Origin of the sequence: Pseudomonas sp. MWU13-2105, from assembly GCF_023242315.1 — a bacterium.
Taxonomy (GTDB): domain Bacteria; phylum Pseudomonadota; class Gammaproteobacteria; order Pseudomonadales; family Pseudomonadaceae; genus Aquipseudomonas.
In genome coordinates, this window is the sequence record NZ_JALLIY010000020.1 from 1 (window position 1) to 56410 (window position 56410).

The following is a 56410-nucleotide window of genomic DNA, read 5'->3' on the forward strand; positions in this document are numbered from 1 at the left end:
ACCTGGGGTCTTGTCGTAGCCGTCGGCAGCAACGGCGTTGGCACCTGGGGTCTTGTCGTAACCATCGGCAGCCACGGTATAGGCGCCGCCTGGAGTTTTGTCATAGCCATCGGCAGCGAAGGTGTTGGCAGCCATTACCGAGAGGGCCAGCGCGAGGATCAGTTTGCTTTTCATGGTGGTTGCTCCTGAAGGTGTGCGTTTTGTTCAGTGGGTGTGGAAGTGATTTTACGCTTGTTAATTTGATTAAAAAGCGCAAATAAATGCTTAAATCAATCGTATAAATCGATATGTATGTCACCAAAAAAGGTCGGCATTCAATGTGATGCCAAGGGGCCGGAGCCAGGTCGATCTACGTAGGATCAGAATGTCGCTTGGAAATTAACTGGCCATTAATGCCGATAATTCTTTTGCAATTGCGCGCAAGTGCGTCGGGAGCGCCCGGTAAAGGCGTGGGGCAAGAGAGGTGAATGCAGGCTTGAAAACATCGTCGAACCTTGGGGGAGCCGGCTTGCCGGCGATAGCGTCCGTATCGACGCTACAAGGCTCAAGGGCCTCATCGCCGGCAAGCCGGCTCCTACAAGGGCGCTGCGTTGAAGCTACTCAGTCGGCCTCGATCCGCGAATGCTTGCGGGTGTCCTTCATGGTCACGTACACCAGCAACGAACAGGCGATGCAGGCCGTCACGTACCAGTAGTAGCCGGTTTCCATGCCGACGCTTTTGAACCACAGCGCAATGTATTCCGCGGTACCGCCGAAGATCGACACGGTCAGGGCATACGGCAGGCCGACGCCCAGCGCACGGATTTCAGTCGGGAACAGTTCGGCCTTCACCACCGCGTTGATCGAGGTGTAGCCGCTGACGATGATCAGCGCCGCCATGATCAGGAAGAACGCGCCCCACCAGGTCTGGATGGTGTGCAGGGTGCTGAGGATCGGCACGGTGAACAAGGTGCCGAGAATGCCGAAGGCAATCAGGATCGGCCGCCGGCCGATCTTGTCCGACAGCGCGCCGACCAGCGGTTGCAGGCACATGAAAAGGAACAGCGTCGCCGCCGAAATGGTGGTGGAGTCGGAGATGCTCATGCCGACCGTGTTCACCAGGTATTTCTGCATGTAGGTGGTGTAGGTGTAGAACGCCAGGGTGCCGCCCATGGTCAGGCCGACCACGGTCATCAGTTCCTTGGGATGCCGCATCAGGGTGCGCATCAGGCTTTCTTTCGGCTTTTCCTTCTTTTTGGTGAAGGACTCGGTTTCTTCCATGCCGCGACGCAGGTAGAGCGCGACCACGGCACACAGGGCGCCGATGGCAAACGGAATCCGCCAGCCCCAGGCTTGCAGCTGTTCGGTAGTGAGGCTCTGTTGCAGCACGATCAACACCGCCAGGGCGATGAGCTGGCCGGAAATCAGGGTCACGTACTGGAAGCTGGAGAAGAAGCCGCGACGTTCCTTGGTCGCCATCTCGCTGAGGTAGGTGGCCGAGGTGCCGTATTCACCACCGACCGACAGGCCTTGCATCAGGCGGGCGACCACCAGCAGGATCGGCGCGCCGACGCCGATGGTTTCATAGCCCGGGGTCAGGGCGATGATCAGGGAGCCGAAGCACATCAGCAGGACCGAGGCCATCAACGCGGCCTTGCGCCCCTTGCGGTCGGCATACAGGCCCATGAGCCAGCCGCCGATCGGGCGCATCAGGAAGCCCACGGCGAAGATCGCGGCGGTGTTGAGGAGTTGGGCGGTGGTGTCGCCCTTGGGGAAGAAGACCTTGGCGAAGTACAGTGAGAACGCGGCGTAGACGTACCAGTCGTACCACTCGACCATGTTGCCGACCGAGCCGCTGAAGATCGATTTCAGACGGCTGGAGGTGGTTCTTTCTTTGGCCGGCACGGCGGCCGACCCCAGGGGCAGGGTAGCGGAGTTATCCATCAGGGAACCTTCAAGTCATTGTTTTTGTGGAGCGCGCGCAAGCGCAGCCTGCCAGGGCTATAGCAGGAGCTGTGCCAACGACTGAGGGCGCGGTTTAGAGGGGATTGCGGGATTTGATAGGCGGAAAACCGCTCATGTACGATAAATCGGTAAGCGGAAAATTGCCGATGCGAACCCGCTCTATTGTGATTGTGGCGAGCGGGCTTGCCCGCGCTGGGGCGCGAAGCGGCCCTGAGACCGGTGGTTGCGGTGTATCAGGTAGAACGAGGTGTCTGTTTTTACGGCTGCTTCGCAGCCGAGCGCGGGCAAGCCCGCTCGCCACAAATTTCGGCCAGGCTTAAATCGCTCTTAGCTGACTGGCATTAGGGCAAGCCCGTTCTTCACAAGGGGCAGTCAGTCGTCCTTGAGGAACATTTCGCGCGCCAGGCCATGGCGCTGCATTTTTTCATTGAAGGTGCGACGCGGCAGTTGCAGCTCTTCGAGTACCGCTTTGACATCGCCCTTGTGCCGGGTCAGGGCCGAACGCAGGCATTGCGCTTCAAAGGCCTCCTGCTGCGCCGCCAGGGATTGGCCCGGATCGATGGCGTCAGGTTCCGGCTCACCGAGGCCGAGTACCGAGCGTTCGGCGGCATTCGCCAGCTCTCGGACATTGCCCGGCCAGTCATGGCTCAGCAGGCGGCTCAGCTGCGGTCCGCCCAACGGCGTTGAGCTCCGCCCCATTCGCTCGGCCGCGCTGTGGGCGAAGTGCTCGAACAGCAACGGGATATCTTCGCGGCGCTCGCGCAATGGCGGCAGGCGCAACTGCGCCACCGTCAGCCGGTAGGCCAGGTCCTCGCGAAAACGTCCGGCCCGGGCCTCGTCCAGCAGGTCGGGCTTGGTCGCCGCGACAATACGCAGGTCCACCGCGATGCTCTGGTTCGAACCCAGCCGCTCCAGCTTCTGCTCCTGCAGCACCCGCAGCAGTTTCACCTGCTGGGCCAGCGGCATGCTTTCGATTTCGTCGAGAAACAGTGTGCCGCCATCGGCGTATTCCAGCTTGCCGATACGCTTGCCCTGGGCTCCGGTGAAGGCGCCGCTTTCATGGCCGAACAACTCGGCTTCAAACAACGCCTCGGGAATCGCCGCGCAGTTGAGGGCGACAAACGGCTTGGCGGCCCGCGGTCCGAAATCATGCAGGCAACGGGCGACCAACTCCTTGCCGCTGCCGGTTTCGCCGCGGATCAGCACATTGACCGGCAGCGCCGCCAGCTCCAGTACCTGCCGACGCAGGGTTTGCAGACTGCGGGAAACCCCCAGCAGGCTGCGTTCGAGCCGGGAGCGATGGTCGGCCTGCTCATGCAACTGGCGGTTTTCCAGCACCAGGCGACGTTTCTCCATGGCCCGGGCGAGGCTGGCGAGCAGGGTCTGCGGGCTGAAGGGTTTCTCGAGGAAGTCGTAGGCGCCATCGCGCATGGCTTCCACCGCCATGGGCACATCGCCGTGACCGGTCAGCAGGATCACCGGCAGATCACGGTCATGCGCTTGCAAGCGTGCCAGCAACTCCAGGCCGCCCATGCCGGGCATGCGCACGTCGCTGAGGATCACCCCGGGAAAATCCCCTGGCAGTTGCGCCAGGCACTCCTCGGCACGGCTGAAGGTCTGCACCTGGAAGCCCGACAGGCTCAGCCATTGCTCGACGGCCGTGCGGATGCTGGCTTCGTCGTCGACCACGATCACGGCGTTCATCGAATGTCCATCTCCGGGGCAATTGGCAGTGTCAGGCTGAAGTGGGCACCGCCCTGACGATTGTCGACGCTCAGGCGGCCGTCCAGTTCATGGACGATGGCGTAGGACACCGCCAGGCCCAGGCCGAGGCCTTCACCCACCGGCTTGGTGGTGAAGAACGGGTCGAAGACCTTGCCCAGGTGTTCTTCGGCAATGCCTCCGCCGCTGTCACCCACGCTCAGCAGCCATACCGGTGGGCGTGCTTCGATACGGATCTCCAGGCGTTTGAGCGGCTTGTCGTGCATGGCATCCAGGGCATTGCGCAACAGGTTGATCAACACCTGCTCCAGGCGAATCGCATCGCCGCGGACCCAGGCCGGACGGGTCAGGTGCAGCACGGTGCTGACCGCGTCTTCGCGCAGGCGCGGCTCCAGCAGCTGCAACGCCTGGTCGACCACGCCGGCCAGGTCGAGAGGTTCGCGCAGGCCACTGGGGCTTTGTCGGGCGTAGGTCTTCAAATGCCCGGTGAGGGCCGCCATGCGCGTCAGCATCTGCTCCAGCGGCGCGAGCGCCTGGTAGGCGTCGTCGATCCGGCCGTGATCGAGCAGCAGGCGCAAGGTCGCCAATTGCATGCGCTGGGCGGTCAGCGGCTGGTTGATTTCATGGGCCAGGGCGGCGGACATCTGCCCCAGCGCCGCCAGCTTGGCCGACTGCACCAGGCCGTCCTGGGCGGTGCGCAGATCGCGGGTGCGCTCCTCCACCAGGCGTTCCAGCTCTTCGCGACTGCGTTGGCGCAAGCGCGCCAGGCGCCAGCGTTGGCTGAGGAACAGCAGCAGGAACACCAGCGTCAGCCACAGGCCTGCACCGGCGAGGGCGGCGTTGCGCTGTTCCTCGGCGGCCATCTGCGGTTTGCGCAGCAGGTGCAGGGTCCAGTCTTCCGGGGGCAGTGCCAGCGATTCCCAGAGGTAGTCGGCGCTGCCGTCCGGGCCATCGACCCGGGTCAGGTAGCTGTTGTCGCCGAACATCCGCAAGGGCCGGTATTCGAGGGGACTCAGGGATTGCTTGTCATATTGCCGGGTGCTGCCGATTTCGCTGCGATCGGTGTCACGCAGCGGGCGCAGCAGGCGATAACGCCAGCCGGGTTGGTTGGCGATAAACACGATGTCGCGGGCATCGCTGACCAGCAGTGTGTCGTTGCCCTTGCTCCATTCGCGCTCCAGTTCCGGAAACTCCAGCTTCACCACCATCGCGCCGAGGAATTCGCCGTTGTCGCCGGTCACCGCGCTGGCGAGAAAGTAGCCGGGAATACCGCTGGTCACGCCGACGGCATAGAAATGCCCGCTGCCCTCGAGGCGGGTCTGGTTGAAGTAGGGGCGAAACCCATAGTTGTGACCGACGTAGCTGCTGGGCAGGCTCCAGTTGCTCGCGGCCACCGACAGGCCGTTGCGATCCAGCAGTTGCAAAGTGGAGGAGCGTGCCGCGCCGTTGATCCGTTCCAGTTTGCGGTTCAGGGCGTCCTGTTGGGCCGCGTCGATGGGGCCGGCCAGGGCCGCGCGCAATTGCGGATCGAGGGCGAGCACGGCGGGTAGCGCGCGATAGCGTTCGATCAGGGTATGCAGGGCATTGGCGTAGAGCGTCAGTTGGGTCTTGCCGCGCGAGGCGTCGTCGACCAGGGCCTGTCGTTCGGCGCGCTGCACGGCCCAGCCGGCGGCCAGGACGGTACCCGCGACAATCAGCAGGGTGTGGAACGCCAGGCGCAGGGGACGAGGGATGGGCGACATACAGGCAACGACAGGCTGGGGAGGGGCGGGAAAGATAGCATGTCGGTTGCCGCGTTGCCTCGGCTGACAACGGTGGCCTTTGTGGCGAGCGGGCTTGCCCGCGCTGGGGCGCGAAGCGGCCCTAAAACCAGCGATCGTGGTGTATCCGGTAGGGCGAGGTGGCCGGTTTTACGACTGCTTCGCAGTCGAGCGCGGCGGTGCGGCGTGCCGACAAGCCCGCTCGCCACAAAACCGCGCTCGGCTTCAAATTACCTTAAGTGAACGACAACAGTGCCGGCCGCCTCGCCACAAGGGGGCCGGCACCAGGCTTACAACAACTCGAAGCTCTGCTGCGTCACATCCTGGGAGTCCAGGCCGATCTGCACATTGAACTTGCCCGGCTCCGCGGCGTACTTGAGCTGGGTGTTGTAGAACTTCAGGTCGTCCTCGTCGATGTTGAAGTGAATGACCTTCTGCTCGCCCGCCTTGAGCATCACCTTCTGGAAGTTCTTCAGTTCCTTGACCGGGCGGATCATGGAACCGGCGACGTCCTGGATATACAACTGCACCACGGTCTCGCCATCACGCTTGCCGGTGTTCTTGACCGTGATGCTGGCATCGAGCTTGCCGCTCTTGTTCAAGGTGGTCGAAGACAGCGCCATGTTGCTCAGGCTGAAATCGGTGTAGCTCAGGCCATAACCGAAGGGGTACAGCGGGGTGTTTTCCTCGTCGAAGTATTGCGAGGTGTAGTTGCCCGGCTTGCCCGGTGTGAAAGGCCGGCCGATGGTCAGGTGGTTGTAGTACATCGGCACCTGGCCGACCGAGCGCGGGAAGGTGATCGGCAGCTTGCCGGACGGGTTGTAGTCACCGAACAGTACATCGGCGATGGCGTTGCCGCCTTCGGTACCGCTGAACCAGGTTTCCAGCACGGCATCGGCCTGTTCCTGCTCATGGCCGATGGTCAGCGGACGACCGTTCATCAGCACCAGCACCAGGGGCTTGCCGGTGGCCTTGAGAGCCTTGATCAGTTCCTGCTGGTTGGCCGGGATGTTCAGGTCGGTGCGGCTCGACGATTCGTGGGACATGCCCCGCGATTCGCCGACCGCCGCCACGACCACGTCGGCCTGTTTTGCGGCCTTGACCGCTTCGGCGATCAGTTCAGCCGTCGGCCGTGGGTCGTTGACCACTTCCGGGGCGTCGAAATTGAGGAAGTTCAGGTAGTCGAGGAGCTTCTTGTCTTCGGTGATATTGGCGCCACGGGCGTAGATCAGGTGGCCCGGCTCGCCGAGCGCCTTGTTCATGCCGTCGAACAGGGTGACCGATTGCGCCGGCATACCGGCGGCGGCCCAACTGCCCATCATGTCGATCGGAGCCTTGGCCAACGGGCCGACCAGGGCGATCTTCGCCGACTTTTTCAGCGGCAGGGTCTGGCCCTGGTTTTTCAGCAGGACCAGGCTGCGGCGCGCCACATCCCGGGCATCGGCCCGGTGCAGGCGGCTTTCGGCGTTGGTGTCGGCCGGATCGTCCTCGGCCTTGCCGATACGCAGGTACGGGTCCTTGAACAGGCCCATGTCGTACTTGGCGCCGAGTACTTCACGCACGGCGTTGTCGAGGTCGCTTTGCGGCACTTCGCCGGACTTGATCAGCCCCGGCAGTTCCTTGCCATAGAGCGAGTCGTTCATGCTCATGTCGATGCCAGCCTTGATCGCCAGCTTGGCCGCTTCGCGACCGTCCTTGGCGACGCCATGCTTGAGCAGCTCGAAAATCGCCCCGTGGTCGCTCACCGCCAGGCCCTTGAAGCCCCAGTCCTTGCGCAGCAGGTCCTGCATCAGCCAGGTGTTGGAGGTCGCGGGTATGCCGTTGATCGAGTTCAGCGCGACCATCACCCCGCCCGCGCCGGCGTCGAGAGCGGCGCGATAGGGCGGCAGGTAGGTCTGGTACATTTTCACCGGGCTCATGTCGACCACGTTGTAGTCGCGCCCGCCTTCCACCGCGCCGTAGAGGGCGAAGTGCTTGACGCTGGCCATGATGCTGTCCGCTTCGCCCGGGCTCTTGCCCTGGTAGGCGTGGACCATCACCTTGGCGATGCGCGAGACCAGGTAGGTGTCCTCGCCGAAGCCTTCGGAAGTCCGGCCCCAACGCGGGTCGCGGGAAATGTCGACCATGGGCGCGAAGGTGATGTCGAGGCTGTCGGCGCTGGCTTCCTGGGCGGCGATGCGCCCGGAACGCCCGATGGCGTCCATGTCCCAGCTGGACGCCAGGGCCAGGCTGATGGGGAAAATGGTCCGGTGGCCGTGGATCACGTCATAGGCGAAGAACATCGGGATCTTCAGCCGGCTGCGCATGGCCGCGTCCTGCATCGGACGGTTTTCCGGACGGGTGATGGAGTTGAAGGTGCCGCCGATGTTACCGGCGGCGATTTCCTTGCGGATCAGTTCCCGGGGCATTTCCGGGCCGATACTGATCAGACGCAATTGGCCGATCTTTTCCTCGAGGGTCATCTGCTTCATCAACTGGGCGATGAAAGCGTCCTTGTTTTCCAGGGGCGCGGGCTTTGTCTCAGCCGCTACCGGGAGACTGGCCAGGCCAATAGCGAGGCCCAGCAAACACAGTTTCTTCATGAATGATTATCTCGGGGCCCGGTCCGGCGACCAAGCGTTGTGCACTGGCCGGGCTGTTTAGTTATAGGGAGCGACTATTGTTGTGCTAATAATCCAGCACACTTATGAACTGTTTTTCGCGCTGGGCATCTTTTAGCTGATTGGCTTCACACATTCCAGTGGCGGTGGCGGATTATGCCCCAGTCCCGGGTGAGAAAAATCCTGGGATTTTTCCCTTTTCAACGTTTCAAGGAGTTTTCGAGCATGCAGGCACAACAGGGCTTCCGTTCGAGTTGCAGATTCGCCGTACTGGCATTGCTGGCGACGTTGCTGGCCGGCTGCGGCATCAACAATATTCCCACCTATGATGAGCAGGTAAAGGCCAACTGGGCCCAGGTGCAGAACCAGTACCAGCGCCGCGCGGACCTGATCCCGAACCTGGTGGAAACGGTCAAGGGTTATGCCAGGCAGGAGCAGGAAACCCTGACCGCGGTGGTCGAGGCGCGGGCCAAGGCCACTTCGATCCAGGTCGATGCCAGCACCCTGGACAATCCCGAGAAGCTCAAGCAATACCAGGAGGCCCAGGGCCAACTGACCGGTGCGCTCAGTCGCTTGATGGTGGTTTCGGAGCGTTACCCGGACCTGAAGTCGAACCAGAACTTCCTGGCCCTGCAGTCCCAGCTTGAAGGCACGGAAAACCGCATCAGCGTGGCGCGGCGTGACTTCATCCTCAGCGTGGAAAAGTACAACACCGAGATTCGTACCTTTCCCGGCCGTCTCTGGCATAGCCTGATGTACAGCAACCTGCCGTTGCGCCCGACGTTCGAAGCGACCGCCCAGGACGCCGAGAAAGCGCCGCAGGTGAAGTTCCAGTAACCCGATCGGCGTTGCCGCGCGTGCACCTGGCAACGCCCGACCCTGCTTCATCACGAACGAGGTAGGCATGCGTATTTTCAAAAGCGCCCTGTTGCTGTTGCTCTGCGCGTTGGCGCTGGTGGCCAGGGCCGACTTGCAGTTTCCCGAACTGAGCGGGCGGGTGGTGGACAGCGCCCAGATGATCGACGCACCGGTGCGCGAGGCCTTGAACCAGCAATTGCTGGCCCATGAAAAGGCCACCGGCGAGCAGATCGTGGTGGTCACCGTGGCGAACCTGCAAGGCACCACCATCGAGGATTATGGCTATCAGTTGGGGCGTCACTGGGGGATCGGCCAGAAGGGCAAGAATACCGGTGCGCTGCTGATCGTCGCCCGGGATGAGCGCAAGGTGCGGATTGAAGTGGGTTATGGCCTGGAAGATCGCCTGACCGATGCCCAGTCGTCCTTGATCATCAACCAGCTGATCGTGCCGCAGTTCAAGCGCGACCATGTTTCCAGCGGCATCAGTTCCGGCGTCGACGCCATGCTCAAGGTACTCGGCAGCCCGCTGGCGGAGAAAACCGAACCCGAAGGGGATTTCGGTTCGCGGCACCCGGTATTGATCGGCTTCCTCATGGTGCTCTTCGTGTTGATCTGCGCGATCATGCAACTGATGGGCTTCGGGCCCAGGGGCGGTGGTTCGGGAGGCTTCGGTAGCAGTGGTGGCGGACGCTCCGGCGGCGGCTTCAGTGGTGGCGGCGGCAGTTTCGGTGGCGGCGGATCATCGGGCAGTTGGTAATCCACAATAATTATTAGCGAGCATGCACAACCATGGCCTTACTGAATGAGTACGAACAACGGCAGGTTGCCGAAGCGATTACCCGGGTCGAGCAGCAGACCGATGCGGAACTGGTGACCGTGCTGGCGCGACGTGCCGACGACTACGCCTATATCCCGCTGCTGTGGGCCAGCCTGCTGGCGCTGCTGGTGCCGGGAATCATCAACTTTGCCTTTGGCTGGCTGAACAGCCACAGCCTGCTGGCGGTGCAATGGAGCAGTTTTATCGTGCTGTGCCTGGTGTTCCGCATCCCCTCGGTCACCAGCCGGCTGATTCCGCGTTCGGTGCGGCACTGGCGGGCGTCGGGCCTGGCGCGGCGGCAGTTTCTCGAACAAAGCCTGCACCACACCGTCGACAGTACCGGTGTGCTGATCTTTGTCTGCGAGGCCGAGCGCTATGTCGAAATCCTCGTGGACAAGGGTATTTCCCGGCGGCTCGACAACAGCGCCTGGGAACCCATCGTCAAGGCCTTCACCGAGCGGGTCAAGCAAGGGCAGACCTTGCAGGGCTTTCTCAGCTGCATCGAGTCCTGCGGCGAACTGCTCAAGGTCCATGTGCCGGTGACCCAGGCGCGCAACCAGTTGCCCAACCGCTTGGTGCTGTTGGGCTGAGGCCCGTGGTTCGGGCGCGGTATCCGGAAGAATGACGAAATAAGCCCGTGCCCTGGCGTCCCATCCCGCCTAAAATACCCGGCATTCCCCTTATCCAGATCCCGCACGCCCGAGGCGCTTTTTCCATGTCAGCTACTGCTACTCCCGCCCAGCCCGCGCCGGACCATCACGGACAATTTCTCGACCTGCTGGACACCAGCCTGAGCCAGAATGCCTTTATCAAGCTGGTGCTGGCCAAGTACGTCGGTGCCGAAGCGGACCTGCAGCGGCTGATCATCAAGCAGGTGACGGTCAAGGAGCAGGCGTGCCTGTCCTTTGTCTATCGCTACAAGACCCGTGATATCACCAAGAACTTCGCCCTTGCCGAAGGCCAGGCGCTCATCGCCGGGCTGCTGCCGGCGTCCTTCAAGAATGCCCACCTGCTGTCGCTCACCGACGAAGTGCAGCTGGAGTACAGCAAGAAGGGCAAGAGCACGCTGTTCAAGGGCAAGGCCCAGCAGGCGCGGGAAGTGCCGTCCGCCGAGCACAATCGCGAGAAGAACCGCTACCTGGAGCTCAGCCGACCGTTTCTCGCCGACCTGGGGGTGACCAACCCGCAGCACGAGCTGATTCCGGCGATGTCGCGCAAGTGGAAGCAGATCAACAAGTTCATCGAAGTGTTTTCCCACGCCCTGAGCCAGTCGCCGATCAAGCTCGAGCAGCCGGTGCGGGTCGCCGACTTCGGTTCGGGCAAGGGCTACCTGACCTTTGCCATCCACGATTACCTGCGCAATACCTTGCAGGTCGAAGGACAGGTGACCGGAGTCGAGTTGCGCGAGGACATGGTCAACCTGTGCAACGCGGCGGCGGCACGCCTGGAACATCCGGGGCTGGTGTTCAAATGCGGCGATGTGCGCAGCGTGGCGCCGAGCGAGCTGGAAGTGATGATCGCCCTGCATGCCTGCGACATCGCCACCGACTATGCGATCCACACCGGTATCCGTTCCGGCGCGGCGATCATCATGTGCTCGCCGTGCTGCCACAAGCAGATCCGCTTGCAGATCCAGAGCCCGGCGTTGCTCAAGCCGATGTTGCAATACGGCCTGCACCTGGGGCAGCAGGCGGAGATGGTCACCGACAGCCTGCGCGCACTGTTCCTGGAGGCTTGTGGCTACGAGACCAAGGTCTTCGAGTTCATTTCCCTGGAACACACCAACAAGAACAAGATGATCCTCGCGGTCAAGCGCGCCGAGCCAGTGGCCCCGGCGCCATTGTTGGTGAAGATCGAGGAATTGAAGGCGTTCTATCACATCCAGGAACACTGCCTGGAAAGCCTGCTGCGGGCCGACGGCTACTTGAGCTGAACCCCCGGCGGAAGGCCGCCCGGTTGCGCCGGGCGGACGCTGGTCTTGCGCCCGAGCATCACGGTGACGATCACGCCAGCGGCAAACAGCCAGGTGATCGGTTCGACGTGCTCGCCGAAAAACAGCGCCGAAAAGGCAATGGTGAAGAAAATCTGCAGCAACTGGATCTGGCTGACCCGGGCGATACCGCCCAGGGCGAGCCCGGCGTACCAGGCAAAAAAGCCGAGAAACTGCGAGAACATCGCCACATAACCGAAGGCCCACCAGGTCCGCGTGGAAATCGCGCCCTGGTGTTGCCAGGCCAGGTACAGCACCGGGCCGATCAACACCGGCACCGACAGTACCAGCGCCCAGCAGATCACCTGCCAGCCGCCCATCTCCCGGGCCAGGCGTCCGCCCTCGGCATAGCCCAGGCCGCCGACGGCAATGGCGCCGATCATCAACAGGTCGCCGGGCTGGATGCTCCCGGCACCGCTGATCAGTGCATAACCCAGCACCAGCGCACTGCCCAGCGCCGCACAGGCCCAGAAGGCCCTGGATGGCCGCTCGTGGGACAACCAGGCCGCGTACAGCGCCACGCACAGGGGTTGCAGGCCATTGACCAGGGCTCCGTGGGAGGCCGGCAGGGTCTGCATGGCCCAGGCCGAGAGCACCGGAAAGCCGAGGATGACCCCGAGGATTACCAGTGACAGGCCCTTGACCTGGTTCCAGCTCGGCCACTTTTCCCGGCGCCACAGCAGCAGCGCCGCCGCCGGGATGGCCGCGACCAGGGCGCGACCGAGGCCGTTGAGCAGCGGATGGATTTCCTGCACCACGATGCGGGTGAAGGGCAGGGTCAGGCTGAAGATCACCACACCCAGCAGGCCGAGCAGCATGCCGGTGTTTTCACGGGAGGACATAAACGTTGGCCAGTCATCAGGGAAACGGGGGCTGTCATCTAGCCATAAAGTCCCGACGGCTCGCCCTTACAGCTGGGTAGAGAGTTGTCCGTACAGTTGGTCGTGGGGCGGCGGCCTGCGTAGTAGCCGGCGATTACCCGCCTGCGTGCAAAGGGTCTACCTTGACTACTCTTGTCTGCCCAGGCATTTATCCAGAGGAGTTCAGCCCATGGCCGCGAAAAAGATTCTGATGCTGGTTGGCGATTACGTCGAAGACTACGAGGTGATGGTGCCGTTCCAGGCCCTGCTGATGGTCGGTCACCAGGTGCATGCGGTGTGCCCGGACAAAAACGCCGGCCAGACCGTCCGCACCGCCATCCATGACTTCGAGGGCGACCAGACTTATAGTGAAAAGCCGGGGCATCTGTTCGCCCTGAACTTCGATTTCGCCAAGGTCGATGCCGCCGACTACGATGCGCTGCTGATTCCCGGTGGCCGCGCGCCGGAATACCTGCGCTTGAACGACAAGGTCCTGCAATTGGTACGGGCGTTCGACGCGGCCGGCAAGCCGATTGCCGCCGTTTGTCATGGCGCGCAGTTGCTGGCGGCGGCGGGCGTGCTCGACGGTCGCGAGTGCAGCGCCTACCCGGCCTGTGCCCCGGAAGTGCGCTTGGCCGGTGGTCGTTATATTGATATCGAAGTGACCCAGGCCCACGTCCAGGGCAACCTTGCCACCGCCCCGGCCTGGCCGGCGCACCCGAGCTGGCTGGCCGCGTTCCTCGGCTTGCTGGGGACCAGGATCACTTTGTAAGGGAGAAGTGGGTCATGTGTGAGCTCTACGTCAAGGCTGATCCGATTCTCTACGAATCGCGTTCCCGTTCGCTGCGCATCCGTGGCGTGGTGACTACCTTGCGCCTGGAAAACCAGTTCTGGGACATCCTCGCCGAGATCGCCGAGGCCGACGGCATGAGCACCAACCAACTGATCACCCGGCTCTACGAAGAAGTGATGGACTTTCGCGGGGAGGTGCTGAATTTTGCCTCTTTCCTGCGGGTCAGTTGCACCCGCTACCTGAGCCAGCGTCGGGCCCAGGTAACGGAGCTCAGCGTGGTCCGTTCGAATGCCGGTTGATACATGACGCGATCCCGGCGGACGGCTATTTGCGGCTTTCGAGCCTGACCTGGCCGTCCTCCAGGGTCACGGTTTTCACCGGGATCAGGGCGGGCAGGGCAGTGAGCAGGGCGTCCGGGTCGCTCACATCGAGGCTGGCGGAGACCTTCAAGTGCGCCAGCGGGCCGTCCGCCAGTTGCACCGGTTTGCTGCGGTACAGGTTCAGTTCGTCGACCAGGCTGGCCAGTTCGCGATTGCGAAAGGTCAGGTGGCCGCTGCGCCACTCGGCGATTTCCTCGCTGCCCAGGAGCTGCTGCTGCGTGCCCTTGGTGTAGTCGAATATGGCCCGTTGTCGTGATTCGAGCAGGATGGCGCTACTGGGATCGCCTTCGGGCTCGAAGGCCACTTGGCCGTGGGCGACGCTGACCACCAGTTGGCGCTGGCCGCGGCGCACATCGAAAGCGCTGCCCAGCGCCCGCACCCGGGCGTTGCCGGCATGCACCCAGAGCGGGCGCTCCTGGTCGACGGCCACTTCCAGGTAGAGCTGGCCTTGATCCAGGTAGATGTCCCGCTGCTGGGCGCGGAAGTTGATGCGCAGCCGGGTATTGGCGTTGATATACAGGGTGCTGCCGTCCGGCAGTTTCAGGATGCGGGTGCCTTGGGCATGGGCGGCGACCTGATGCCGGTACGGGGTGTTTGGCGCGCCAACATTGACGCTCGGCAGGGCGAACAGTAACGCCGCCGCGATGGTCAGGGCCGGTCGCCAGAGGCTCTTGCGCCGCACTGCCGGCAACACCGGCTGATTCAGTTGGCGCAGTTGCGCCAGGTCTGCCCACAGTGCTTCGAACTCGGCATAGGCCTTGGCGTGCTCCGGCGTTGCGCGCCACGCTTCGAACGCCTTGTCCAATGGCTGTTCGGGAGCGTCGCGGTGACGGGCGAACCAGCTCGCGGCCTGGGCATCGATGCTGTTTCCATCGAGTGTGATGTCGATGACGCGACTCATTCTGGCTGCTTCCTGCTGTTCATCGGGCAAGTATCTCAGGCCTCGGGATGGACCTGTAGTTGCGGATCACCCAGTGGATGGCTCTTGGCATCGAAAAACCGTAGCGTCACTTCCCGGCCCTCGAACAACTGGCTGAAGTGACGCTTCTGATGCTGGATAAACGCCTGGCTGCGCGGGTAGATCGAAATCGCCAGGGTCTTGATCCGCGCATCCAGCAGGGCCTGGACGATATGCCGGTCCTGCTCGCCCAGGTTGTGGCCGAAGATACACAGGGCCCCCTGGTGCCCGGCCAACTGCCCGTAGCAGTACGACAGGTAGTCCGAATGTCGGATCGCCTTGAGCTTGTCCTGCGCATTCCCCTCGCTGACGAACAACGGCACATCGCCCAGGGTATTGATCGCGAAACTGCCCAACAGGGTGCTTTCCGACGAGGTCAGCTTGCGTGTACTGCCGTCGAGGTGTTTCACCAGGTGCAGGCCGCCGTGCAGGTAGAGGACGCGGGTACCACGGCTGTCGGTGTCGCCCAGGTCGAAGGTCGCGTCGTCAGTGCGGAACAGGTCGTCGAACGCCTCGGGCGCCTGCATGATCGCCCAGTAGGCGAGCAGGTCGTAATTGGTCGAGTAGAGCGTGCGGTAGCGACTCAACTCGGCATTGATCCGTGCCAGGCTCTCGGCTTGTACGAGCTTCCAGGGAATATGCACCGAGCGTATCGCATGGATCAGCGCTTCCTTGATCGCGAAGTAGCGATTGCGCGGCGACGACGAGCTGATGGTCAGCGCCGCATTGACCCGGATGGTGCTCTTCAGGGCGCTGAGCACCTGTTCGAAGTTGCTGGTTTCCAGGGCCTTGAATACCGCCAGCTCGCTCAGCCCCAGCGGACGGTTGCGGGTGGTCTGGGCCAGTTCGAACAGCGACTCATAGGCAAACGCCTGCCACATCGCCCGGCTTGCGCCGTTACCGATCAACAGACCGCTGCAGGGAATTTCGGCACGCAAGGCGCTCCAGTCTTCCAACGTCGTATCAAATGCCTGGAATTCCATCGTCGCCATTCGTCGGTTGCCAAATCTAGGGAGGATCAGCAGCTAACTTTAACACGGGCTCCACGGAGTCATTCCCTCATTCCACCCACGACAATTTTTTCACGAGGCGTCTTTTACGGTGATATCGTAGTGATATCTCTTTTAGGTGCTTTTTCCAGTGCAATGGAATGCCGCATAAAGGGTGATCGATATGTCAGTCAGAAACCTGAAAATAGCCACACGTGCTTTTCTGAGTTTTGCCTTTGTCACACTGCTGTTGATCACCTTGGGTTTGCTGGCGTTATGGAAAATGCATCTGATTCGCGAGGCCGCGGTCGAGTTGCAGGACGACTGGATGGCCAGCCTGCGACAGGCCGGGCGGATCGAGGTGACTGTCTATCGGGTGCGCCTGGAAAGCTTTCGCTTGGTCACGGCCACCGATGCACAGATGAAACAGACCGAGGTCGCTCGTATCCAGGAACTCAGGGGGACACTCGCCCAGCAGATCAAGGCCTATGCGCCCTTGGTCTCAAGCCCCGAAGAGCAAGCGACCTACGAGGCGGTGCAACGCAAGACCGCTGCTTATGAGCAGAAACTCGTCGAGGTGTTACAGGCCGCCGGCGAGAAGGACGCCAAGGAGGCGATCAACCTGCTCAATACCGTGATGCCACCCTTGGCCAATGATCTGCAAGCCACCATCGAAGCGTTGGAAAAGATCAACGACGATGGCGCCGTACAGTCCGGCATCATGGCCCAGAAGCAGTTCGACGGCGGTTTCTATTCGACCATCGCGATCATCATCCTGTCCTGTGTCTTGACGGTGACGCTGGCGATTGTTTTCACCCGCAGCCTGACCGGCCCGTTACGCCTGTTACTCGTCTCGACCCGGAAAATCGCCGGGGGGGACTTGCGTACCGAGGTGCGGGTGGACGGCAAGGATGAGTTGGCCGAGTTGCAGGCTTCGACCGCCGCCATGCAGGACAGCCTGAAAAATACCCTTCGGCATATCAGCAACTCTTCCGCGCAACTGGCTTCGGCCGCGGAGGAAATGAGCGCGGTCACCGATGAGTCCAATCGCGGTATCCAGCGCCAGAGCCTGGAGACTGACCAGGCTGCCACGGCGGTCAATGAAATGACCGCGGCGGTCGAGGAAGTGGCGCGCAATGCCGTGGCGGCGTCGCAGTCCACCCAGCGTTCCGAACTGTCGACCCGCACCGGGGCGGAGCGGGTGCACCAGACGATTGCCTCCATCGAAACCCTGAGCTCGACGGTAAAGTCCACCGGGCAGGAAGTCGAGTCCCTGGCGCAGCAGGCCCAGAGCATCAGCAAGGTGCTGGATGTGATCCGGGCCATTGCCGAACAGACCAACCTGCTGGCGCTCAATGCGGCCATCGAGGCTGCCCGGGCCGGCGAACAGGGCCGCGGCTTCGCCGTGGTCGCCGATGAAGTGCGGGCCCTGGCGCACCGCACCCAGGTCTCGACCCAGGAAATCGAGCAGATGATCGGCGCTATCCAGACCGGCACCGGGCAAGCCGTGGTATCGATGCAGCGCAGCAACGAAGAAGCCGGCAAGACCCTACTGATTGCCCATGAGGCCGGTTCGGCCCTGTCCGAGATTGCCCAGGCTATCAGCGAGATCAATGACCGCAACCTGATGATCGCGACCGCCTCCGAGGAACAGGCCCAGGTCGCCCGGTCGGTGGACCAGAACCTGATCAGTATCCGCGACCTGTCGATCCAGAGTTCATCGGCGGCCAGCCAGACACTGGCGGCCAGTCATGAGCTGTCCAAGCTGGCGGTGGAATTGAACAAGGTGGTCACGCAGTTCTCGATCTGAGGCGCTGACGGTGGCCCTTTACCTTTTATTTGACGCATCCGTTCGGAGACGTGAAATGGACCCGGATATCTGCAAAGGCTGTATCAAGATCGAGGTGGCCCGCTTGGCCATCGGCATGCAGGTCGAAGCGCTGGACCGACCTTGGGAAGAAACCACTTTTTCGTTTCGTGAGTTCCGTATACGTCGCGAGGAGGAACTGCGGTTGCTGCGGGAGAACTGCGAGTATGCCTGGGTGGATGTCGCCAGTGCCGCCGGAGCCCATGGGCTTTCGGTCGAAACTCCGATTGAATGCGCGACTGAATGCACGGCGCTCGCCGAGCCGGTCGATTTCAATGCGGAAATGGCCCAGGCCCAGCTCGCCTGGGGGGCGGCGCGGGCGCAGTCCTGGCGCATCCTTGAAGCCGTGGAGCTGGGCGAGCCGATTCAGGTCGGCGCGGTGAAAGCGGTGGTCAAGGACTGTGTCGACAGCATCCTGCGCAACCCCTCGGCGCTGCTCTGGCTGACCCGGATCAAGTTCCAGGACGATTACACCGCCGAGCATTCGCTACGGGTCGCGATGCTCTCGATTGCCCTCGGCCGTGAGCTGGGATTGTCGAACCTGGAACTGGAGCAGATCGGGGTCGGAGCCATGCTGCACGATGTCGGCAAGCTCAAGGTGCCCGGCGAAATCCTGAACAAGCCGAGCGCATTGTCGGAGCAGGAATACGCCATCATGAAAAACCACCCCATGGAAGGCTACACCTTGCTCACCAGCCAGGCCGGCGTGCCGTTGACGGCGCTCGATGTGGTGTTGTCGCACCATGAGCGTATCGACGGGGCGGGTTATCCCCGTGGCTTGAGTGCCGAGGCGATTCCGTTTTATGCGCGGATTGTCGCGGTGACTGATGCCTATGACGCGATCAGCAGCGACCGGGTCTACAGCAAGGGCCGTTCGACCCTCGAATCCCTGCGCATCCTGTTCAAGGCGGCCAACAGCCATTTCGACGAGCAGATCGTCAGTGCGTTCATTCGCCTGATCGGCCTGTACCCAAGCGGCGAAATCGTCGAGATGACCAATGACGAAGTGGCGATCATTCTTGGCGCCCCGGCCTGCAATCGCCTCAAGCCGCGCCTGCTGCGGGTGCTCGGGGCGGACAAGCGGCGCTGCCCGGAGAAGGTCATCGATCTGGCCGCCAGCGCGTTCGATGCCATGGGCCGGCCCTATGCGATTCGCCAGGTCTGTTCGTCCGGGGCCCATGGCGTCGATATCGAGGCGTATCGCCGACGCGGGCTGATCCAGATAAACGGCGGCTGACGAATGGTGTTTCGGATCCGGATTTTCCTTGCTTCAGGTCAAGGCGCGCGGCGGGGCTTCGACTGAAGCTGGCGGGAGTCCGTCAGCTAAAGGAAGGCTTACCGTGAGCAGCACATTTTTTATCCCCGCCGTGAATATCATGGGCATTGATTGCCTGGACGAAGCCATGGGCGCGATTCGCAAGCATGGTTTTCGCAAAGCGCTGATCGTTACCGACGCGGGGCTGGCAAAGGCCGGCGTTGCCGCGCGGATTGCCGGTCTGCTGGCGCTGCAGGATATTGACTCGGTAGTGTTCGATGGCGCCAAGCCGAACCCGAACATCGACAACGTCGAGAAAGGGCTGGCGGCACTCAAGGCCGGCCAGTGCGATTTCGTCGTGTCCCTGGGCGGCGGTTCGCCCCATGACTGCGCCAAGGGCATCGCCCTGTGCGCCACCAATGGCGGGCATATCCGCGACTACGAAGGGGTCGACCGTTCGGCCAAGCCGCAACTGCCGCTGGTGGCCATCAACACCACCGCCGGCACCGCCAGTGAGATGACCCGTTTCTGCATCATCACCGACGAATCGCGCCACGTGAAAATGGCGATTGTCGACCGTAACGTCACGCCGTTGTTGTCGGTCAACGACCCTGCGCTGATGGTCGCCATGCCCAAGGGGCTGACCGCTGCCACGGGCATGGATGCCCTGACCCATGCCATCGAGGCCTATGTTTCGACGGCGGCGACGCCGATCACCGACGCCTGTGCGATCAAGGCCATTGAGCTGATCAGCGCCAACCTGCGCCAGGCCGTGTTTGATGGCGCCGACCTGCAGGCCCGGGAAAGCATGGCCTACGCACAGTTCCTCGCGGGCATGGCGTTCAACAATGCCTCGCTGGGCTTCGTGCATGCCATGGCGCACCAGTTGGGCGGTTTCTACGACCTGCCCCATGGCGTGTGCAATGCGGTACTGCTGCCCCATGTGCAGAGTTTCAATGCATTGGTCTGCCCGCAGCGTCTGAGCGATGTGGCCAAGGCGCTGGGCGCCGATATTCATGGGCTGAGCGCCGAGGAGGGCGCCCAGGCAGCCATTGCGGCGATTCGCAGCCTGGCCAAGGATGTCGAGATTCCCGCCGGCCTGCGGGAGCTGGGCGCGAAGTTGACGGATATTCCGACCCTCGCCACCAATGCCCTGAAAGATGCTTGCGGCCTGACCAACCCCCGGGCGGCGGATCAGCGGCAGATCGAAGAGATTTTCCGCAGCGCGTTCTGAGGTAAAACCCATCACCCCCGCGCCTTCCCCTCTCGGGAGGGCGCTGTCACGACCAGCGGGCTTGCAAATCATCGTTCAGACAGGCTTAATTGAGTAATTACTCATTTATAAGCTGAACGCTGCCCCCATGGCCCGTCCGAAAAGCGAAGACAAACGCAATGCCATTCTCAGCGCCGCCATCGAGGTGTTCGCCGAGCAGGGCCTGGGCTGTCCGACGCTGAAGATCGCCCGGCTTGCCGGGGTCGCCGAGGGCACGCTGTTCAACTACTTCAGTTCCAAGGACGTACTGCTCAACGAGCTCTACCTGCATATCAAGGCCGAATTGCGCGACGTGATGATGCCCGGCTACCCGCGCACTGAAACCGTGAAGAAGCGCGTCCGGCATGCCTGGCAGAGCTATGTCGACTGGGGCGTGGCCGAACCGCAGAAGCGCAAGGTGGTGGCCTTGCTCGGGATGTCCGCGCAGGTCACCGAACAGAGCAAGCTGCTTGGCATGCAGGATTTCGGCGAGGTCTACGACATGATGCAGGAGAGCATTGCCAGCGGGTTGTTCCGCGAGCAGCCGGCGGCGTTTGTCTCGGCGATCATGGGCGCCCTGGCCGATACCACCATCGATTTCATCCGCCGCGAACCCGACCAGGCCGAGCGTTATGCCGAAGCCGGTTTCCAGGCGTTCTGGAGTGCTACCGCCAAGGAGTAGGCGCGGCTTTTTCTTGTATTGAAGTTTTACGTTGTTAATGAGTGAGTGCTCACTCAAATTCGATCTCAATAATCGCAAGGAGTACAAGCATGTCTAAAGTCTGGTTGATTACCGGCAGTGCCAGCGGTCTGGGTCGCAATGTCGCCGAGGCGGTGCTGGCGGCGGGTGAACGCTTGGTGGCGACGGCGCGCGAGCCGCAACGTCTGGACGACCTGGCGGCGCGTTATGGCGATCAGGTGCGGGTGGTGGCCCTGGATGTGACGGACGCGGCGGCGGCTGAAGCGGCGGTGCAGGAGGCGGTCAATGCGTTCGGCCGTCTCGACGTGCTGGTCAACAATGCCGGTTATGGTCATCTCGCGCCGTTCGAGCAGACCGAAGCAGAGGCCTTTCGCGCCGAGGTCGAGACCAATTTCTTCGGTGTGGTCAACGTGACCCGGGCGGCATTGCCGGTGATGCGCGCGCAACGTAGTGGGCACATCCTGCAGATATCCTCCGTGGGCGGGCGTCTGGGCATGCCCGGGCTCAGTGCCTATCAGGCGGCGAAGTGGGCGGTGGGTGGTTTCACCGAGGTGGTGGCGCAGGAGGTGGCACCTTTGGGGATCAAGATCTGCGCCGTGGAGCCGGGTGGCATGCGCACCAACTGGGCGGTGCGGGCTGGGCAGGGTACGCCATCAATCATCGACGACTACGCGCCGAGCGTCGGTGCCATCAAGACCCTGCTTGAATCTTATGCAGGCAATGAGCCGAGCGATCCCGATCGGATTGCGCAGATTCTGCTGAAGCTGGCCTATCACGAGCAACCGCCGTTGCACCTGTTGATCGGTAATGATGCCTTGCAGTACTGCGAGCAGGCCGAGACCGCGCGGGCCGAGGCGGGCGGGCGTTGGCTGGAGGTCAGTCGCGCCGCCGACTACAGTGCACCTGTCGAGTTGCCGGCATTTCCAACCCACTGAGAGGTCGCCCATGAAGGTTTTGTTGTTTGGTGCCACCGGTATGGTTGGCCAGGGTGTATTGCGTGAATGTCTGCTGGCGGACGATGTGCAGCAGGTCCGGGTCATCGGTCGTACGCCGTTGACCCAGGTCGATCCGAAGCTCAGCCAGGTGGTACAGGCCGACCTGTTCAACTACCAGGCTATCGAGGGAGAGTTGCAGGGCTTCGATGCCTGCTTCTTCTGCCTGGGTGTCTCGGCAGTGGGCATGGATGAGGCGCAGTACACCCGGGTGACCTACGACCTGACGCTGGCCGCCGCCGAGACCATGGCGCGGCTCAATCCGAACATGACCTTTGTCTATGTCACGGGGGCGGGCACCGACAGCAGTGAAAAGGGCCGCAGCATGTGGGCACGGGTCAAGGGACGTACCGAGAATGCCTTGCAGCGGTTGCCGTTCAAGGCGGTGTACCTGATGCGTCCCGGTGCGATCCAGCCGTTGCACGGTGTGCGCTCCAAGACCGCGCTCTACCAGACGCTCTACAGCGTGGTCGGGCCGCTGATGAGTGTGCTGCGGCGGTTGTGGCCGGACACCATCCAGACCTCCGAAACCGTTGGCCGGGCGATGCTGGCGGTGGCCCGAAATGGGGGAGCGCAGCCGATCCTCGATCCGCGGGCAATCAATCAGCTGTCTTCGCGAGGTTGAGGTTTGGTTGGGTGATGGTGGCTGACGAGGGATTTTCCGGGGTGACGGTGAACTGGATCAGCGCCACACCGGCGATCAGTAGTACGGCGCCAAGCGCTCTCGGTACGCTCATATGGCGTTCCACCAGCCCGAACAGGCCGAAGTGGTCGAGCACCAGCGAGGCGACCACTTGACCGGCCAGCGCCAGGGCGACAAAACCGGAAGCGCCAAGCTTGGGCACCAGCAGCACCGCGAGGGCCACGAAACACACACCGAATACGCCACCGAGCCAGATCCAGGCCGGTGCCTTGGCGGCCAAGGCCAGGTTCGGGAGCGGCAAGCGCAAGGTGAGTATCACCGGCAACAACACTGCCATGCTTACGAGCAGCGAGACCAGCGTTGCCCATAACGGGTGCCCGAGGCCGCGGCCCAGGTTCGCATTGATCGCACTTTGAAACGGCACCACCGCACCGGCGATGGCGGCCAGGGCCAGCAGTCCGGCCCAACTCAAGGTACTCATGATCATTCTCCAACAGGTTTTTCTGGACTCTATGGTATTCGCCGGGCAGATTTAAATTCCAAAAAAATATCCAGGACATGCATCGGATGAATGATCTTCGTCGCATCGACCTCAACCTGCTGGTGATCCTCGACGTCTTGCTCGCCGAGCAGCACGTGACCCGTGCCGCCGAGCGCCTGCACCTGAGCCAGCCGGCGGTCAGTCATGCCCTGGCGCGCTTGCGCGACTTGCTTGGCGATCCGTTGCTGGTGCGGGTCGGCGGCGGGCTGGTGCCAACGGCGCGGGCATTGGAGCTGGTGCTGCCGTTAAGCGATGCGCTGGGGCGGGTGCGCGACCTGCTGGCGCCGCAGGGTTTTGATCCGACGTCGGCCAGGCGCACGTTTCGCTTGGCGATGTCCGACTATGGCGCGGCGATGTTGCTACCGGGGCTGGTGCGGGTGTTGCGGCGGGACGCGCCGGGTATTGATCTGCAGATCACCCAGGCCAGTCGCGAGGGCATGCTGGAGCTGTTGCTCAATGGCGATATCGATGCGGCCACCGGGGTGTTTCCCGATTTTTCGCCGGAGTTGCGTAGTGTGCATCTATTCAGCGAGCACTATGCCTGCCTGGTGGATCGGGCCAGTTTGTCGGCGGAAGGAGGGCTCGATCTACCGGATTATCTGTCGCGGCCCCATGTGCTGTTGGAAATGCGGGGGAGTGGTACGGCGGAAATCGAGCGGGCGCTGAGTGCGATTCATCAGCGCCGGCGGGTGGCGATCAGCTTGCCCCATTGGGGGGTGGCCCCGCAGTTGATCGCGGGTACGGACTTGGTTTTGACCGTGGCCTCGCGCAATTTGCGCAACGTCGATCATGAGCGGTTGGTGGTGGTGCCGCCGCCATTCGACATCCCGTTGTTCGATTTTATTTTTGTCTGGCATCAGCGCCGGGATGGCGATCAGGCATTGGGGTGGTTGCGCGAGCGCATGCAAGCGGTGGTAGCTGAGGGCACGCTGGTTTGATGTGCAATGTTCTGCTATTGGAGAGCATTTCCTTTTCCCTTGATTGAGGTTTCCTGGATAGCCCTAATTGCTTGCGCCGGGAAATGAGGCCCTTGAGGCTTGCGGTGCCTGTCAGTCCGCCATCGCCGGCAAGCCAGCTCCACAGGTACCGCGTACTCCCCAAGAGCGTTGGCAATAAAAAAGCGGCCCGGATCAACCGGGCCGCTTTGATTCCTGCAACGAAAGTGCTTACTGCACCTCCACCGCCAGGCTGTCGTGGATCTTCTTCTGCCAGATGGCCGGGCCGGTGATATGTACCGACTCACCCTTGGAGTCAACAGCGACCGTTACCGGCATGTCCTTGACCTCGAACTCGTAGATCGCTTCCATGCCCAGTTCGGCAAAAGCGACGACCTTGGATTTCTTGATCGCCTGGGCCACCAGGTAGGCAGCGCCCCCCACGGCCATCAGGTACACAGCCTTGTAGTCCTTGATCGCCTCGATGGCGGTCGGGCCGCGCTCGGATTTGCCGATCATGCCCAGCAAGCCGGTCTGGTCGAGGATCTGCCGGGTGAATTTGTCCATGCGCGTGGCAGTGGTCGGACCGGCTGGGCCGACGACTTCCTCACGCACCGGATCCACCGGGCCGACGTAGTAGATAAAGCGACCCTTGAGGTCCACCGGCAAGGTTTCACCCTTGTTCAGCATTTCCACCATGCGTTTGTGCGCAGCATCACGGCCGGTGAGCATCTTGCCGTTGAGCAGGACGGTTTCGCCCGGCTTCCAGCTCTGCACGTCTTCCGGGGTCAGGGTGTCGAGGTTGACACGACGGGCCGACGGACCCGCTTCCCAGACGATTTCCGGGTAAGCATCCAGCGGTGGCGCTTCCAGCGACGCCGGGCCGGAACCGTCGAGCACGAAGTGTGCGTGACGGGTGGCGGCGCAGTTGGGGATCATGCACACCGGCAGGGACGCCGCGTGAGTCGGGTAATCCATGATCTTCACGTCGAGCACGGTGGTCAGGCCGCCCAGGCCCTGGGCGCCGATGCCCAGTTGGTTGACCTTCTCGAACAGCTCCAGGCGCATTTCTTCGATGCGGTTGGACGGGCCACGCTTCTTCAGCTCGTGGATGTCGATGGATTCCATCAACACTTCCTTGGCCATCACCGCGGCTTTCTCGGCGGTACCGCCGATGCCAATGCCGAGCATTCCCGGCGGGCACCAGCCGGCACCCATGGTCGGCACAGTCTTCAGTACCCAGTCGACGATCGAGTCGGACGGGTTGAGCATGGCCATTTTCGATTTGTTCTCGGAGCCGCCGCCCTTGGCCGCGACGTCCACTTCCACGGTGTTACCCGGAACGATGGAGTAGTGGATGACCGCCGGGGTGTTGTCCTTGGTGTTCTTGCGGCTGCCTGCCGGGTCGGCCAGGATCGAGGCGCGCAGGACGTTTTCCGGCAGGTTGTAGGCGCGACGCACGCCTTCGTTGATCATGTCGTCCAGGCCCATGGTGGCACCGTCCCAGCGCACATCCATGCCCACGCGCACGAACACGGTGACAATCCCGGTGTCCTGGCAGATCGGCCGGTGGCCGGTGGCGCACATGCGCGAGTTGATCAGGATCTGCGCCATGGAATCGCGGGCCGCCGGCGACTCTTCCCGCAGGTAGGCCTCGTGCATGGCCTGGATAAAGTCCACGGGATGGTAATAGGAAATGAACTGCAGGGCGTCGGCAACGCTCTGTATCAGGTCGTCTTGCTTGATCACGGTCATGGGTCGCGCTCCTCTATAAAGACGGGAACATGGAAATAAGGTGTTTGCGACCGTTTTGCATCTGGTCTGTCGAAAACATCTTTTGAGACGAGCCGGGCACGCATGACCGGCACAAAATGAGGCGCGGCAGTATAACCCGCCCTTCAGCCGGGCACATCCGTCAGTGGTCAAACCAAGGTCGCAGGGACGTCGGCACCCTTCTTGCCTGCTCGCACAAGTAAAGCTGTATGAGTTTCAAAAAATTGAATAGTTATTTTTGAGCCAGATCACTAGAGTGGCAAGTGGCCTGTACGGGAAGGAAATCCCTTGAGCCCTCAGCGCACAGTGAGTCAAAGATTGACCCATAAAGCCATACAGAGTCTGTTACGCAAACGTTTTGCCCTGGCTGCCGGCACCTATCTCCTGGTGCTGTCGCTGTTATGGGTAGCGATTTTTACCGATCACTACGAGGCCAGCGTAACCACGGGCCTGATCGGTAGCGGCCTGGTGATTATCAGTCAGGGCGTACTCGGCTGGCTGTTTATCAGCGACCGCAACCGGAATTTTAGCGATCCCAGCCTGACTGAGCTGCAGGTGCTGATAGGCCTGGGTTGGCAAACCTATCTGATGGCCAACCTCGAACAGGCCCGCGGCACGTTCCTGGTGTTTTACCCGCTGGTGCTGCTGTTCGGCATGTTTCATCTGCCGCAGCGCAAGTTCGTGCGCTGCGCGGTCCTGATGTTCTTCAGCTTTGCCGCGCTCAACCTCTGGGAGGGCTATCATTTCCAGTTACCGGACCCGAGCCTGGCCTTGCTGCAGGTGTGCGTGCTGTTCGTCGTGCTGCTGTGGTTGTGCCTCTACGCCAGCTACGTGCAAGCCTCCCGCCAGCGCATGCGTCAGCGTCGCTTTGCCTTGCAGGCCCACCAGGACACCCTGCGCGGGATGATGCGCCAGTTGGAAGACCTGGTGGCGACCGATGAACTGACCGGGTTGTACAATAGACGGCATTTCCTGCGGCTGGCTTCCCGTGAGCTGGAGCTGATGGACGCGGATGTGGTCCATGGCCTGGCCTTGATCGATCTCGATCATTTCAAGCGGATCAACGATATGCACGGGCATGCCGCCGGTGACCAGGTCTTGCAGGCGTTCGCCGCGGTGGCCAATGCCTGTGTGCGCGACGGCGATGTGCTGGCGCGCTACGGTGGAGAAGAATTCGTGTTGCTGCTACCCAATGCCGACCCCGAGCGCCTGACCTCCTGTTGCGAGCGCCTGCGCCTGGCCTTCACCCAGGTGGAGCTGATGGGCCTGGCGGTAAGCAACCTGAGTCTGTCGGTGGGCATGACGCTGCTGGGGGTGGAAGACGACCTCGACAATGCCTTGCAGCGTGCCGACCAGGCGTTGTACCGCGCCAAGCGCGACGGTCGTAATCGCTGCTGCGCGGCCTGGGAATACACCGATGCCTGAGCTGCGGGTCGGCACGCGGGGCTGGTCGGTGGAAGCCGGCAGCAACCTGCTCGATGCCTTGAACCAGGCGGGGGTGGCGGTGCCCTACAGTTGCCGGGCGGGCAGTTGCCATGCCTGCCTGGTGCGTTGCGTGCGGGGGGAGCCCCAGGACAATCGACCGCAGGCCCTGGCCGTTGCCCAGCGCGAGCGCGGCTGGCGGTTGGCCTGTCAGTGTCAGGTACGTGAAGATCTTCAGGTTGAAGTCTTCGATCCGCGTCGTGACGGCCTGTCGGCAACGGTGCTCGAACTGGACTGGCTGAGCCCGACGGTGCTGCGCCTGCGCCTGCTGCCCGAACGCAGCCTGCGCTACAGCGCCGGCCAGCATCTGGTGCTGTGGACGGAGCAGGGGATCGCCCGGCCGTACTCGTTGGCCAGCCTGCCCGAGGAGGACCGCTACCTGGAGTTCCACCTCGACTGCCGACACCCCGGCGCATTCAGCGACGCGGCCCGCCGGCTCCAGGTCGGCGCGCCGATTCGCCTGGGCGAACTGCGCGGCGGAGCCTTGCATTATGATCCGGACTGGCACGCCCGGCCGCTCTGGCTGCTGGCGGCCGGTACGGGCCTGGCACCGTTATGGGGAGTGTTGCGCGAGGCGTTGCGCCAGGGGCACGCGGGACCGATTCGCCTGGTTCACCTGGCCCACGACGCCAGTGAGCACTATCTGGCGCCTGCGCTGGAGGAACTGGCCGCGGAGTTTCCCAGCCTGAGCGTCGAATATGTCACTGGGGCCGAACTGCCGGACTTTCTGGCCAAACTGCGCCTTGTCTCCCGGCAAACCCTGGCTCTACTCTGTGGTGCCCCGGCGAGTGTCGAGGTGTTGGCCAAACGCCTGTACCTGGCCGGACTGCCACGCAATCAGCTGTTGGCCGATGTATTCGTGCCGCACGCCTGAGCGCGGGACCCACAATAAGAGAGTTTCCATGACTGACGCGATTGTGCTGGAGCGCGAAGGCAGCTTGCTGACCCTGCGCCTGAACCGTGCCGACAAGAAGAACGCCCTGACCCGCTCCATGTACAGCCAGTTGGGCCAGGCCCTGCGCGAGGCGGATGGCGACCCCGGGATCAGCGCGGTGTTGATCCGTGGCAGCAGCGAGTGTTTTACCAGCGGCAACGACATTGCCGATTTTCTCGAAGAGCCGCCGAGCGGTCTCGACAGCCCGGTGTTTGCCTTCATGCGCAGCCTGCTCGATTGCCGCAAGCCGGTGATCGCCGCGGTGGCGGGCCCGGCGGTGGGGATCGGCACGACGTTGCTGCTGCATTGTGACCTGGTGTACGTCAGCGCCGATGCCCGTCTGCGCATGCCATTCGTCAATCTGGGGTTGTGCCCGGAGTTCGGCTCCAGCCTGTTACTGCCACGGCTGCTCGGTCACGCCCGGGCGGCGCAACTGTTGCTGCTGGGCGAGGGTTTCAGCGGCGAGCAGGCGGCGACCTGGGGCCTGGCCAGCGAGGCGTTGCCCAATGGTGAACTGGCCTTGGCCAAGGCGCGGGAGGTGGCGCTGCGTTTCGAGAAGTTGGCCCCGGCGGCGGTGCAGGCCAGCAAGCAATTGATGAAGGACCCGGATCGCGAGCAACTGCGCCAGGTGCTGGAGGCCGAAGCCGTGCTGTTTATCCAGCGCTTGCGTTCGCCCGAGGCCATTGCGGCATTGTCGGGGTTTATGAACAAGCGCTGATCCGCGTTTTGGCCACCATGAAAAAGCCCCGCCCTCTTGCGAGAGGCGGGGCTTTTTCATGGTGCTGTAGCGAGGATCAGACCAGTGGGTCGCCCACGTGCAGGATCTTCATGCCGTTGGTACCGCCGATGGTGTGGTAGCTGTCGCCCTTGGTCAGGATGACCCAGTCGCCTTGCTCGACCACGCCGCGCTTGAGCAGCTCGTCGACCGCGGCCTGGCTGACTTGCTCAGGCGGCAGCGAAGCCGGGTCGAACGGCACGGTGTAGACACCACGGAACATCGCCGCGCGGGCCTGGGTTTCACGATGCGGGGAAAACGCGTAGATCGGCACCGAGGAACGAATCCGCGACATGATCAACGGCGTGTAACCGCTTTCGGTCAGGGCGATGATCGCCTTGACGCCCGGGAAATGGTTGGCGGTGTACATGGCCGCCAGCGCGATGCTCTGGTCGCAGCTTTCGAAGACCTTGCCGATACGGTGGCTGGAGGTCTTGCTGGTCGGATGCTTTTCGGCGCCGACGCAGATCCGTGCCATGGCTTGCACCGCTTCCAGCGGATAGGCACCGGCGGCACTTTCGGCCGAGAGCATCACGGCGTCGGTGTAGTCCAGCACTGCGTTGGCTACGTCGGACACTTCGGCACGGGTCGGCATCGGGTTCTGGATCATCGACTCCATCATCTGGGTCGCGACGATCACTGCCTTGTTGTGGCGGCGCGCATGCAGAATGATTTTCTTCTGGATGCCCACCAGCTCGGCGTCGCCGATTTCCACACCGAGGTCACCACGAGCCACCATCACTGCATCGCTGGCCATGATCAGGCCGTCGAGGGTTTCGTCGTCGGCCACGGCTTCGGCGCGTTCGATCTTCGCCACCAGCCAGGCAGTACCGCCAGCCTCGTCGCGCAGCTTACGGGCGTACTCCATGTCGGCGGCGTCGCGCGGGAAGGAGACCGCGAGGTAGTCGACTTCCATTTCGGCGGCGAGCTTGATGTCGGCCTTGTCTTTTTCGGTCAGGGCCGGGGCGGTCAGGCCGCCACCGCGACGGTTGATGCCTTTGTGGTCCGAAAGCGGGCCACCGATCAACACCACGCAGTGCAGCTCGGTGTCGGTCGCGGTTTCAACGCGCATGACCACACGGCCGTCGTCGAGCAGCAGTTCGTCGTTGACGCCGCAATCCTTGACCAGGTCCGGGTAGTCGATACCGACGACCTGCTGGTTGCCCTCGGTCAGCGGATGGCTGGTGGAGAAGGTGAAGCGATCACCGACCTTGAGTTCGATACGTTTGTTGGCGAACTTGGCGATACGGATCTTCGGGCCCTGCAGGTCACCCAGCAGCGCGACGAAGCGCCCGTGCTTGGCGGCGAGGTCGCGCACCAGCTTGGCACGAGCCTTGTGCTCGTCGGGAGTACCGTGGGAGAAGTTCAGACGGGCAACGTCCAGGCCAGCGAGAATCAGCTGTTCGAGAACTTCCGGCGAGTTGCTGGCCGGGCCCAGTGTGGCGACGATTTTAGTACGACGAACGGACATGCAGAGACTCCTGAGTTCAAGCGCAGCGAAAGGCTACTATGGTCCTCGGCTGTAGTCATTGTTCATTTGCACTACTTTTCGGCCTATGATTTTTTTCGAATAGGTTGTTTGGCGAACACTCTGGAGATTTTCGTCATCGGGTCGATACACTAGCAAGAACAGGAGACCCCCCATGCGAATTTTGCTCGTTTTAGCCCTGGCAGCCAGTGTGGTTGGTTGCACCCGCTGGTCGATGAACAGTCATCTGAACAATGCCTACCGCTCCTATGATCGCGGTAATTGTGAAGACGTCATGCTGCAGCTGTCCCAGGTCGACCGGGAGAGCCGTACCCGGCCCTATGTCCAGCCGGAAGTGTCGATGCTGCGCGGCCAGTGCCTGGAGCGACAGAAGCTGTTCGTCGACGCGGTACAGACCTATCAGTTCATCATCGCCCAGTACCCTTACAGCGAATACGCGTATCGGGCCCGGGCGCGCCTGGAAACCTTGCGTCAGCTGGGGCACGCGGATGGCGCGGTGCCAGCCCAGCCCAGCCCCGCGCCTTTGTAGTCCGTCGTTGAGCAATGATGCTTGAAATATCAACTGGCTCTCTGCCAGCTTTACGCTAACATTCGAGTGTGTGGTTTCAGTTTTTTCAATTCTTTTGAATTGAAAGCCATGGCTCGGTAGCTGTTGTGCGGTAGGGCGATTGGCCTCTGCCGCGCCGGGACCAAGGGAGGGCAGTGCCGTTCGTCTGCTCCGAAGCATTAGCGCAGCCATGCTGAATGGCTTTTATAGCGATTATTGCCATGCCTACTGACCGTCGAATCGAGCGGCATCAACTGCCTTATTTCCTGCAAGTGTTCAATCGCCATACCGGCAAGCCTATTGGCTACCTGGGGAATGTCTGTGAAGGGGGGCTGATGTTGATCAGTCAGTTGCCCTTGCTGGTCAAGGCCGAGTTCGAGCTGCAGCTGAGGCTTCCGCTCAGTGATGGCAGCCAGCAACTGATCGATCTGCGCGGCCGCTGCCTGTGGTGCCATGAGGAGACTTCCCCGGGTTACTACGACTCGGGGTTCAAGCTGCTCGAGTCGACCGCGGAGTATCTGCAACTGGTGGCGGCGTTGCAGCACTACTTCAGCTTCCATCCGTTGGAGGCTTCCGCGTAGTGCGGGGTGTCGAGGAGCCTGGATCCTATAGGGTTCCGGCTCTCTTCCAACTCAGGTAGCGACTGACCAGATCGGCACCCAGCTCGCTTGGGCGGGCGTCGAGCACCGGCACACCATGGGCGGCCAGCCGTTCATGGAGGGTGGCCCGGGCATTCAGGTAATCCACCGTGCCGCAGTAGGCCAGGGCCTCGGACAGGGTCTGCACCGGTGCCTGGCGCAACTGGTCGAGCACTTCCTCGCGCAAACTGGCCACCAGCACCCGATGTTGCCGGCCCAGGCGTTTGACCGCCGTCAGCAGGGCCTCATCGTCGTCATCGCGCAGGTTGGTCACCAATACCACCAGGGCCCGGCGTTTCTGTCGGGCCAGTAGTTGGCTGGCCGCGGCCTGGTAGTCCGCCGGACGCTGGCTGCTGTTCAGGTCGTAGACGCTGTTGAGCAATACATTGAGTTGACCCTGGCCCTTGACCGGGGCGAGAAAGCGCGGCTGTTCGCCGGCAAAGGTGCACAGGCCCACCGCATCGCCCTGGCGCAAGGCCACGTAGCTGAGCAACAGGCAGGCGTTGAGGGCATGGTCGAAGTGCGCCAGTTCGCCGTCCTGGCTGCGCATCCGTCGGCCGCAATCGAGGAGGAAAACGATCTGCTGGTCACGCTCGTCCTGGTACTCCCGGGCGATCGGCGTGCGCTGTCGGGCCGTGGCTTTCCAGTCGATCTGGCGCAGGCTGTCGCCTTCGCGAAACTCGCGCAGCTGATTGAATTCCAGGCCCAGGCCGCGCCGCTGGCGTTGACGCACACCGAGCTGGCTGAGCCAGTTGTCCACGGCCAGGAGCTGGGCGCCGTAGAGACGGGCGAAGTCCGGGTAGACGCGGGTGGCATCGGCCAGTTCCAGATAGCGCCGTTCGGACCACAGCCCCAACGGGCTGGGCAGGCTGACTTCGCAACGTTCGTAGCGAAAATGGCCACGGCTCAAGGGCCGCACGCGGTAGCTCAGTTCGCTGCCTTCGCCCGCTTGCAAGGTGATCGCCTGGGGCAGGTTGGCGAACGCCAGGCCGGCGGGCACATGATCGAAGAGTTGCACCCGCAGGGGCGTGGGGTGGCCGTGACTGAGCGCGATACGCACTTCGCCCCAGCGGCCCAGGGCCAGGCTGCCGGGTAAATGGCGCTGCAGGCGCGGCGAGGGCACGCGCCTGAGCCGGGCACCATCGAGCAGGCTCAATAGCAGCAAGGCCAGGAGCAAGCCCCAGGCAATCGAGCCGAGGCGCTCGGGCAACTCGACGCCCAGGGCCCTGAGCGCGCCCAGGCCGAGGCCCAGGGCCAGGAGCACGCCGAGCCAGATCAGCAGCAGCCGTGAAGGTCTCATGGACTTGGGGGCCTCACTGGCGCGGCGCCGGGACCTGGTCAAGCAGTTGCTTGAGCACCTGGTCGACCGACAAACCTTCGATATCCAGCTCGGGGGCGATCCGCACCCGATGTCGCAGCACCGCCAGGGCGCAGCCCTTGATATCGTCGGGGATCACGAATTCACCGCCACGCAACAAGGCCCGGGCCCGGGCGCCGCGGACCAGGGCGATGGACGCCCGCGGCCCGGCACCGAGGGTCAGGCCCGGCCAGCTGCGGGTGGCCCGGGCCAGGCGCACGGCGTAGTCAAGGACCTGCTCGTCCAGCGGCAACTCGCTGGCGATCCGCTGCAGGGCCAGCACGTCCTTGGCCTGCAACAGGGTGCGCAGGGGTTGTACTTCGAGCATGTCGGCTCTGGTCGAGCGGGTCACCTGGCGAACCATATCCAGCTCTTGCCCGGCGTCGGGGTAGTCCATGCGCAGCTTGAGCATGAAGCGGTCCAGCTCGGCTTCGGGCAGCGGGTAGGTGCCTTCCTGTTCGATCGGGTTCTGGGTGGCGAGTACCATGAACGGCTGGGCGATGGGCAGGGCGCGGCCTTCGAGGGTGACCTGGCGTTCCTGCATGGCCTCGAGCAGCGCCGCCTGGGTCTTTGCCGGGGCACGGTTGATTTCATCCGCCAGCAGCAGGTTGGTAAACAATGGGCCCTTGCGCAGCTTGAACTGTTCGGTCTGCAGGTCGTAGACCGCATGGCCGGTGACATCGCTGGGCATCAGGTCGGGGGTGAACTGGATACGCGCGAAGTCGCCGCCGAAGCAGCGCGCCAGGGCCCGCACCAGCAGGGTCTTGCCCAGTCCCGGGACGCCTTCGAGGAGCACGTGGCCGCCGGCGATCAGCGCGGTGAGCACATCATCGATTACCGTGTCCTGGCCGATCAGCACTTTTTGCAGTTCGTGGCGCACCGCCTGGGCCAGTTGGCTGGCGCGATGCCGCTGCTGCTGGGCATGATCCTGGGCGTCGACCGGGCTGCTCGGTTCGGCTTGTTGTTCGCTCATAGGGCATTCCTGAGAGTTTGCAGGTGGGCGACCTGGCGGCTGAAGTCGACGCTGGAAAGGCGCTGCTTCGGCCGCGGGCGCAAGGCCTGGCTGATGGCACTGGTGGGTTGGCGGGTCAGGCGCGCGAGCATCTGCCATTGTTCGGCAACGCCGAGTCGTTCGAAACCGGGGTGACGTTTGCGGGCGCGGCGCAGGATGTCCTGTTGCAAGGCCTGGAGCAGGGCCTCATGGCCGCTGCGCCGCAGCAGGAAGTCGGCGCTGGCCCGCAGGTGTTCCTGCAATTGTCGACGTGCCCGCGAGGCAGGAGCCTGCAACGGCCCCTGGCGCAGGCCGACATGCCATAGCCACAGGCCGAGGAGGGCGGCGAGGGCGACCAGGGCCTCGGGGAAGTAGCGCCACAACAACGTGAGCAGGTTGTCGTGCTCGGTGTTGAACAGCAGCGTCACTTCGCTGTCCTGGGCCAGGTACCAGAGCAGCCAGGCGTTGTCGTAGCGACCGATGGCGCGGTTGGTCCAGAGGTCGGCGTCGGTCAGCACGGTGACGCTGCCGGCGCCGTAGTCCAGTTGCATCAGGTGGGTGGAGGTCGCGCTGTTGGCCCAGGATTGCGCCAGCTCCTTCGGGTCGGACAAGTGGAACTCGGTGTCGAAGCTGAAGTAGGCCGGGGCGTCCTCGTCCTCCAGGTACATGCGGGTCAACAGCGGGTAACGGTCGTCTTCCGGTTCCGGGCCGTCACCCTTGAGGTCCTTGCTCAGCAGTTGGCGCAGTTGCACGCGGTCGAGCAGCAGGTCGCCGCTTTTCCCGGTCCTGGGGTCCCACAGGGCCTCGGCGACAAACAGCAGCCGGCCGCCGGCCCGGGCCCAGTTGAGCAACTGGTCGGCCTGGCGCGGGGTCATGTTCGAGCGCTCGCCCAGCAGCAGCAGGCTGCGCCCGCGAGGGTCGAGACCGGGGAGGATATCCAGGCTGTTGGCATGGCTGACCTGCAGGCCGCGCGCGCGCAGGTACTGTTCGGCGGCCAGGTAAGGGTTGGCGCGGGCTTCGGGTGCGGGGCCGTGATCGATGACCTCGGTGTAGGGCGTGGCGTTGTGATAGAGGTACAGGCCCGTGCCGGCGAGCAAGGCCAGCAGCACCAGGCCGATCAACCAGGCAAGCCGCCGACTCATCGGAGTGCCCCCGGACCGAACAGCTGCCGCCAGCCTTCACACAGTGCCTGTTGCTGTCCGGCGGCCGGCAGGCGATGGCCGTAGGCGAGATTCTGCCAGTGGCCGGTCAGCTCCTGGCTGAAGGCCTGGAGGGCGGGTTCGCGCAACTGGGCCAGCCGCTCCAGGACCTGGCCTTCGGTATCGGCACTTTTCAAGGGTAATTGGTAGTCATGCAGCAGGCGGCTGAGCAGGCCACGGTAGAGCAGGCTCATTGCTTCGCGCGGCTGTTGGGGCCAGAGGGCTTCGGCGCTGGCGGCGATATCGTCGGGCAGGGTGTCGATGCCCAGCGCCAGGCCGAACAGTTGTGGCGTGGCGCCTGGGATGGGCTTGGCGCGAGGCTGCGGGCGCAGGCCGACGAAGGTCCGCAAGCCATCCCGATAACGCCAGGCCAGCCAGGCCAGCGCGCCAAACAGCGCGGCCCAGAGCAGGATCTCCAGGCCTTGGGCGAGGGTGCCGGCGATGCGGCTGTCAAAACGTTCCAGCAAGGCCTTCAGCCAGCCGGAAGTGGATTTGTCGTGGCGCTCGGCGGAAGTTTCGCCCAGCCGCCAGCGGGTGACGGTTTCCGGGTTCTTGAACGGCGGTGCCTGCAATTGCGCCTTGATCGCCTCCTGGGACGCCTGGCTGGTCAGCGCTTGCTTGAGCAGCCGTGGCGTGCTCGGCGCGGGCGGTTCGGCGGCCATGACCGGCGGCGCGAAGGGCGGCGAGCACAGGCCGACGCCGAGCAACAACGCGGCAACCACCGGTAGCAGGCGCTGGCGCAATTGGCGGAAGATCAGTTCGATGTCCCAGGCTTCGAGCACGGTCCTGCGATTGAGGTAGAGGCTGAAGCCGCAGGCGATATAAATCGGTTCCCAGAGAATCAGGATCAGTGCGTAGAAGGCGTTGCTCAGGTGTTCCAGCCAGAGCCACTCATGCCGGGCGGCGAACAGCAGTTTCTGCCAGTGCCAATCGATGTCGATCTGTCGCGGCAATAATAGATAGAACAGCGCCATCAGGCCGATCCACAGGACATATTCCAGGTGTGCACCGATCAGCGTCAGCCAGCGCGCCGCGCGCAGGCTCTGGGGCAACAGCACCCGCAGGCGCTGTTGGCGGGCCTGCCCGTCGAGGCCTTCAAGTTGTTGCACTGGCAAGGTGAAGCTGCGGCTCAAGCTCAGGCGGCGCCAGGTCAGGCTCGCCAGCAGTTGCGGCTTGAGCAGGCGCGGCCAGGCCTTGAGTGCCTGTTTCAGGCTGGGGGTATCGCCGAACAGGGCCTTGGACAGGATATATAGCGGCAAACGCTCGAACGCCGGTTTCAGCCACCAGAACAGCAGCAGGGCAATGGAGGGGTGTTCCCAGAGCAGCAGGCTCAGGAGGGCGAAGACCGGCAAGGTGAGCAGTGCCCAGGAGCCCATCAGCAAGCCGCGATGTTGCTGGGCCAGCAGCACGCCGAGGTCCATGGCTTCCCAGGTGCTGCGGGGGCGAATGGCGACGCTGGCGTCAGTCAGGCGCATGCTTGCTCCGTCCGGCCAACAACAGATAGGCGCCCACCAGCAGCCAGAGTCCCGCGCCCAGCGCATATTTGATCTGCGGTGCGAGGTGGCTGATGGAAGACCAGTAGGCTTCGATAAAGGCGGCAATCAGCAGGAACAGGATCACTCCGCTGACGATCTGGATGCTTTTCCGCGCACTCAGGCGCAGGGCCTCGCCGCGGGGCAGGCGGCCCGGCGCCACCAGCGCCCAGCCCAGTTGCAGGCCGGCGGCCCCGGACAGGACGATGGCCGTGAGTTCGAAGGCACCGTGGCCGATGACAAACGACCAGAAGGTCTGTCCGTAGCCGATCTGGGTCAGGTGGCCGGCCACCGCGCCGATCGTCAGGCCGTTGAACAGCAGGAAGAACAGGCTGCCCAGGCCGAACAGCAAGCCGCCGGCGAAGGTCTGGAAGGCAATGCCGATGTTGTTCATGATGTAGTAGCCGAACATTACCCAGTTTTCGCTGGAGGCTCGCGCGGCGGTGCGTCCCAGGCTGCTGGCGGCGGGGTCGTACATGGCCTGCATGTCGGCGACCTGCTGCGGGTTGACGATGCTGTAGACCAGGTCTGGAAACAGATAGACCAGTATGCCGGTCAGGCCCAGGCTGGCAAAGAACAGCACACCGGCGACCAGCACGAACGGCCATTGTTCGCGTACCAGGCGTGGGAAACCGGCGAAGATAAAGCCCAGCATCGAGGCGCCGAGGTGGCTGCGATGCCGATAAAGTTGCTGGTGCCCGCGCAAGGCCAACTGTTGCAGGGCGTCGACCAGATGGCTGCTGTAGCCGCGTTCCTGGGTCAGGGCCAACTGTTGGCACAGACGCCGGTAATGGGCGGGGAATTCGCGCAGGTCGATGGCTTTCGCCTTGCCGCGCTCCAGCTGTTCGAGCCACTGGGCAAAACGTTGCCACTCGGGCTGATGGCGGCTTTCGAAGAGGCTCTGTTTCATAGCGGCCCCAGCAGTCCATGGGCAATGCCGTTCAATTCAGCCGCGGCCCGGGACGCCGGCACGCCCAGGGGCGTCGCCAGCAACGCCGCCAGCTCCCGGGTGCGTTCGGCGCTGAGGTCGCCCTGGCGCTCGGCGAAGCTCAACACGGCACGCTGTTCCGCCAGGCGCAGGACGAAAGGCGCGTTGCGTGGTGTCGCCTGGGGCAAGCTGGGACGCGGCAGCGGTTGTTCGCGATAGACCACCAGGGTGCCGCCGGCCAGGTCGCCGAGGCGCTTGAAGGTCGGGTGCTGCAGGCAACTGATTGCCCCGAGGAAATAACCGAATGGCAGCATGTCGACAAAACGCAGCAGGTTGCGGGTCAGGGAGGCGGCCCAGCCGATCGGCGTGCCGTCGTCATGGACCACGCGCAGGCCCATCATCTGCTTGCCCGGCGAACGGCCCTGGTTCAACACTTCGAACAGCACCATGTACCACCAGCTGACGAGAAACAGCACGATCGAGCCGAGGCCCAGTCCCAGCTTGCCGAGCAGCATCAGGCTGCTCAACAGGACCCCGAGCAGCAGGCCGCGCACGCCCAGGTCGATGGCGAACGCCACTGCCCGCACGGGCAGGCCCGCCGGGCGCAGGGGCAGGTCGATACCTTCCGGGGTTTCGACCCGGTAATGAGTGTCCAGGGGGATTGGCAGCGCGGTCTTCCTTGTCGGTGCTGAAATCGACGGCATAGTGGCGGGTCCTTGCGGACAGAGGCCCGATCCTAGCCAGCGGCGCCTGGCTAAGCAACTTAACTCTGTAATGAACGGTATCGAAATCGCAGCGTCAAGTTGTTACGGGATGCTGGTCCGAGGGGGCGTTGAACGCCTAGACTGCGTCGGTCTTCTGTTCAGGAACCCGCCGTGACCTCTATCTTCTGGTACGACTACGAAACCACCGGGATCAATCCGCGCTGTGATCGCGCCTTGCAGGTGGCGGGCATCCGTACCGATGCCGAGCTCAACGAGATCGATGAACCGGTCAACCTGTATTGCCGGCCGAGCGAGGATATCCTGCCGCACCCGGCGGCTTGCCTGATTACCGGCATCACCCCGCGACAGCTCGCCGAGCAGGGCCTGGCGGAGGCCGACTTCATGACCCGGGTGCACGCCCAGCTCGCCCTTCCGGGGACCTGCGGTGCCGGCTACAACACCTTGCGGTTTGACGACGAGGTCACCCGTTACAGCCTGTATCGGAACTTTTTCGATCCCTACGCCCGCGAATGGCAGGGCGGCAACAGCCGCTGGGACCTGATCGACGTGGTGCGGGCGACCTATGCCCTGCGTCCGCAGGGGATCGTCTGGCCCGAGGAGGATGGACGGGTGACCCTGCGGCTCGAACGCCTGAGCGCGGCCAACGGGATCGATCATGGCCACGCCCACGAAGCCTTGTCCGATGTGCGTGCCACCATTGCCCTGGCGCGGTTGATCCGTGAGAAGCAGCCGAAGTTGTATGACTGGCTATTCCAGTTGCGCGGCAAACAGCGGGTCATGGACCAGATTCGTCTGTTACAGCCGATGGTGCATATTTCCGGACGCTTTTCGGCCGCGCGTCATTACCTGGGGGTAGTCCTGCCATTGGCCTGGCACCCGCGTAACCGCAATGCCTTGATTGCCTGTGATCTGTCCCAGGATCCGCGGCCGCTGCTCGAACTGGATGCCGAGACCTTGCGCCAGCAGCTTTATATCCGTCAGGAGGAGCGCGCTGAAGGACAACTGCCGGTGCCACTCAAGTTGATTCATATCAACCGTTGCCCGGTGGTGGCGCCGCTGAAGGTATTACGTGGCGAAGATCAGCAGCGCCTGCAGTTGGACATGGCGCTTTATGAGGCGCGCCGCCAGCAACTGAGTGACACCCAGGAAGTTTGGCGAGATAAAGTCCAGGCCCTTTATGCCGGCGAAGATTTCGCCCCCAGCGAGGATCCGGAGCAGCAGTTATACGACGGCTTTATCGGCGACCGTGACCGGCGTTTGTGTGAGCAAGTTCGCTGTGCCGACCCCGAGCAGTTGGCGCGTGGGCAATGGCCTTTCGATGATGAGCGTTTGCCGGAATTATTATTCCGTTACCGGGCGCGGAACTTTCCCGACAGCTTGAGTGAAGAAGAGCAACAACGCTGGCGGACATTCTGCCGAGAGCGTCTGAGCACGGCGGCGCGGGGCGCGCCGAATACCCTGGCGGATTTTACCGAGCAGCTCATGAAGTGTTTGCCGAATGCGACAGCGGTGCAGCGGCAGGTGCTGGAGCAGTGGCAGGACTATGCACAATCTTTGTGCGCGCGCTTTAACATGGTGGCCGGTTAAACCGGTCGGCGATTAAATGCCAGGCAATAAAAAACGCCAGCAAGCTGGCGTTTTTTTGTAGGTCGCGAATAGCGTCCGTGACCGGCTTGGCTTAGCCCAGCAGGGTAGCCCAGCCTTCAACCACGTCGCCGCCCCACTTGGCTTTCCACTCTTTCAGAGTCTTGTGGTTGCCGCCTTTGGTTTCGATCACTTCACCATTGTGCGGGTTCTTGTATTGCTTGACCTTGCGCGCGCGCTTGGTGCCGGTGGTTTTCACGGCGCCGCGTACGGCTTTGCCGGATTTGGCTTGTGGGTCCAGAATGGAGATGACGTCTACCAGCGACTTGTTGTACTCGCCCAGCAGAGTGCGCAGTTTGCTTTCGAATTCCATTTCTTTTTTCAGCGCGCCGTCTTTTTCCATTGCAGCCATTTGGGCCTGCAGTTCTTGGATGGCGTTCTTGGTGTCGTGGTATTTCTGGATCAGGGACATGGACACTACCTTATGTTGAGTCAGGACGACAGGGGTACAGTGACGCAATAGTAGTCAGAGTGTTTGAGCAAGTAAACATTTAATAGAGAGTTTATTGCATTTAATTTGAAACTTAGGCACGGCCTTGTCAGAGACTTAGATGTTTTCGGCGCGGCGGCCAAGAGCTGTCTTGTTGTGACGATGTTTGAATTATCGTGGTGTTGCGCCGAGGCATCGGGGAACGCCCACTACAGACGAGGGGAGAAGCCCTGGGTGGGCGGGAGTGGGGCTCCGGTGCAACGAATACTGCAGTTTTTCCGCGTACTCGCTAGAATGACGACCTTTGCGAAGTTCTGGAGTTTCCCCCTCATGCGCACTTTCCGGCTGGTGATTGCCTGCCCCGACCGCGTTGGCATCGTTGCCAAAGTCAGTAACTTTCTGGCGTCTTACAACGGTTGGATCACCGAAGCGAGCCATCACTCCGACAACCTCAGTGGCTGGTTCTTCATGCGTCACGAGATTCGTGCCGACAGCCTGCCGTTTGGCCTGGAGGCCTTTCGTGAGGCGTTTGCGCCGATCGCCGAAGAATTTTCCATGACCTGGCGCATCACCGATACCGAGCAGAAGAAGCGCGTGGTGCTGATGGCCAGTCGCGAGTCCCATTGCCTGGCGGACCTGTTGCATCGCTGGCACAGCGACGAGCTGGATTGCCAGATCGCCTGCGTGATTTCCAACCACGACGACCTGCGCAGCATGGTCGAGTGGCACGGTATTCCTTATTATCACGTGCCGGTGAATCCTCAGGACAAAGAGCCCGCCTTTGCCGAAGTATCGCGCCTGGTCAAGCATCACCAGGCCGATGTGGTGGTACTGGCGCGCTACATGCAGATCCTGCCGCCACAACTGTGCCAGGAATATGCGCACAAAGTGATCAACATCCATCACAGCTTCCTGCCGTCGTTCGTCGGTGCCAAGCCGTATCACCAGGCGTCCCTGCGGGGCGTGAAGTTGATTGGGGCAACTTGCCACTATGTAACCGAGGAGTTGGATGCCGGCCCGATCATCGAGCAGGACGTGGTGCGTGTAAGTCACAGTGATAGTATCGAGGACATGGTGCGTTTCGGTCGCGATGTCGAGAAGATGGTGTTGGCCCGTGGCCTGCGTTATCACCTGGAAGATCGTGTGCTGGTGCACGGCAACAAGACCGTGGTGTTCTGACAGCCCGTTGACGGGCCTGGAGGCGTGGCAATGAGCGATCCACTCGACAAGGCAACCTCCAAGGCGCCGCCGACCGTGGGTGAAGGTTGTCTGAGCCGTTACGACAGCGACGCCATGAGCAGTGAAGACGGCACCGAGTTTCCCGGTGCCGCCGAGCTCTGGCAGCGCTTGCGGGAAGAAGAGGCCAAGGCCGAAAACTCCCGCGGGGATTGCGCGTCGCTTAAATCCTGAAACTGCCTACCAGTTGTTTCAACCGTGCCGCCTGCTGTTCCAGGTCGGCACAGGCCCGCAGGGTCGATTGCAGGTTTTCCACGCCTTCCTGATTGAGGGTGTTGATCTCGCTGATGTCCATGTTGATCGACTCGACCACCGAGGTTTGTTCTTCGGTCGCGGTGGCGACGGACTGGTTCATGCCGTCGATCTCGCCGATCCGCAGGGTCACGCTGCTCAAGCGCTCGCCGGCCAGGTTGGCGATTTCCACGCTTTCCTGGCTGTGGCGCTGGCTCTGGCCCATGGTGCCGACCGACTCCCGGGCACCGACCTGCAGCTCCTCAATCATGGTCTGGACTTGCTGGGCCGATTCCTGGGTACGGTGAGCCAGGTTGCGCACTTCGTCCGCGACCACCGCAAACCCGCGTCCGGCCTCACCGGCCCGGGCTGCCTCGATGGCGGCATTGAGGGCCAGCAGGTTGGTTTGCTGGGAAATGCTGGTGATCACTTCGAGAATCTGCCCGATATTCACCGTCTTGCTGTTCAGCGATTCGATGTTGGTGCTGGAGGTGGCGAGCATTTCCGACAGCTGGTGCATAGCCTTGATACTGCGCTCCACCACCTGCTGACCGTCCGCGGCCAGGCCGCGGGCGTCGCTGGCCTGGGTCGAGGCCTGGGCGGCATTGCGGGCGATTTCCTGGGCGGCGGCGCCCAACTGGTTGATCGCCGCGGCGACACTGTTGGTGCGGTTGGCCTGTTCATCGGAGTTGAGCATCGATGAGTTGGAGGCGCTGACCACCCGCAGGGCCACTTCGTTGACCTGCTGGGTCGCCGAGGAAACTTCGCGAATCGAGGTGTGGATACGTTCGACGAAGCGGTTGAAGGCGCTGCCGAGGAGCCCGAACTCGTCCTGGGACTCGATCGTCAGGCGGCGGGTCAGGTCGCCTTCACCGTCGGCGATATCCTGCATGGCGCGGGTCATCACGTGCAGCGGTTGCATCAGCGCGCGGATCAGCAGGCCGAGCAGGGCGATGATGATCAGCACGGCGACGGTGGTGGCAACCGCGGCCGAGCTGCGGAATTTGCTGAGCATCGAGAAGGCCTTGTCCTTGTCCACGGACAGGCCGACATACCAGGTGACCGAGGACAGGCCCTTGATCGGGGCGAAGGCGACGATGCGGGTCTTGCCGTTGACCTCGGTTTCGCTGATCTCGTTGCCGATGCGCGGAGTGTCCCGGGGATAGGCATCGCTGAGGTTTTTCATCACCAGGGCCTTGTCCGGATGGACCAGGATCTTGCCGTCGGCGCTGACCAGGAAGGCGTAGCCGTTGCCGGCGAAACTCAGGGCGCTGAGGCTGTCGGCGATGGCTTGCAGGCTCAGGTCGCCGCCGACCACGCCGATGCCCTGGCCGGCCTTGCGCACGGTGTTGACGATGGAAATCACCAATTGTCCGGACGCCAGGTCGATATAGGGTTCGGTCAGCGCCGCGCTGTTGCTGTTCTCGGCACTCTTGTACCAGGGGCGGGCGCGCGGGTCATAGCCGTCGGGCATCTTGCTGTCCGGGCGGATCATGAAGCTGCCGTCCTTGTTGCCCAGGTAGGCACCCATGAACGTCGAGGTGATGGCCTTCTGTTCCAGCAGGTTGGAGACGTTGGCCGGATCGGCGTTGAGGGCGACCGACTGGGCCAGGTTTTCGACCAGCAGGCTGCGGCCGTTCAGCCAGGTCTGGATGTCGTTGGCGGCGACGCCACCCATCTCATGCAGATAACTGTTGAGGTCGTCGCGGATCGCATTGCGTTGCAGGTAGTCGTTGTACAGCGTGAACAACGAGAAGGCGGCCAGCACGATCAGCGATGCGGCGAGCAGGATCTTGTGGCTGAATTTGAGGTTTTTGTTCATTTCTTGGGGGAGGGCCGGATTGTTGTTTTGATAGTTTTCTGGGTTAGCGCCTTGCTATCGACCAGGCCGGCGCAAAGATTAACCAGGGCGCCGACGTCCCGCCGAGCGGACGAGGTCGGCGAGCTTCTCGGGATGGCGTCGGGATGCCAGTGCTGAGCAGTTGCCCGGTGGCTCAGGCCTTGGGCTTGGCGTGGCTGGCCAGGCGCTCCAGGGCGGCGCGCAGGTTCGGATCGCTGATACCGTCGGCGGTGTCCTGGATGGTTTGCGCCGCATTCATGGACAAGTCCATGGTGTGTCCCACCGCGCCCTGGGGGACGGTCGGTGGCTGCACCTTGAACAGGATGCGGGTCAGGCTTTCGAATACCTCGAACGCCTGTAATTGCCGTTGCAGGCGTTTTTGCTGGTAACGCAGGCGGGTCGCCCAGTGCCCGTCGGTGACGATCAGTAGCAGGCTGCCTTCACGCCACGAAGCCACGTGGCAGTGTTCGCGGGCCGCGGGTTGCAATTGGCTTTCCACCAGGCGCTGCAAATGCGCGAGACGTTGGGCATGGCTGAAAATGGCTTTCAGCGGCTTGGCTTCGCGAAGCAGGGCGGCGGGTGCCCGGGCCGTGAGAGGGCGAAATGCCATTATTCAGACACCTGAAGAAACAGAGTCGCCATGGTAGCAGAAGCACCCGCTCTACCTGCGGCCATTGATGTGAATCGTCTTTGGCCCTAAAGTCCGCGGTCAACGTCTGCGCTCGATGGCTTGAAGTTCGGGAAAAAGACCTTATTTTAGAGTGGCCCCGTCACAGCGCTGTGCCAGTATCGTGGATCAACGCCACTTTCCTCACCATCGTTTCCGGGTAGAATACTCGTTCGCATGCGGCCATGAGGGCTGCTCGGGCGACTCACGGGGCCGCCCTCCATCCCTATGTGTGGAAGAACCTGCCGATATGTTTGCGCCTTTGTTAAAGAAACTTTTTGGAAGCAAGAATGAGCGTGAAGTCAAACGCATGCTCAAGACGGTACAGATCGTCAATGCCTTCGAAGAGCAAATGGTGGCCCTTTCGGACGAGCAGTTGCGTGCCAAGACCGGAGAGTTCAAGGCCCGCATAGCCCAAGGTGAGACCCTCGACAAACTCCTGCCCGAAGCCTTCGCGGTTGCTCGCGAAGCCGGCAAGCGGGTGATGGGCATGCGCCACTTCGACGTGCAGTTGATCGGCGGCATGACCTTGCATGAAGGCATGATCGCGGAAATGCGCACCGGTGAGGGTAAAACCCTGGTGGCGACCCTGGGCGTCTACCTCAACGCGCTGTCCGGCAAGGGCGTGCATGTGGTGACGGTGAACGACTACCTGGCCCGCCGCGACGCCAACTGGATGCGTCCGCTCTATGAGTTCCTCGGCCTGACGGTCGGCGTGGTCACGCCGTTCCAGCCGCCGGAAGAGAAGCGTGCCGCCTACGCCGCGGACATTACCTACGGCACCAACAACGAATTCGGTTTCGACTACCTGCGCGACAACATGGCGTTCAGCATGGAAGAGAAGTTCCAGCGCGAGCTGAACTTCGCCGTGATCGACGAAGTCGACTCCATCCTGATCGACGAAGCCCGTACCCCGCTGATCATCTCCGGCCAGGCCGAAGACAGCTCGCGGCTGTACACCGAGATCAACAAGCTGATCCCGCGCCTCCAGCTGCACGTCGAGGAAGTGGAAGGCGTGGTGACCAAGGAAGGCCACTTCACCGTCGACGAGAAGACCCGTCAGGTCGAGCTGAACGAAGCCGGTCACCAGTTCATCGAAGAGATGCTGACCCAGGTCGGCCTGCTGGCCGAGGGCGAGAGCCTCTACTCGGCGCACAACCTGGGCCTGCTGACCCACGTATATGCCGGCCTGCGCGCCCACAAGCTGTTCAATCGCAATGTCGAATACATCGTCCAGGACGGCCAGGTGGTCCTGGTGGACGAACACACCGGGCGGACCATGCCCGGGCGTCGCCTGTCCGAGGGCCTGCACCAGGCCATCGAGGCCAAGGAAAACCTCAATATCCAGGCCGAAAGCCAGACGTTGGCGTCGACCACCTTCCAGAACTACTTCCGCCTGTACACCAAGCTGTCCGGCATGACCGGTACCGCGGACACCGAAGCCTTCGAGTTCCACCAGATCTACGGCCTGCAAGTGACGGTCATCCCGCCGAACAAGCCGTTGGCTCGCAAGGACTACAACGACCTGGTGTTCCTCACCGCCGAAGAGAAGTACGCGGCGATCATCACCGACATCAAGGAGTCCCTGGCCCAGGGCCGTCCGGTGCTGGTGGGTACGGCGACCATCGAGACCTCCGAGCACATGTCCAGCCTGCTCAATCAGGAGAACATCGAGCACAAGGTCCTGAACGCCAAGTTCCACGAGAAGGAAGCGGAAATCATCGCCCAGGCCGGTCGCCCTGGCGCCCTGACCATCGCCACCAACATGGCCGGTCGCGGTACCGACATCCTGTTGGGCGGTAACTGGGAAGTCGAAGTGGCGGCCCTGGACAACCCGACCCCTGAGCAGATTGCCCAGATCAAGGCCGACTGGCAGAAGCGTCACCAGCAGGTGCTCGAATCGGGCGGCTTGCAGGTGATCGCCTCCGAGCGTCACGAATCGCGGCGTATCGACAACCAGTTGCGCGGTCGCGCCGGTCGTCAGGGTGACGCCGGTTCCAGCCGTTTCTACCTGTCCCTGGAAGACAGCCTGATGCGCATCTTCGCCTCGGACCGGGTGAAGAACTTCATGAAGGCCCTGGGCATGCAGCCTGGCGAAGCGATCGAGCACCGCATGGTGACCAACGCCATCGAAAAGGCCCAGCGCAAGGTCGAAGGCCGCAACTTCGACATTCGCAAGCAATTGCTCGAGTTCGACGACGTCAACAACGAACAGCGTAAAGTGATCTATCACATGCGTAACACGTTGCTGGCCGCCGACAATATCGGTGAAACCATCGCCGACTTCCGTCAGGACGTGCTCAACGCCACCGTCAGTGCCCATATTCCTCCACAGTCGCTGCCCGAGCAGTGGGACGTGGCGGGCCTGGAGTCGGCCCTGCAGAACGATTTCGGGGTGAAACTGCCGATCCAGCAGTGGCTCGACGAAGACGATCACCTGTACGAAGAGACCCTGCGCGAGAAGCTGCTCAACGAGCTGCTGCTGGCGTACAACGAAAAAGAAGAGCAGGCCAGTGCCGAAGCACTGCGCACCTTCGAGAAGCAGATCGTACTGCGGGTTCTCGACGACCTGTGGAAAGACCACCTGTCGACCATGGATCACCTGCGTCACGGCATCCACTTGCGTGGTTATGCGCAGAAGAACCCGAAGCAGGAATACAAGCGCGAGTCGTTCACCCTGTTCTCCGAGCTGCTGGACTCGATCAAGCGCGATTCGATCCGCGTCCTGTCCCACGTCCAGGTGCGTCGCGAAGACCCGGTCGAAGAAGAGGCGCGCCTGCGTCAGGAAGCCGAAGCCCTGGCTCAGCGCATGCAGTTCGAACACGCTGAAGCACCGGGCCTGGACGCGCCGGAAGTCCTCGGCGAAGAAGTTGATGTTGCCCTGGCCACCGCGCCGGTGCGCAACGAGCAGAAGCTTGGCCGTAACGAACTGTGCTACTGCGGTTCGGGCAAGAAGTACAAACACTGCCACGGTCAGATCAGCTAAGCCCTTGCGGGTCTGAACCTTGAAATATCCGCGCCGCGACCGGCATGCCGTCGCGGCGTTTTTCCATTTGCAACACTGCCCTTGTAACGGCAGTGCAGACATCCCATTGAAAGGAGCGCATTCATGGCTGTTGGTCTTGGTCCTTTGCCCACGTTGCACCCGGTTGCCGGTTTTGAACTCGGTATCGCCTCGGCCGGCATCAAGCGCCCGGGGCGCAAGGATGTGGTAGTGATGCGCTGTGCCGAAGGTTCCACGGTGGCGGGGGTGTTCACCCTCAACGCATTTTGTGCCGCTCCGGTGATCCTGGCCAAGCAGCGCGTCCAGGGCACCGTGCGTTATCTGTTGACCAACACCGGCAATGCCAACGCCGGTACCGGCGAGCCGGGCCTGGCCGCCGCCGCGCGGACCTGCGCCAAGCTGGCCGAGCTGACCGGTGTCGACGCCAGCGCAGTACTGCCGTACTCCACCGGGGTGATCGGCGAGCCGTTGCCGGTGGAAAAAATCGAAGGTGCCTTGCAGGCCGCCCTGGATGACCTGTCCGTGGACAACTGGGCCGCTGCCGCCACCGGCATCATGACCACCGACACCCTGCCCAAGGGAGCCAGCCGTCAGTTCCAGCATGACGGCGTGACCATCACCGTCACCGGGATCAGCAAGGGTGCGGGGATGATCCGCCCGAACATGGCGACCATGCTCGGCTACATCGCCACTGACGCCAAGGTCTCCCGCGAGGTCTTGCACAGCCTGATCCTGGACGGTGCCAACAAGTCGTTCAATCGCATCACCATCGACGGCGACACTTCGACCAACGATTGCTGCATGCTGATCGCCACCGGTCAGGCCGGGCTGCCGGAAATCACCGAGGCCCGCGGTCCGTTGTTCGACGCGTTGAAAAAGGCTGTGTTCGAAGTCTGCATGGACGTGGCCCAGGCTATCGTCCGTGACGGCGAGGGTGCGACCAAGTTCGTCACCGTCGAAGTCAACGGTGGTGGCAATCACCAGGAATGCCTGGATGTCGGTTACACCGTTGCGCATTCGCCGCTGATCAAGACCGCGCTGTTCGCCTCCGATCCGAACTGGGGCCGTATCCTCGCTGCCGTCGGCCGTGCCGGCGTGCCGGAACTGGATGTGAGCAAGATCGATGTATTCCTGGGCGAAGTCTGCATCGCCAGCCGTGGTGCCCGCGCGGCGAGCTACACCGAGGAACAGGGTTCGGCGGTGATGGCTCGGGAAGAAATCACCATTCGTATCGAGTTGGGCCGTGGCCAGTGCAGTGAAACCATCTGGACCACCGACCTGTCCCACGAGTATGTGAAGATCAACGCGGAATATCGCACCTGATCCATAGGTTCGAGCAGGAGGTTTCAACGTGAAACGCGTTCATGTGGCGGCGGCGGTTATCCGTGGTGTTGACGGTCGCATCCTGATTGCCCGGCGGGCGGATACCCAGCACCAGGGCGGTCTCTGGGAGTTTCCCGGTGGCAAGGTCGAGGACGGCGAAGCCGTCGAGGTGGCCCTGGCGCGCGAGCTCCAGGAAGAACTGGGCATTGTGGTCAGTGCCGCCCGACCGTTGATCAAGGTCCGCCACGATTACCCGGACAAGCAGGTGTTGCTGGATGTCTGGGAGGTTTCCGCCTTTACCGGCGAACCCCACGGTGCCGAAGGCCAGCCGCTGGCCTGGGTCAGCGCCCGGGAACTGGCCGACTATGAGTTTCCGGCGGCCAATCAGCCGATTGTCGCGGCAGCGCGTTTGCCGGCCGGGTATCTGATTACCCCGGACGGCCTGGAGACCCCGCAGTTGCTCAAGGGGATCCAGAAGGCGATTGCCGGTGGGATCAAGCTGGTCCAGCTGCGGGCGCCCAACGGCTATGACCCGCAATACCGCGATCTGGCGGTGGATGCGGTGGGCTTGTGTGCGGGCAAGGCGCAACTGATGCTCAAGGGCCCCTTCGAATGGCTGGGAGACTTCCCGTCGGCGGGCTGGCACCTGACGTCCGCGCAGTTGCGCAAGTACGCCAGTGCAGGGCGGCCGTTGCCGGCGGAGCGCTGGTTGGCCGCTTCGTGCCATAACGCTGAAGAGCTGGCCTTGGCCGAACAGATGGGCGTGGATTTCGTCACGCTATCGCCGGTGCAGCCGACGCAGACCCATCCTGAGGCGCAACCCTTGGGCTGGGAACAGGCCGGGCAGTTGATCGTGGGCTTCAACAAGCCGGTGTATCTGCTGGGCGGGGTTGGACCGAATGAGTTGCCGCGGGCCTGGGGAGCCGGCGCGCAGGGCGTGGCCGGTATTCGGGCGTTCTGGCCGCAATAACGACGGTTCGGGTGTCCCGCGAACTTGTGGCGAGCGGGCTTGCCCGCGCTGGGGGGGCGAAGCGCCCCTGAAACCAGCTAACGCGGTCTGTCAGACAAACCGAGGTGATCGGTTTTACGACTGCTTCGCAGTCGAGCGCGGGCAAGCCCGCTCGCCACAAAATTCAGCCCGGCTGCTGGTCCAATGCGGTTCGATCCTCAGTGAGAGATCGGCTTCTTCGCCGCTTCCCACAATATCTCGGCAATCTTCTCGCGCCGTGCAATCAAGCGTGCCGCGACGAACAGCAGATCCGACAGTCGGTTGATGTAAGCCAGCCCGACTTCACCCAAAGGCTCCACTGCATTCAACTGCTGGCAACGCCGCTCGGCGCTGCGCGCCTGGCTGCGACAGACATGTGCCTGGGCGATCAGCATCGAGCCACCCGGCAGGATGAAGTTTTCCAGCGGCCCCAACTCTTCGTTCCAGCGGTCGATGGCGCTTTCCAGACGCTGGATTTCGGCGGCCTCGAGGGCCTGGTAGGTCGGCATCGCCAGTTCACCGCCGAGGTCGAACAACCGATGCTGAACCGGCGCCAGCACTTCGATCAGTTCATTCAGCTCCGGATGGATCACCACCAGCTCGGCCAACCCGGCCAGCAGCAGCCCCAACTGGCTGTTGAGCATATCGACTTCGCCGATGGCTTCGATCCGCGGATGGTCCTTTGGCACCCGACGTCCATCGCCCAGTCCCGTTTCCCCGGCATCGCCGGTGCGTGTGTAAATCTTCGACAGACGAAAACCCATGCTCAAGACTCCGCTTTGCTCAGTTCGGGAAGCGCCGCCTGGCTGCCGGCCAAGGGCAGGCGCAGGGTGACGCAGGTACCTGCCCCCGGCGCCGATTGCACTTCCATCTGGCCTTTATGGTTATTGGTGATGATGAAGTAGGACACCGACAGGCCCAGTCCGGTGCCCTGGCCGATTTCCTTGGTGGTGAAAAATGGTTCGAAGGTACGTTTGCGAATGTGCTCCGGCATGCCGACACCGTTGTCCTCGACCTGGATTTCGGCCCAGGGCGGATTCAAGCGGGTGCGCAGGGTAATGCGCCCCGGTTCACTGTCGTTCTCACGCTGGTGGATGGCCTGGGCGGCGTTTTTCAGCAGGTTCAGCAGCACCTGTTCCAACTCGTTGGCGGTGCCCGGGACCGGTCCCAGTTGTGGGTCGAACTGACGGATGATCGCCTGGCCCTTGAAGTCGAAGCCGATGGTCAGGTCGAAGTCGTTGCCGGCGATCTCCACCGCCTGATCGATCAGCGCCGGCAGGTCGCAGGGGGCCATCTCGCGATTGCTGCGTCGGCTGAAACTGAGCATATGGGTGACGATCTTCGCCGCCCGCGCACCGGCTTGCTGGATGCCATCGAGCAGTTGCGGCACCTCGCGGCTTTGCAGGTAGCGGTTGACGGTGTCCAGGTCGATACCGGCCTGTTGCGCGTATTCGAGGTTCTTCGGCAGCTCCGGGGACAGGCGCCGGCGGATGTTCTGCACGTTATGCAGGATCGCCCCCAGGGGGTTGTTGATTTCGTGGGCCATGCCGGCCGCCAAACCGCCGACCGAGAGCATCTTCTCCGACTGCACCATCATTTCCTCCAGCGACAGGCGCTGGGAGATATCGTCGATGCGGATCACCACGCCGCGTCCGGCCCCGCCCATCAACGGGTAGAAAGTCAGGGCATAGTGCCGGGCTTCGTCGTCCTTGATCCAGGTCACCCGCTCGATCTTCGTCACACTGTGTTGCTCGACGGTCTCCTTGAGCTGCGGCAGGAACGGCTTGAGCGGTTCGAAGGCGAGGAAGATCGGCTGGTTCAGCGCTTCGTCCAGCGGCGTGCCAGACAGGGCGCTGGCCTCCTGGTTCCACTGGGTGACATAGAGCTGTTCGTCCAGGGCGATCAGGGCCGAGGGCATGGAGTCGATGATGCTGTTGAGGTAGTTCTGGAAGCCTGTGAGCTTTTTCTCGATCTTGCTGCGTACCTGGACTTCGAGTTCCAGCTTGCGGTTGGTGTGGCGGGTTTCCTCGGCCAGCCCCTGGGCCTGGTCGTAGGCGGCCTGGGAGTCGTCGCGGGCGCGCTTGAGCTGCTGCTCCCGGGCCTCGATCCGCGACAGCATGGTGTTGAAGGCTTCGGCCAGGCTGCCGATCTCGTCGTGGTTGCCGCGCGAGGCCCGCAATGAGTAGTTCTCTTCCCGGGTAACCTGGCGCGACAGCTCTTCGAGTTCGTGGATCGGCCGGGTGATCAGGCGCTTGATCTGGCGGGCGATGATCAGCCACAGCAGGATACTGAAGGTCAGGATGCCAAGGCTGGCGGTCAGGGTGCCGGTATAGAACGCCACCGGCAGTTCGCTGCTGGCCACCAGTAACAGGTGCCCGGGTGCCGAGCCCGGGCGCGGTATCTCGACGACCTGGTTGCTGCGAAACTCGGTCAGGCGCCAGGCTTCGATGTGGCGAAAGCGTTCCGGCAGTTTCAGCAGGTCGCCATGTTGCAACTGCGCCAGGCGATTGCCCGGGCCGTCATAGATGGCGGCGGCGCGCAGCGGCGAGTAGCTGTCGAGTTCCTTGAGCAGGGCTTCGGCGGCTTGCGGCGAGTCGAGGGCCTGGCTGATCAGATCCGGGCTCGACACCAGCCGACCGATGGTCTGCAAGGCCTGGGGCGCCATGCTCTCCTGGGAGATCCAGTAGGCGGCGCTGATGAATGTCAGGTTGGCGACCAGCAATACGGTGGTCAGCAGGACCAGCAGGGCGGCGAGGAGTTTCTGGCCGACCGGCAGGTTTTCGAGGCGCTGGCGCAGAGGCATCGGTTGTCCTGTTTCGAGAGGCGAATGGCGGCGGGCAGCGTTCTACCGCCGAGCCTTGCTTGAGTGTATCAAACTGTAGGAGCAGGATTTACCGGAACGCCGGAACGCCGGAACGCCGGAACGCCGGAACGCCGCGAAGAGGCCCTTGAGACCGCTGAAAGCTGTGGGAGCAGGATTTATCCGCGAAGAGGCCCTTGAGGTCACCAAAAGCTTCGCGGGCAAGCACCGCTCCCGCATCTATGGTTACCCGCTCAGGTGCTGGGCAGGCCCTTTGCCATCAGGTGGGCTACCAGCCGGTTGTACAGGCGGCTCAGGTGCGGCAGGTTGCGGTGATGGCGTGCCGCCGCCGCGCAGGCATATCCCAGCAGGTAGCCGATTTCGGTGCGCCGTCCCTGGGCGACGTCCTGGTGCATGGAGGAGTAGTTCGCCGCCGTGGCCTGGATTACCCGCTGTACTTCACTGTGCAGGTCCTTGGCGGCGGCTGGCTGGCCGCAGCATTCGAGCAGTTCGGCCAGCTCGGCGCAGAGCGTGGCGACTTCACAATGGTGTTCCAGCAAGCCACCGTTGCGGCAGTCGTAGAGCACCGTCAGCGGATTGATGGCGCAGTTGAGCGCCAGCTTGCGCCAGAGTCGGGTGAGGATCTGGGTGTTCCATTCGTGGGGAATGCCGGCCAGCGTCAGGTCATCGAGCCAGTACGGTGGTTGCGGATGAGCGACGTCGCCCAGCCAGGTGAAACCGTGACCGGCGAACACCACCCGCCAGTCGCCGTCGCGAAAGGCACCTTCGGTGCTGGAGGCGAACAGGCAACGCGCGTGCGGCGCCCGGGCCGCGACAGCGTCCTGGCTGCCGAGGCCGTTTTGCAGCAGGATCAGATCGGCCCCGGCGGTGAGGCGCGCGGCGAGGCGGGCCACCGCGGCTTCGGCGTCGTAGGCCTTGCACGCGACCAGCAGACGCTCGATGGGCGTGTCGGCATCGAGAGTCTGGGCCGCAAGCGCGAAGCGTTGTTCGCGGCCCTGTTCGACCAGGACCAGGCCGCCCGCCGCTTCGTACGCCGCCAGCCGCGCGGCATCGCGCAGAATCAATGTGACCGGCAGGCCGGCCCTGGCCAACCGGGTGGCCCACAGGCTGCCCAGGCTACCGGCGCCCAGTACATGCCAGTGGGTACTCATCAGCTGCGCGCCGGCAGACGTTTGGCGCTGACCACGCCGCCGGCATAGGACTCGAGCAGCAGGCGCTCGGCCTCGTCGAACAGGGTTTGCGGGTCCAGCGGGAAGCACTTGCTGTCCAGGCCGATCAGGCTGATGCCGGCCTTGAGCTCGATGGGCCCGGCGTTGGTCATGAAAGTCTTGAGGTTCAGGCCTTCATGCAGGCGCTTGAAGCTGCTCGGGGCGCATTCCTGCAGGTCGGCCGGCAAGGTCATCAGGACGAAATGCCGTTCGTCCAGGCGCGCCAGCACATCCAGTGGCCGCACCAGTTGTTGCAGGCGGCGGGCGATGGCTTGCAGCAGTTCATCGTAGAGATCGTTGCCATATTGGCGTTGCAGCGACTCGGCCTGTTCGATCCCGATCAGCAGATAGCAGATCGCCCCGCCGCGGGCCTGGACCTGGCGCAGGCTGTCGTTGAGCTTCTGACGCAGGTAGCGGGCATTGCCCAGGCCGGTCAGGGAGTCCACCAGGTTGCGCTGTTCGAGGCTGGCGATGTTCTGGCGCAGCAGACGGTTTTCCTGGCGCAGACGCTGCAAGGTGTTGCACAGGCGGTCGGCGGCGAGCACCCGGGTCAGTAGATGACGCTCGACATCGACGGGGGCGAGGAGGTCATCGATATCGTTGTCCGAGGTCTCGTCCAGCAGGATCGCCGGCGATTGTTCGCTGATGAGGATCACGTAGGTGTAGTGATCGTTCATCTCGTCCCTTTGCCGGACCTTGGCGGCAAGCGCCAGACCCGCGCTTCCCGCGCAGATCAGCAGGCCGGCGGCCCGCTGGTCGAGTTGCTCCAGTGCCAGGATGCCGTCATTGGCCTGACGAATGTCCTGATAACCCGCGCGCTGGAGGCTGCTGCCCAGCGTGCTGCTGGCCAGGTTCTCATCACTCACCAGCAAAATGCTCAGATCCGGGTTCGGCATGGGTGACTCACAAGTGAATGAGTGGGAAGAACCGCTATAATGCTCGCGGATTTTAACCGTCAAACCGGGCGCGCTCCATCGGTATTGAGCCGCGCCGATTTTATTTTGGAGAAATACGATGCCGTCGTTCGACGTGGTATCCGAACTGGACAAGCACGAAGTCACCAACGCCGTCGAGAACGCCGTCAAGGAACTGGATCGTCGTTATGACCTCAAGGGCAAAGGCTCCTTCGAGTTCAAGGACAAGGAGCAGACCATCACCCTGACGGCCGAAGCCGAGTTCCAGCTCGAGGCGATGCTGGAGATCCTGCGCATGTCCCTGGTCAAGCGCAAGATCGACGTCAAGTGCCTGGAAATCAAGGATGCCTATGCGTCCGGCAAGCTGATGAAGCAGGAAGCGACCTTCAAGGAAGGTATCGACAAGGATACGGCGAAGAAAATCGTCGCGCATATCAAGGACGCCAAACTCAAGGTCCAGGCCGCCATCCAGGGCGAGCAGGTGCGGGTCACCGGCAAGAAGCGCGACGACCTGCAGGAGGCCATCGCCAACCTGCGGGCCAAGGAATTCGACGTACCCCTGCAATTCAACAATTTCCGCGACTGATCTAGTCTGTCAGGGAACCTCTGGGAGTTATCGGCGTCGGAGGGCCCAGCCACGGTGAAACGGTGCGCCGCATCGCGCGGCCATCATCGTTTCGCCGGGTCATCGCATGGTAACCGGAGAGAACAATGGATTTGAACGCGCAAGTGGATCAGTTGGTCAAGGCCTCCGAGGCCTGGATTCCGATGATCATGCAATACGGCAGCCGTGTGCTGCTGGCCATCGTCACCCTGTGCATCGGTTGGTGGTTGATCAACAACCTGACCCACCGCGTGGGCAAGTTGCTGGCGTTGCGCAATGCCGACCTGGCGCTGCAGGGGTTTATCAGCAGCCTGGCGAACATCATCCTCAAGGTGCTGCTGATCGTCAGCGTGGCCTCGATGATCGGTGTGGAGACCACCTCCTTCGTCGCGGCCATCGGTGCGGCGGGCCTGGCCATCGGCCTGGCGTTGCAGGGCAGCCTGGCGAATTTCGCCGGTGGGGTGTTGATCCTGTTGTTCCGGCCGTTTCGGATTGGCGACACGATCACCGCGCAAGGGGTGACCGGGACAGTCGACAGCATCCAGATTTTCCACACCATCCTGCGTACCGGCGACAACCAGACGGTGATCATGCCCAACGGTAACCTGTCGAACGGCATCATCACCAACGCCAACCGCCAGGCCACCCGCAAGGTGGTGTTCGATGTCGGCGTGGATTTCCAGGCGAATCTGCAGGAGGCCCGCGAGGTGCTGCTGGAGATGGCCAAGGATCCCCGGGTGTTGGCCGATCCGGCGCCGGCGGTGGTTGTCTCCGCTCTGGGGGCTCATTCGATCACGATGTCCTTGCGGGTGTGGGTCAATACCGCCGACTTCGGCGATGTCACCTTCCTGTTCAATGAGCAGGTGCGCGACCGTCTGAAAGCGAAGGGGATCGAGATTCCATTTCCGCAGCAGGTGGTGCGGATGTTTGCGCAAGAGTCGGCGAAGTAATCGGGGTCCTGGTGCCTGGCCGCTGGGCCGGGCATCAGGGGTTCAAGGGGCGGCAACGATGTTGTTTACCCTTTCGAAAGCACGCCGGTCCCTGTAGGAACCGGGCTTGCCAGCGATAGCGATGTTACATGCACCAGCGCTATCGCCGGCAAGCCGACTCCCACAGGTTTCGCGGCAGTTTCAAAATCACACTGACTCAACTGATTGGCGGTAGGGGCGAAAGCCCTTTTTTTGCGCCTGCAGTCAAGGAAAGTGATGCCTGGGCAACTATAACGCTTGCTATTTATTAGCTACCTATCAAGTTGCCCGGCTCAATAACCAGGG

At 62.7% G+C, this 56410-nt stretch carries 49 protein-coding genes and 1 pseudogene; 26 read left to right on the forward strand and 24 right to left on the reverse strand.

The features are described 5' to 3' along the window. Positions 1 to 600 precede the first annotated feature (600 nt). From M5B96_RS25700 to bglX, 4 genes are all read right to left on the reverse strand, one after another. Entirely contained in the window at positions 601 to 1923 is a 1323-nt protein-coding gene (locus tag M5B96_RS25700) for an MFS transporter (protein ID WP_248799790.1), read from the reverse strand. A gap of 393 nt (positions 1924 to 2316) precedes the next feature. After that, positions 2317 to 3648 carry a sigma-54-dependent transcriptional regulator gene (locus M5B96_RS25705; RefSeq protein WP_248799791.1) on the reverse strand — a complete coding sequence of 444 codons (1332 nt, stop codon included), beginning with the start codon at positions 3646 to 3648 and terminating at the stop codon, positions 2317 to 2319. Continuing rightward, on the reverse strand, positions 3645 to 5408 hold the full coding sequence (locus M5B96_RS25710) for an ATP-binding protein (RefSeq protein ID WP_248799792.1): 1764 nt from the start codon (positions 5406 to 5408) through the stop codon (positions 3645 to 3647). Before M5B96_RS25710 ends, M5B96_RS25705 begins: the two co-directional genes overlap by 4 nt. Positions 5409 to 5716: 308 nt before the next feature. Continuing rightward, positions 5717 to 8008: a beta-glucosidase BglX gene (gene bglX, locus M5B96_RS25715; RefSeq protein WP_248799793.1), complete on the reverse strand. Its 2292-nt coding sequence runs from the start codon at positions 8006 to 8008 to the stop codon at positions 5717 to 5719. Between the two features lie 243 nt (positions 8009 to 8251). Here bglX and M5B96_RS25720 point away from each other — a divergent pair, with 243 nt between their 5' ends. The 4 genes from M5B96_RS25720 (at position 8252) to M5B96_RS25735 (ending at position 11634) form a co-directional block, all read left to right on the forward strand. Continuing rightward, positions 8252 to 8863, forward strand: a complete 612-nt coding sequence (locus M5B96_RS25720; protein ID WP_248799794.1) for a LemA family protein — start codon at positions 8252 to 8254, stop codon at positions 8861 to 8863. A gap of 67 nt (positions 8864 to 8930) precedes the next feature. After that, positions 8931 to 9641, forward strand: coding sequence for a TPM domain-containing protein (locus tag M5B96_RS25725; RefSeq protein WP_248799795.1), 711 nt, complete (start codon positions 8931 to 8933; stop codon positions 9639 to 9641). A gap of 32 nt (positions 9642 to 9673) precedes the next feature. Then, a complete protein-coding gene (locus M5B96_RS25730) occupies positions 9674 to 10291 on the forward strand; it encodes a TPM domain-containing protein (protein ID WP_248799796.1) in 618 nt (205 codons plus the stop codon). Positions 10292 to 10416: 125 nt separating this feature from the next. Continuing rightward, a complete protein-coding gene (locus M5B96_RS25735) occupies positions 10417 to 11634 on the forward strand; it encodes a class I SAM-dependent methyltransferase (protein ID WP_248799797.1) in 1218 nt (405 codons plus the stop codon). On the opposite strand, the gene M5B96_RS25740 is transcribed toward M5B96_RS25735, so the two are convergent. After that, complete coding sequence (locus tag M5B96_RS25740) at positions 11622 to 12533, reverse strand: DMT family transporter (protein WP_248799798.1); 912 nt, start codon at positions 12531 to 12533, stop codon at positions 11622 to 11624. The two genes, M5B96_RS25735 and M5B96_RS25740, sit on opposite strands and share 13 nt — an antisense overlap. 208 nt (positions 12534 to 12741) lie before the next feature. On the opposite strand from M5B96_RS25740, the gene M5B96_RS25745 reads away from it, so the two are divergent. Next, the gene (locus M5B96_RS25745) at positions 12742 to 13323 is read left to right on the forward strand and encodes a DJ-1/PfpI family protein (RefSeq protein ID WP_248799799.1); all 582 of its coding nucleotides are present in this window, start codon (positions 12742 to 12744) and stop codon (positions 13321 to 13323) included. Between the two features lie 14 nt (positions 13324 to 13337). Beyond that, complete coding sequence (locus M5B96_RS25750) at positions 13338 to 13643, forward strand: ribbon-helix-helix domain-containing protein (RefSeq protein ID WP_248799800.1); 306 nt, start codon at positions 13338 to 13340, stop codon at positions 13641 to 13643. 25 nt (positions 13644 to 13668) lie between these two features. Here the strand turns inward: M5B96_RS25750 and M5B96_RS25755 are convergent, their stop codons facing one another. Both M5B96_RS25755 and M5B96_RS25760 read right to left on the reverse strand, forming a co-directional pair. Further along, positions 13669 to 14625, reverse strand: coding sequence for a FecR family protein (locus tag M5B96_RS25755; RefSeq protein WP_248799801.1), 957 nt, complete (start codon positions 14623 to 14625; stop codon positions 13669 to 13671). Positions 14626 to 14660: 35 nt separating this feature from the next. Next, a complete protein-coding gene (locus tag M5B96_RS25760) occupies positions 14661 to 15665 on the reverse strand; it encodes a DUF4917 family protein (protein ID WP_248799941.1) in 1005 nt (334 codons plus the stop codon). Positions 15666 to 15855: 190 nt separating this feature from the next. Here M5B96_RS25760 and M5B96_RS25765 point away from each other — a divergent pair, with 190 nt between their 5' ends. The 6 genes from M5B96_RS25765 (at position 15856) to M5B96_RS25790 (ending at position 22362) form a co-directional block, all read left to right on the forward strand. Next, positions 15856 to 17481, forward strand: coding sequence for a methyl-accepting chemotaxis protein (locus M5B96_RS25765; RefSeq protein ID WP_248799802.1), 1626 nt, complete (start codon positions 15856 to 15858; stop codon positions 17479 to 17481). A 55-nt stretch (positions 17482 to 17536) separates the two neighbouring features. After that, on the forward strand, positions 17537 to 18775 hold the full coding sequence (locus M5B96_RS25770) for an HD domain-containing phosphohydrolase (protein WP_248799803.1): 1239 nt from the start codon (positions 17537 to 17539) through the stop codon (positions 18773 to 18775). Between the two features lie 103 nt (positions 18776 to 18878). Continuing rightward, the gene (gene yiaY, locus M5B96_RS25775; RefSeq protein ID WP_248799804.1) at positions 18879 to 20027 is read left to right on the forward strand and encodes an L-threonine dehydrogenase; all 1149 of its coding nucleotides are present in this window, start codon (positions 18879 to 18881) and stop codon (positions 20025 to 20027) included. A gap of 127 nt (positions 20028 to 20154) precedes the next feature. After that, a complete protein-coding gene (locus M5B96_RS25780; RefSeq protein ID WP_248799805.1) occupies positions 20155 to 20727 on the forward strand; it encodes a TetR/AcrR family transcriptional regulator in 573 nt (190 codons plus the stop codon). 89 nt (positions 20728 to 20816) lie between these two features. Next, positions 20817 to 21680: an oxidoreductase gene (locus tag M5B96_RS25785; protein ID WP_248799806.1), complete on the forward strand. Its 864-nt coding sequence runs from the start codon at positions 20817 to 20819 to the stop codon at positions 21678 to 21680. A 10-nt stretch (positions 21681 to 21690) separates the two neighbouring features. After that, positions 21691 to 22362 (forward strand): NAD(P)H-binding protein, encoded by a 672-nt coding sequence (locus M5B96_RS25790; protein WP_248799807.1) that lies wholly within the window; start codon positions 21691 to 21693, stop codon positions 22360 to 22362. Here M5B96_RS25790 and M5B96_RS25795 read toward each other — a convergent pair. Further along, positions 22337 to 22861: a DMT family transporter gene (locus M5B96_RS25795; protein WP_248799808.1), complete on the reverse strand. Its 525-nt coding sequence runs from the start codon at positions 22859 to 22861 to the stop codon at positions 22337 to 22339. The two genes, M5B96_RS25790 and M5B96_RS25795, sit on opposite strands and share 26 nt — an antisense overlap. A gap of 77 nt (positions 22862 to 22938) precedes the next feature. Here M5B96_RS25795 and M5B96_RS25800 point away from each other — a divergent pair, with 77 nt between their 5' ends. Next, positions 22939 to 23859 (forward strand): LysR family transcriptional regulator, encoded by a 921-nt coding sequence (locus tag M5B96_RS25800; RefSeq protein WP_248799809.1) that lies wholly within the window; start codon positions 22939 to 22941, stop codon positions 23857 to 23859. A 228-nt stretch (positions 23860 to 24087) separates the two neighbouring features. Here the strand turns inward: M5B96_RS25800 and M5B96_RS25805 are convergent, their stop codons facing one another. After that, the gene (locus M5B96_RS25805; RefSeq protein ID WP_248799810.1) at positions 24088 to 25611 is read right to left on the reverse strand and encodes a fumarate hydratase; all 1524 of its coding nucleotides are present in this window, start codon (positions 25609 to 25611) and stop codon (positions 24088 to 24090) included. A gap of 336 nt (positions 25612 to 25947) precedes the next feature. Here M5B96_RS25805 and M5B96_RS25810 point away from each other — a divergent pair, with 336 nt between their 5' ends. The 3 genes from M5B96_RS25810 to M5B96_RS25820 are packed head-to-tail and all read left to right on the forward strand — an operon-like array spanning position 25948 to position 28763. Further along, positions 25948 to 27054 carry a sensor domain-containing diguanylate cyclase gene (locus tag M5B96_RS25810; RefSeq protein ID WP_248799811.1) on the forward strand — a complete coding sequence of 369 codons (1107 nt, stop codon included), beginning with the start codon at positions 25948 to 25950 and terminating at the stop codon, positions 27052 to 27054. Further along, positions 27047 to 27985 (forward strand): iron-sulfur-binding ferredoxin reductase, encoded by a 939-nt coding sequence (locus tag M5B96_RS25815; protein ID WP_248799812.1) that lies wholly within the window; start codon positions 27047 to 27049, stop codon positions 27983 to 27985. The genes M5B96_RS25810 and M5B96_RS25815 overlap by 8 nt, the downstream gene beginning before the upstream one ends. Positions 27986 to 28013: 28 nt before the next feature. Beyond that, the gene (locus tag M5B96_RS25820) at positions 28014 to 28763 is read left to right on the forward strand and encodes an enoyl-CoA hydratase (protein WP_248799813.1); all 750 of its coding nucleotides are present in this window, start codon (positions 28014 to 28016) and stop codon (positions 28761 to 28763) included. Positions 28764 to 28839: 76 nt separating this feature from the next. Here M5B96_RS25820 and pyk read toward each other — a convergent pair whose 3' ends face one another. Then, positions 28840 to 30291, reverse strand: coding sequence for a pyruvate kinase (gene pyk, locus M5B96_RS25825; RefSeq protein WP_248799814.1), 1452 nt, complete (start codon positions 30289 to 30291; stop codon positions 28840 to 28842). 172 nt (positions 30292 to 30463) lie between these two features. Between pyk and M5B96_RS25830 the strand changes: the two genes are divergently transcribed. Together M5B96_RS25830 and M5B96_RS25835 are read left to right on the forward strand one after the other, a co-directional pair. Continuing rightward, positions 30464 to 30838: a tetratricopeptide repeat protein gene (locus tag M5B96_RS25830; protein ID WP_248799815.1), complete on the forward strand. Its 375-nt coding sequence runs from the start codon at positions 30464 to 30466 to the stop codon at positions 30836 to 30838. A 239-nt stretch (positions 30839 to 31077) separates the two neighbouring features. After that, on the forward strand, positions 31078 to 31437 hold the full coding sequence (locus tag M5B96_RS25835) for a PilZ domain-containing protein (protein WP_248799816.1): 360 nt from the start codon (positions 31078 to 31080) through the stop codon (positions 31435 to 31437). Between the two features lie 25 nt (positions 31438 to 31462). On the opposite strand, the gene M5B96_RS25840 is transcribed toward M5B96_RS25835, so the two are convergent. The 6 genes from M5B96_RS25840 to M5B96_RS25865 are packed head-to-tail and all read right to left on the reverse strand — an operon-like array spanning position 31463 to position 38205. Then, positions 31463 to 32794: a DUF58 domain-containing protein gene (locus M5B96_RS25840; RefSeq protein WP_248799817.1), complete on the reverse strand. Its 1332-nt coding sequence runs from the start codon at positions 32792 to 32794 to the stop codon at positions 31463 to 31465. Positions 32795 to 32807: 13 nt separating this feature from the next. Further along, complete coding sequence (locus M5B96_RS25845; protein ID WP_248799818.1) at positions 32808 to 33824, reverse strand: AAA family ATPase; 1017 nt, start codon at positions 33822 to 33824, stop codon at positions 32808 to 32810. Next, positions 33821 to 34984: a DUF4350 domain-containing protein gene (locus M5B96_RS25850; protein ID WP_248799819.1), complete on the reverse strand. Its 1164-nt coding sequence runs from the start codon at positions 34982 to 34984 to the stop codon at positions 33821 to 33823. Before M5B96_RS25850 ends, M5B96_RS25845 begins: the two co-directional genes overlap by 4 nt. Next, positions 34981 to 36516, reverse strand: a complete 1536-nt coding sequence (locus tag M5B96_RS25855; RefSeq protein ID WP_248799820.1) for a DUF4129 domain-containing protein — start codon at positions 36514 to 36516, stop codon at positions 34981 to 34983. The genes M5B96_RS25850 and M5B96_RS25855 overlap by 4 nt, the downstream gene beginning before the upstream one ends. After that, on the reverse strand, positions 36503 to 37483 hold the full coding sequence (locus M5B96_RS25860) for a stage II sporulation protein M (protein ID WP_248799822.1): 981 nt from the start codon (positions 37481 to 37483) through the stop codon (positions 36503 to 36505). The genes M5B96_RS25855 and M5B96_RS25860 overlap by 14 nt, the downstream gene beginning before the upstream one ends. Beyond that, the gene (locus M5B96_RS25865; protein WP_248799823.1) at positions 37480 to 38205 is read right to left on the reverse strand and encodes an RDD family protein; all 726 of its coding nucleotides are present in this window, start codon (positions 38203 to 38205) and stop codon (positions 37480 to 37482) included. Before M5B96_RS25865 ends, M5B96_RS25860 begins: the two co-directional genes overlap by 4 nt. Positions 38206 to 38376: 171 nt before the next feature. On the opposite strand from M5B96_RS25865, the gene sbcB reads away from it, so the two are divergent. Further along, positions 38377 to 39813, forward strand: a complete 1437-nt coding sequence (gene sbcB, locus M5B96_RS25870) for an exodeoxyribonuclease I (protein WP_248799824.1) — start codon at positions 38377 to 38379, stop codon at positions 39811 to 39813. A gap of 91 nt (positions 39814 to 39904) precedes the next feature. Here sbcB and mvaT read toward each other — a convergent pair whose 3' ends face one another. Next, positions 39905 to 40282: a histone-like nucleoid-structuring protein MvaT gene (mvaT, locus tag M5B96_RS25875; protein WP_248799825.1), complete on the reverse strand. Its 378-nt coding sequence runs from the start codon at positions 40280 to 40282 to the stop codon at positions 39905 to 39907. Positions 40283 to 40630: 348 nt separating this feature from the next. Between mvaT and purU the strand changes: the two genes are divergently transcribed. Beyond that, on the forward strand, positions 40631 to 41479 hold the full coding sequence (gene purU / locus M5B96_RS25880; protein WP_248799826.1) for a formyltetrahydrofolate deformylase: 849 nt from the start codon (positions 40631 to 40633) through the stop codon (positions 41477 to 41479). Between the two features lie 30 nt (positions 41480 to 41509). Beyond that, positions 41510 to 41710, forward strand: a complete 201-nt coding sequence (locus M5B96_RS25885) for a hypothetical protein (protein ID WP_248799827.1) — start codon at positions 41510 to 41512, stop codon at positions 41708 to 41710. Here M5B96_RS25885 and M5B96_RS32830 read toward each other — a convergent pair. The 3 genes and pseudogenes from M5B96_RS32830 to M5B96_RS25895 all read right to left on the reverse strand — a co-directional run bounded on the left by M5B96_RS32830 (position 41700) and on the right by M5B96_RS25895 (position 44217). After that, positions 41700 to 42464 carry a methyl-accepting chemotaxis protein gene (locus tag M5B96_RS32830; RefSeq protein ID WP_412548653.1) on the reverse strand — a complete coding sequence of 255 codons (765 nt, stop codon included), beginning with the start codon at positions 42462 to 42464 and terminating at the stop codon, positions 41700 to 41702. The genes M5B96_RS25885 and M5B96_RS32830 overlap by 11 nt on opposite strands. A 93-nt stretch (positions 42465 to 42557) precedes the next feature. Continuing rightward, positions 42558 to 43589 (reverse strand): annotated as a pseudogene (locus M5B96_RS32835) (cache domain-containing protein); the annotation flags it as partial. Positions 43590 to 43761: 172 nt separating this feature from the next. After that, the gene (locus M5B96_RS25895) at positions 43762 to 44217 is read right to left on the reverse strand and encodes a DUF721 domain-containing protein (RefSeq protein ID WP_248799829.1); all 456 of its coding nucleotides are present in this window, start codon (positions 44215 to 44217) and stop codon (positions 43762 to 43764) included. A gap of 307 nt (positions 44218 to 44524) precedes the next feature. Here M5B96_RS25895 and secA point away from each other — a divergent pair, with 307 nt between their 5' ends. The 3 genes from secA to M5B96_RS25910 all read left to right on the forward strand — a co-directional run bounded on the left by secA (position 44525) and on the right by M5B96_RS25910 (position 49571). After that, positions 44525 to 47260, forward strand: coding sequence for a preprotein translocase subunit SecA (gene secA, locus M5B96_RS25900; protein WP_248799830.1), 2736 nt, complete (start codon positions 44525 to 44527; stop codon positions 47258 to 47260). Between the two features lie 123 nt (positions 47261 to 47383). Beyond that, the gene (gene argJ / locus M5B96_RS25905; RefSeq protein ID WP_248799831.1) at positions 47384 to 48601 is read left to right on the forward strand and encodes a bifunctional glutamate N-acetyltransferase/amino-acid acetyltransferase ArgJ; all 1218 of its coding nucleotides are present in this window, start codon (positions 47384 to 47386) and stop codon (positions 48599 to 48601) included. 28 nt (positions 48602 to 48629) lie between these two features. Beyond that, positions 48630 to 49571 (forward strand): Nudix family hydrolase, encoded by a 942-nt coding sequence (locus M5B96_RS25910; RefSeq protein WP_248799832.1) that lies wholly within the window; start codon positions 48630 to 48632, stop codon positions 49569 to 49571. A 197-nt stretch (positions 49572 to 49768) separates the two neighbouring features. Here M5B96_RS25910 and M5B96_RS25915 read toward each other — a convergent pair whose 3' ends face one another. From M5B96_RS25915 to M5B96_RS25930, 4 genes are all read right to left on the reverse strand, one after another. Further along, positions 49769 to 50353 (reverse strand): cob(I)yrinic acid a,c-diamide adenosyltransferase, encoded by a 585-nt coding sequence (locus M5B96_RS25915; RefSeq protein WP_248799833.1) that lies wholly within the window; start codon positions 50351 to 50353, stop codon positions 49769 to 49771. Positions 50354 to 50355: 2 nt separating this feature from the next. After that, complete coding sequence (locus M5B96_RS25920) at positions 50356 to 52392, reverse strand: ATP-binding protein (protein ID WP_248799834.1); 2037 nt, start codon at positions 52390 to 52392, stop codon at positions 50356 to 50358. A 251-nt stretch (positions 52393 to 52643) separates the two neighbouring features. Further along, the gene (locus M5B96_RS25925; protein ID WP_248799835.1) at positions 52644 to 53561 is read right to left on the reverse strand and encodes a putative 2-dehydropantoate 2-reductase; all 918 of its coding nucleotides are present in this window, start codon (positions 53559 to 53561) and stop codon (positions 52644 to 52646) included. After that, positions 53561 to 54514 carry a diguanylate cyclase domain-containing protein gene (locus tag M5B96_RS25930; RefSeq protein WP_248799836.1) on the reverse strand — a complete coding sequence of 318 codons (954 nt, stop codon included), beginning with the start codon at positions 54512 to 54514 and terminating at the stop codon, positions 53561 to 53563. Before M5B96_RS25930 ends, M5B96_RS25925 begins: the two co-directional genes overlap by 1 nt. Before the next feature lie 118 nt (positions 54515 to 54632). On the opposite strand from M5B96_RS25930, the gene M5B96_RS25935 reads away from it, so the two are divergent. Together M5B96_RS25935 and M5B96_RS25940 are read left to right on the forward strand one after the other, a co-directional pair. Continuing rightward, complete coding sequence (locus tag M5B96_RS25935) at positions 54633 to 55118, forward strand: YajQ family cyclic di-GMP-binding protein (RefSeq protein ID WP_103496674.1); 486 nt, start codon at positions 54633 to 54635, stop codon at positions 55116 to 55118. 125 nt (positions 55119 to 55243) lie between these two features. Next, on the forward strand, positions 55244 to 56086 hold the full coding sequence (locus tag M5B96_RS25940) for a mechanosensitive ion channel family protein (RefSeq protein WP_248799837.1): 843 nt from the start codon (positions 55244 to 55246) through the stop codon (positions 56084 to 56086). The last annotated feature ends 324 nt before the right edge of the window (positions 56087 to 56410 follow it).

Bases quoted from the DNA above. Each gene is read 5' to 3' on its own strand.
- M5B96_RS25785 (WP_248799806.1), top strand. From the start codon at position 20,817: ATGTCTAAAGTCTGGTTGATTACCGGCAGTGCCAGCGGTCTGGGTCGC.
- M5B96_RS25740 (WP_248799798.1), bottom strand. From the start codon at position 12,533: ATGTCCTCCCGTGAAAACACCGGCATGCTGCTCGGCCTGCTGGGTGTG.
- mvaT (WP_248799825.1), bottom strand. From the start codon at position 40,282: ATGTCCCTGATCCAGAAATACCACGACACCAAGAACGCCATCCAAGAA.
- pyk (WP_248799814.1), bottom strand. From the start codon at position 30,291: ATGTCCGTTCGTCGTACTAAAATCGTCGCCACACTGGGCCCGGCCAGC.
- M5B96_RS25850 (WP_248799819.1), bottom strand. From the start codon at position 34,984: ATGAGTCGGCGGCTTGCCTGGTTGATCGGCCTGGTGCTGCTGGCCTTG.
- M5B96_RS25760 (WP_248799941.1), bottom strand. From the start codon at position 15,665: ATGGAATTCCAGGCATTTGATACGACGTTGGAAGACTGGAGCGCCTTG.
- M5B96_RS25920 (WP_248799834.1), bottom strand. From the start codon at position 52,392: ATGCCTCTGCGCCAGCGCCTCGAAAACCTGCCGGTCGGCCAGAAACTC.
- M5B96_RS25735 (WP_248799797.1), top strand. From the start codon at position 10,417: ATGTCAGCTACTGCTACTCCCGCCCAGCCCGCGCCGGACCATCACGGA.
- M5B96_RS25710 (WP_248799792.1), bottom strand. From the start codon at position 5,408: ATGTCGCCCATCCCTCGTCCCCTGCGCCTGGCGTTCCACACCCTGCTG.
- M5B96_RS25840 (WP_248799817.1), bottom strand. From the start codon at position 32,794: ATGAGACCTTCACGGCTGCTGCTGATCTGGCTCGGCGTGCTCCTGGCC.
- M5B96_RS25930 (WP_248799836.1), bottom strand. From the start codon at position 54,514: ATGCCGAACCCGGATCTGAGCATTTTGCTGGTGAGTGATGAGAACCTG.
- M5B96_RS25830 (WP_248799815.1), top strand. From the start codon at position 30,464: ATGCGAATTTTGCTCGTTTTAGCCCTGGCAGCCAGTGTGGTTGGTTGC.
- M5B96_RS25860 (WP_248799822.1), bottom strand. From the start codon at position 37,483: ATGAAACAGAGCCTCTTCGAAAGCCGCCATCAGCCCGAGTGGCAACGT.
- M5B96_RS25815 (WP_248799812.1), top strand. From the start codon at position 27,047: ATGCCTGAGCTGCGGGTCGGCACGCGGGGCTGGTCGGTGGAAGCCGGC.
- M5B96_RS25700 (WP_248799790.1), bottom strand. From the start codon at position 1,923: ATGGATAACTCCGCTACCCTGCCCCTGGGGTCGGCCGCCGTGCCGGCC.
- M5B96_RS25745 (WP_248799799.1), top strand. From the start codon at position 12,742: ATGGCCGCGAAAAAGATTCTGATGCTGGTTGGCGATTACGTCGAAGAC.
- M5B96_RS25750 (WP_248799800.1), top strand. From the start codon at position 13,338: ATGTGTGAGCTCTACGTCAAGGCTGATCCGATTCTCTACGAATCGCGT.
- argJ (WP_248799831.1), top strand. From the start codon at position 47,384: ATGGCTGTTGGTCTTGGTCCTTTGCCCACGTTGCACCCGGTTGCCGGT.
- M5B96_RS25795 (WP_248799808.1), bottom strand. From the start codon at position 22,861: ATGAGTACCTTGAGTTGGGCCGGACTGCTGGCCCTGGCCGCCATCGCC.
- M5B96_RS25730 (WP_248799796.1), top strand. From the start codon at position 9,674: ATGGCCTTACTGAATGAGTACGAACAACGGCAGGTTGCCGAAGCGATT.
- M5B96_RS25935 (WP_103496674.1), top strand. From the start codon at position 54,633: ATGCCGTCGTTCGACGTGGTATCCGAACTGGACAAGCACGAAGTCACC.
- M5B96_RS25705 (WP_248799791.1), bottom strand. From the start codon at position 3,648: ATGAACGCCGTGATCGTGGTCGACGACGAAGCCAGCATCCGCACGGCC.
- M5B96_RS25765 (WP_248799802.1), top strand. From the start codon at position 15,856: ATGTCAGTCAGAAACCTGAAAATAGCCACACGTGCTTTTCTGAGTTTT.
- secA (WP_248799830.1), top strand. From the start codon at position 44,525: ATGTTTGCGCCTTTGTTAAAGAAACTTTTTGGAAGCAAGAATGAGCGT.
- M5B96_RS25820 (WP_248799813.1), top strand. From the start codon at position 28,014: ATGACTGACGCGATTGTGCTGGAGCGCGAAGGCAGCTTGCTGACCCTG.
- M5B96_RS25915 (WP_248799833.1), bottom strand. From the start codon at position 50,353: ATGGGTTTTCGTCTGTCGAAGATTTACACACGCACCGGCGATGCCGGG.
- M5B96_RS25755 (WP_248799801.1), bottom strand. From the start codon at position 14,625: ATGAGTCGCGTCATCGACATCACACTCGATGGAAACAGCATCGATGCC.
- M5B96_RS25805 (WP_248799810.1), bottom strand. From the start codon at position 25,611: ATGACCGTGATCAAGCAAGACGACCTGATACAGAGCGTTGCCGACGCC.
- M5B96_RS25780 (WP_248799805.1), top strand. From the start codon at position 20,155: ATGGCCCGTCCGAAAAGCGAAGACAAACGCAATGCCATTCTCAGCGCC.
- M5B96_RS25800 (WP_248799809.1), top strand. From the start codon at position 22,939: ATGCATCGGATGAATGATCTTCGTCGCATCGACCTCAACCTGCTGGTG.
- M5B96_RS25845 (WP_248799818.1), bottom strand. From the start codon at position 33,824: ATGAGCGAACAACAAGCCGAACCGAGCAGCCCGGTCGACGCCCAGGAT.
- M5B96_RS32830 (WP_412548653.1), bottom strand. From the start codon at position 42,464: ATGCTCAACTCCGATGAACAGGCCAACCGCACCAACAGTGTCGCCGCG.
- M5B96_RS25895 (WP_248799829.1), bottom strand. From the start codon at position 44,217: ATGGCATTTCGCCCTCTCACGGCCCGGGCACCCGCCGCCCTGCTTCGC.
- M5B96_RS25770 (WP_248799803.1), top strand. From the start codon at position 17,537: ATGGACCCGGATATCTGCAAAGGCTGTATCAAGATCGAGGTGGCCCGC.
- M5B96_RS25865 (WP_248799823.1), bottom strand. From the start codon at position 38,205: ATGCCGTCGATTTCAGCACCGACAAGGAAGACCGCGCTGCCAATCCCC.
- M5B96_RS25940 (WP_248799837.1), top strand. From the start codon at position 55,244: ATGGATTTGAACGCGCAAGTGGATCAGTTGGTCAAGGCCTCCGAGGCC.
- M5B96_RS25885 (WP_248799827.1), top strand. From the start codon at position 41,510: ATGAGCGATCCACTCGACAAGGCAACCTCCAAGGCGCCGCCGACCGTG.
- M5B96_RS25790 (WP_248799807.1), top strand. From the start codon at position 21,691: ATGAAGGTTTTGTTGTTTGGTGCCACCGGTATGGTTGGCCAGGGTGTA.
- M5B96_RS25925 (WP_248799835.1), bottom strand. From the start codon at position 53,561: ATGAGTACCCACTGGCATGTACTGGGCGCCGGTAGCCTGGGCAGCCTG.
- purU (WP_248799826.1), top strand. From the start codon at position 40,631: ATGCGCACTTTCCGGCTGGTGATTGCCTGCCCCGACCGCGTTGGCATC.
- M5B96_RS25720 (WP_248799794.1), top strand. From the start codon at position 8,252: ATGCAGGCACAACAGGGCTTCCGTTCGAGTTGCAGATTCGCCGTACTG.
- M5B96_RS25855 (WP_248799820.1), bottom strand. From the start codon at position 36,516: ATGCGCCTGACTGACGCCAGCGTCGCCATTCGCCCCCGCAGCACCTGG.
- bglX (WP_248799793.1), bottom strand. From the start codon at position 8,008: ATGAAGAAACTGTGTTTGCTGGGCCTCGCTATTGGCCTGGCCAGTCTC.
- M5B96_RS25725 (WP_248799795.1), top strand. From the start codon at position 8,931: ATGCGTATTTTCAAAAGCGCCCTGTTGCTGTTGCTCTGCGCGTTGGCG.
- M5B96_RS25835 (WP_248799816.1), top strand. From the start codon at position 31,078: ATGCCTACTGACCGTCGAATCGAGCGGCATCAACTGCCTTATTTCCTG.